The organism is Ereboglobus sp. PH5-10, from assembly GCF_029504735.1.
GTDB lineage: Bacteria > Verrucomicrobiota > Verrucomicrobiia > Opitutales > Opitutaceae > Ereboglobus.
The window spans coordinates 114251-171921 of sequence record NZ_JAQFIP010000002.1; the positions used below are offsets into that span (position 1 = coordinate 114251).

Genomic DNA, 57671 nt, shown 5'->3' on the forward strand with positions numbered 1-57671 from the left:
GCGAAGTCCTCATCCGCATGAAATGCTCCACCATTTGCGGCTCCGACATCCGCTGCATTTATCACGAGCACCTCGGCAAGGGCCCCGAAGGTTACCAGGACGGCATGGTCGCCGGGCACGAACCCTGCGGACAGATCGTCAAGGCCGGGCCCGGATGCCGTCGCTTCCGCGAGGGCGACCGCGTGATCGTCTATCACATTTCCGGCTGCGGCGTGTGCAACGACTGCCGGCGCGGTTACATGATCTCCTGCACCAGCGAGAAATTTCGCCGCGCCTATGGATGGCAGCGCGACGGCGGCATGGCCGACTACCTGCTCGCCGAGGAAAAGGACCTCGTCCATCTGCCCGACTCGCTTAGCTACGCTGACGGCGCGCAAGTCGCGTGCGGCTTCGGCACCGTTTACGAGGGGCTCGAAAAAATTGGCATTAGCGGAAACGACGCCGTGCTCATCACCGGCCTCGGCCCCGTGGGATTGGCCGCCGGCGCGCTTTGCCGCAAACTCGGCGCGCGCAAAATCATCGGCATCGACGTGATTGACGACCGCCTGAAAATCGCGCGCGACCTCGGCCTCTGCGACGAAGTGCTGCGCTCCGGCCCCGACAACGTCGACGAGGTGCGCGCGCTCACGGGCGGCCACGGTGTCGAGCGCGCGGTCGAGTGCTCTGCCAACGCAAGCGCGCGCAACACCGCGCTGCGCGCCACGCGCAAATGGGGCCGCATGGTCATGATAGGGGAGGGTGGCAGATTGGAAATGAATCCCTCGCCCGACATGATTCACGATCAGAAAACGCTTTACGGTTCCTGGGTCACCTCGATCTGGCGCATGGAGGAGCTTGTCGAGCGTCTCGTGCGCTGGAACCTGCATCCCGCCGAGTTGATCACACACCGTTTCCCGCTCGAAAAAGTCAACGACGCCTACGCGCTCATGGCCTCCGGCCGCTGCGGCAAGGTCGCCGTCTGTTTCGACGAGGAACTTGCCTGACATGAAGGCCTGTTGGCGGCTTGCCGGCTTCGTCGAGCCACTCCCGTTTCCCGCGTTTTATTTTGCATTTTTGTGTGGCAACGCGGACAGCGTTTCGTGATTGTGCGCGCCTCACCATGAATCCTGTTCTAAAACTGTTACTCGAAGGCGGCAGCCTCTCGACCGCGCAAATGGCGCAGGTCGCGGGCATTTCGCCCGCCGAAGTCGAACAGCACCTGGAACAGTTGAAGAAAGATAAAATCTTCCTCGGCTGGCGTCCGGTGCTCGATCTCTCGCGCGAGGCCGCCGCAGCCGCCGCGGTGCGCGCCGTAATCGAGGTCAAGGTCACGCCGGAGCGCGGCGGCGGGTTCAACCGCTTCGCCGAGCGCCTCGCAAAATTCGACGAGGTCGAGTCGTGCTACCTGATGTCGGGGCGTTATGACCTGCTGGTGTTCGTGCGCGGCGCGTCCCTGCAAAAGGTCGCGTCGTTCGTGTCGGAAAAATTGTCCACGGTCGAGGGCGTGCTCTCGACGGCCACGCATTTCATACTGCGTTGTTACAAGGAGCAGGGCTACCTGCTTGACAGCGACGAGGACAATTCATCCCGCCTCACCGTTTCGCCATAACCCCAAACCAGTGAGGAGCACTTGAATTAAAATGAGCACCGACCCAAACAAGTGGGTGGCGGGCCACGTGGCCACGCTGCCCAAAAGCGGCATCCGCGATTTTTTCGACCTGGTTGCCAAAATGAAGGGGCAGGACGTGATCTCGCTCGGCGTGGGCGAACCCGATTTCGTGACGCCGTGGCGCGTGCGCGAGGCGGCAATCTACGCGCTCGAGCACGGCAAAACCTACTACACGGCAAACCTCGGCCTGATCGAGTTGCGCCGCGCGATTTCGAAATACGTGGCCGAACACTTCGGCGTCGAATACAGTCCCGACAACCAGGTTCTCGTGACCGTCGGCGTGAGCGAGGCGGTCGACCTGGCGTTCCGCGCGTTCTGCAATCCGGGCGACAAGGTGATGTTTCACCAGCCTTGCTACGTGTCGTATCATCCGAGCGTGACGCTCGTTCACGGCACCGGCATCGCCGTGCCGACCTATGCGAAGGACAACTTTGCGCTGACTGCCGAGGCGCTTCGCGCCGCATGGCAGCCCGGCGCAAAAATCCTCATGCTCAACCTGCCGTGCAACCCGACCGGCGGCACGTGCACACGCGAGCAATTGGAAAAAATTGCCGAGTTCTGCCGCGAAAAAGACATGCTCGTGCTGAGCGACGAGATTTATTCCGAGCTTACCTTCGACGGCGTGCACACGAGCATCGCGAGCCTGCCGGGCATGGCGGAGCGCACGGTTTTCCTGCACGGATTTTCGAAGGCATTTGCGATGACCGGCTGGCGCATCGGCTACGCGTGCGGCCCCGCCGTGCTCGTGGACGCGATGATGAAAGTGCACCAATACTCGATGATGTGCGCGTCGATCATCTCGCAGGAGGCCGCAATCGAGGCGCTCACCCACGGATGGGACGACGTGTGCCGGATGCGCGAGCAATACCATCGCCGCCGCGATTTGGTCGTGCGCCGCTTCAACGAGATCGGCCTGAAATGCCACTCGCCGCGCGGCTCGTTCTACGCATTCCCAAATGTCACCGCGACCGGCCTCGACGAAAAGCAATTCGCCGTGCAGTTGCTCGAAAGGGAAAAAGTCGCCGTGGTGCCAGGGCAGGCTTTCGGCGAAAACGGCGCGGGTCATGTGCGCGCCTGTTTTGCAACCAGCTACGAGCAGCTCATCGATGCGTGTGATCGCATGGAGCGGTTTGTGGGCGCCAAACGATGAGCTTCCGAGCGTCTTGATTGAATTGCGTGGCGCGAACAATCCACTCTCGCCGCGCAATTCGCCAATCCGTTGCTTTCGGGATTTCAGGGTTTGGGGATTAAACAATCAGCAAGATTGTCATTCCGCATTCGACGCTCCACATTTCGCATTCCCATGACACGCACCGATCGTCTTCTTGCCACGCTCGCCGCCCGCCCGCTCCAATGCGACGGCGCCACGGGCACGCAACTCCAGCAACTCGGCCTGCAACCCGGCGAGTCTTGCGAACGCTGGGTGCTCGAGCATCCCGGGCGCGTCCAGCTCGTCCACCAACGCTACCGCGAGGCCGGCGCCGATCTGCTCACCACAAACACCTTTGGCGGCAGCACGCTTTCGCTTGCCGCGCACGGCCTCGATTCGCGCGCCGCCGACATCAACCGCAACGCGGCGCGTCTCGCCCGCGAGGTCGCCGGCGACCATGCGTGGGTGCTTGGCGACATGGGGCCTTTTGGCGGCATCCTCGAGCCCTACGGCGAGACCGAGCCCGGCGCCGCGCGCGATGCTTTTCTCGCGCAGGCCGCCGCGCTTGTCGAGGGGGGCGCGGACGCGATCCTTGTCGAAACAATGTCCGATCCCGCCGAGGCGGCGCTGGCCGTTGAAGCCGCGCGCGAAGCCGGCGCGCAATTTGTCATTTCCACCTTTGCATTTCAGCACACGCCCGCCGGTTTTCGCACCATGATGGGCGCCTCGCCCGCGGTTGCGGTTCAGGCCGCGCTTGACGCCGGGGCAAGCGTCGTTGGTGCGAATTGCGGCACGCAACTTTCGCTAGAGGATTACGCGAACCTGGCCGCCGAACTCGTCGCGGCCGCGCACGGCATTCCTGTGATCGCGCAACCCAACGCCGGTTCACCCGTGCATGATCCCGCCACCGGACAAATCACCTACGCAACCACGCCCGCCGCCTTTGCGGAAGCGGCCGCGCGATACATCACGCTCGGCGCGCGCATCGTCGGCGGCTGCTGCGGCACCACACCGGCGCACATTTCAGCATCCGCCGCGCATAACAAAAAAGCAAAGGCGTGATTGTCGCGAGGCGAGGGTGGGGAGGTGATTGCCTCACGCGGCTTTTTTGCGGAAGAGCACGGCGGCGCTGGTGAGTGTGATCGCACAGATGACGAGCAGCGGCCAGGCGAGTTGCGCGGCATGGGCGACCGTGGCGTCTTTCAGGTAAACCGCCTTCACCACTTCCATGAAATGGCGGATCGGGTTTATCCAGGTTATATGTTGCAGCCACACGGGCATGTTTTCAATCGGGGCGGCGAAACCGGAGAGCATCATCGCGGGCATCATGAACGCGAACATGCCGAGAAAGGCCTGCTGCTGCGTCGCGCAGAGCGACGAGACGAAGAGGCCGACTCCGGCGAGCGCGAGCGCGTAGAGGATGGTGCCGAGGCAGAGGATGACGAGGCTGCCTTGAAACGGAACGTGGTAAATGAAAACGGCGGCGAGCAGGATGAGCGCGGCTTGGAATGACGCGATGAGGATCGCCGGCACGATTTTGCCGGCCATGATCATCTCCGGCGTGTAGGGGGAAACGAGGAGCTGGTCGAAGGTGCCTTGCTCGCGTTCGCGCGCGACGGAGAGCGTCGTGACGATGAGCACGCCCAGCGTCGTGATGAGCGCGATGAGGCTGGGCATGATGAAGTTGATGTAGTCGAGATTCGGATTGAACCAGTTTCGCACGACGAGCTCGGAGGGCGCGGTCGCGGTGTTGCGCGCGGAGGCGAGGTCACGCTGGTAGTCTTGCACGATTTGCTGGATGTAGCCGGCGGCGATTTGCCCGGCGTTGGTGCGGCGTCCGTCGAGCAGGATCTGGAGTTGCGGGGCGCCGTTTGCGCGCGCGATTTGCGCGGAAAAATCGGACGGTATGCGGACAACGGCAAGCGCGCGCTGATGCTCGATGGTGTCGTTGAGTTGTCGCGGGTTGTCGATGTCGATGAACTCGGTGAAGGTGACGGCTTGCGCGCGGAGGCGTTGCGTGAGCTCGATGGCGGCGGGTCCCCGGTCCTGGTCGTAGATGGCGAGCGCCGCGTTTTTGATTTCGAGCGTGGCGGCGAGCGGGAAGATCGCGACTTGCAGGATCACAGGCATGATAAGAAGCATCCGGCTTTGTTTGTCGCCGAGGACGATTTGAAGCTCCTTGCGGATGAGTGTGATGAGGCGGCGGAACATGGTTAAATGCGGAATGTGTATTTCGGAATGCGGAGTGGGTTTGAGGTGAGATATGAGTTTGGGAATGCGGTGATTTTCATTCCACATTCCGCAATCCGAATTCCGCATTCATTCGAGGCGTTTGCGGGTGAGTTTGGCGGTGAGGCCGAGGAAGAGCGCGGCGGTGCCGGTTAGGAAAAGCAGCGGGTAAAGCAGGGTGCGCCAGGAGTCGCCGACTTGGAAAAGCGTCTGGATTGAGGTCACAAAATAACGCGCGGGTATGACGCTGGTCACGGCGCGGATGGGCGCGGGCATTGAACTGATTTCAAAGAGAAAACCCGAGAGCATCATCGCGGGGAGGAATGCCGCGATGAGGGCGATTTGGGCGGCGTTGAACTGGTTGCGCGTGGCCGTTGAAAACAGCAGCCCCATGCCGAGCACGCTGAGCAGAAACAGCGAGCCGCAGGCGAGAAGGGGCGGCAGCGAGCCGCGGAATTGCACGCCCATGACAAAATGCGCCACGGCGATGCAGAGCAGGAGCACGATTATGCCGAGCAGGTAGTAGGGGATTATTTTGCTGAGCAGGATTTCGAGGCGCGAGACGGGCGACGAGAGAAGCGATTCCATCGTGCCGCGCTCCCATTCGCGCGCGACGACGAGCGCGGTGAGCAGCGCGCCGATCACGGTCATGATGAGGGTGATCGAGCCGGGGATGAGATAGTTGCGGCTCTCGGCGCTCGGGTTATACCAAAATGTGCTTTCGATGGAGATCGCGGGCGGCATGGGTTGGCCGCGGGCGGCGGCGCGCTGCGCGAACCAGTTTTGCCATGCGCCGCGCGCGTAGGCCTGGACGAAGTTTGCGGTGTTGGGTTCGGTGCCGTCGGTGATAACCAAAAGCGGCGCGGGCTCGGGCGGCTCGCCAGCGGTGAGCGCGGATTCGGCGCGGCGTATTTTTGCGGAAAAATCGGACGGAATCACAACGAAGCCGCGAATGCGCGAGCGCGTCAGCGCCTCGCCGGCGAGGGCGGGCGAGGCGTAATCGGTGACATCAAGATAAGGCGAGCCGGTGAGGCTGGCGGCGAACTGGCGCGCATCAGCCGAAGTGTCCTCGCAGATGAGCCCGATGCGCGTGACGCCGGTGTCGAGATTGATGCCGTAGCCGAAGATGAACAACATGACGACGGGCAAAATAAACGCGATGAGAATGCTCGTCGGATCGCGAACAATCTGAAGCGTTTCCTTGCGGCAAAGCGCGCGCAGGCGGCGGAGGGAAAATGACGAACAAATGTTCATGGCGAGTGAGGTGCCTTTTTTTGGAGTGCGGTGGCAAAGCGAAGCGGCGACACCGCTTTGCTGTGCGTGCGCAAACCAATAATCGGGAAATGCTCAAAGCGGCGTCGCCGGCCTGCGGCCTCTGCCGCCGCACTCCAAAGAGGGAAATCAGCGTATCGGCTCATATTCATCGGGAACGTTTACTTTGTCGGTTTTGAAACTGTAGATGGTTTTAATTTGCGAGGCACTTGCTGTGGTTTCGAACCATCCGGCGGAACACCAAGGATACTGGCTGGCAACCGGAACCAAACCGTGTTTCACGGGATTTTGATGTGTGTAATTGAGGCGCGCGTGATACGACTTTTCGTAAGATAAGCGCGTCTCCCAATAATTGTGCCAGACTTTGCGCGCCGGCATGTCGTCCAGTTTGTTTATCCACTTTGCTGTTTTCTCGTGCAGCAGGGAGATCATCGCGCGAAGGCTGTTCGCGTCCTCGGATTTCTCCGGCGCATGGGCGACAAAGTGATAGTGGTTTGAAAATATCGCCCACGCCTCAAGTGTCCAGGCATGCTCGGCGGAAACTTGAAGAAGTCCGCGTTGCAACACGTCGAGGCGTTGTGGTTCTTGAAAGTAGTGTTGTTTGTTATAGGTGCCGGCAGTGACAAAATACGTGCCTGCCTCGCGCAGTCTGTGCTCCGGGGCATGCGGCCATGAGATGGCGTGAATGTGACGTGTTGTTTGCATTGGGGTGAGGACGTTGGTGATTAATCATTCGGAATGCGATGACGGAGGGAACGCAAGCGGGCGACGATACCGCTTTGTTATGGGTGAATGGGAAAGCTGGCGTAAGTTGCTCAAAGCGGTGTCGCCGCTTCGCTCTGCCACCGCACTCCGAAGTTTCATGAGCCGCTCCTTTCCACGAGCGCGATAAACGCATCCTCCATCGTCGGGGTTGGGTTTTCGGCGCTGGCGGCCTGGCGTTTGAGGTCCTCGGGCGTTCCGGTGGCGATGAGCTTGGAGCGGTAAACCAGGCCGATGCGGTCGCAGTATTCGGCTTCGTCCATGAAGTGCGTCGTGACCATCACCGTGACGCCGCGCTGAACCGCCGCGTAGATGTGCATCCAAAATTCGCGACGCGTGACGGGATCGACGCCGGAGGTGGGTTCGTCGAGGAAAAGTATGTCGGGGCCGTGCATCACCGCGCAGGCGAGCGCGAGACGTTGCTTGTAACCGAGCGAAAGGATGTCTGCTTTTGTGTTGTGATAGGGCGCGAGATGAAAGCAGTCCGTGACGGCGGTGATGGCGTCGCGTTGCGCGGCGCCGTGGAGTCCGTAGGCGCCGGAGAAAAACGAGAGGTTTTGCGCGACGGTGAGGTTTCCGTAGAGCGAGAATTTTTGCGCCATGTAACCGATGCGCTGACGGGCGCGCGCGGGACTGTGCGCAAGGTCGATGCCCGCGGCGCTGGCTTCCCCGCCAGTCGGCTTGAGGAGTCCGCAGAGCATTCGGAATGTCGTGGATTTGCCCGCGCCGTTGGGGCCGAGGAGTCCGTAGATTTCGCCGCGCTTGATGTTGAGGTTGATGTGGTCGGCGGCGGTGAAGCTGCCGAACTTGCGCGTGAGGTCGCGGGTCTCGATCACGGTTTTTCCGTCGCGGGGAATGTCGCGAAGGATGCGCGTGAGCGATGAATTGCCGGATTGCGCGCCTCCGAGAATGTCCATGAACGCGTCCTCGAAACGCGGGGCGGCGGCGGAGGCGGCGGCGATTTCGCCGCCTAATGAAGAATGAATAATGGATAATGAAAAATGGGGCGCTGCCGCGCCGGTGGTGGAGTCTTGCGGGCTGTTGGCTTGGGCATTTTCCATTCCACATTTTTCATTCTTCATTAGCGCGGCATCACCGCGCGTAACGATTCTGATGTTTTGCGCCTGGATGGTGGCGTCGAGGATTTGCGGGTTCGCGGCGAGTTCGGCGAGTTTTTCGCGGCGGGTTTCGGCGGGGGCGGCGATTGTGAAACAGCGGCCCTCCATGCGGCGGGTGAGGTCGCGGGGCGGGCCGGCGTAGAGCGGTTTGCCTTCGTTGAGCAGGAGGACGTCGTCGCAGCGTTCGGCTTCGTCGAGATAGGCGGTGCTCCAAATGATCGCGATGCCGTCGGTGGCGAGTTCGCCGACCATGCGCCAGAGTTCGCGGCGCGAGATGGGATCGACGCCGACGCCGGGCTCGTCGAGGAGGAGCAGGCGCGGCGTGCCGAGGAGCGCGCAGGCGAGGCCGAGCTTTTGTTTCATGCCTCCGGAAAGTTTTCCGGCGAGGCGGTCGGTGAAGCGCGCGAGGTCGGTGAACTTGAGGAGACGCGCGAAGGTTTCGTCGCGTTCGGCGCCGACGACATTTCGCAGGTCGGCGTGGAAGGTGAGATTTTCGATGACGCTGAGGTCTTCATAGAGGCCGAACTTTTGCGGCATGTAACCGATGATGCCGCGCAGTTCGGCGGCATCGCGAAGCGGGTCGCGCTCGAACACGCGAATCGCGCCGGAGTCGGGCGCGAGGAGTCCGGCGATGAGGCGCATGAGCGTGGTTTTGCCCGCGCCGTCGGGGCCGACCAGGCCGGTGATGCGGCCCGTGTGGATGGCCGCATTGACGCGATCAAGCGCGGGCGCGGACATGCCGGCGAAGCGTCGCGTGAGATCGGTGATGTGGACGGCGGGGGACATGGGGAAAGGTAAAGTGTGAAAGGTGAAAACCGGCGGGCTGAATTGCCTGTGTGTTTTTTTCACCTTTCACCTTTCTAATTTCTCATTTCCAGCGGGCGCAACGCGCACGCTGACGGGCATTCCTTGCCGGAGCATGTTGTCGGGGTTTGTGACGGTGATGCGGAGGCGATAGACGAGCGTGGTGCGCAGGCTTTCGGTCTGGACGGTTTTGGGCGTGAACTCGGCGCGCGGCGAGATGTGGCCGATTTTGCCCTCGTAGGGTTTTCCGGGACGCGAGTCGGTGAAAACATCCACGGTCATGCCGGGCGCGATTTTGCCGAGGTCGGGTTCGTTGATGTAGGCGCGCAGCCAGACGGGGTTGTCGAGCGAAAGCGTGAAGACGGTTGCCCCCGCCTGCGCGATGGCGCCGGGTTCGAGCGCGCGCGTGGAAACGGTGCCGGCGGAGGGGGCGGCGAGTGTTGTATCCGACAATCGGATACGCGCGGTTTCGAGCGCGGCGCGGTTTTGCGCGACTTGGGCGCGGGCTTTTTCGATGTCCTCGGCGCGATACCCGGCGAGCATCAGGTCGAGGGCGGCCCTGGCGGACTGGAGTCGCTTTTCGGCGGTGAGGACGGCGGTGGCCGCATTGTCGTGGTCTTGCTGGGTGGCGGCGTTTTGCCTGAGAAGCTCGGCGATGCGCTTTGCGTTGACCTGATTGTTTGCGAGCGTGGCTTCGAGTTCGTTGACGGTGGCCCGGGCCTGCGCGATTTCCTCGACGCGGTAGCCCGCGGTGAGGCGCGCGAGCTCGGCCTCGGCGGCGGCGAGCGCGGCACCGGCTTGCGCGACTTCCTGCTCGTAGGGCGCGGCGTCAATGCGGGCAATTGTCTCGCCGGGCGCGACGGGGTCGCCCTCGTCCTTGAGGATTTCGGTGACGCGGCCGGAAACGCGAAAGCCGAGATTCACTTCGCGGATATCGACATTGCCGTGGAGCGTGAGGTGCGTGGCGTCCTGTTTTTCGAGGGACGAGTGCCAGAACCACGCGCCCAAGCCGGCGGCGGCGGCGAGAAAAAGAATGAGGGGGATTTTGCGTTTCATGTGCGTGCGGGTTTGGCGAGTTTGTCGATGTTTTCGCTTAAAATGGCGGAGATCGTAGCGCGGGTTTGTCGGTCCAGCGTGTTCTTTCCGAGCCGGCGGCAGATCGCGGCGTTGGCGAACACGAATGAGAGGATTTGCCCGAAAAGCATGTGCGCGCGGATAATGCACTCCTGCGTTTCGGGGTTTCGTCCCGTTGCGATGCCAAAAAGCCGGGTGACCGTTTTGTGCAATGTCTCCATGCCGCTGCCAAACACGATGTCGAAACCGGCGGTGGGTTGCGTTTGCTCCCGGACAATCAACCTGGCGGCCAGCAGTATTTCACCCGAACTCAATGCGTTGTTTGCAAAGCCGCCCAGCAGCGTCTTGAGCATGTCGCGGGCGTCCGCGCGCGACGGATTCTGGATGCGCTCGTCCCCGTATGCGGCGGTGAACCTGTCCAGGGCGGCCTGCACGCGGTTCACCACGATGGAGCGAAGGAGCTCCTTGTAGAGCCGCTCCTTGCCGCCGAAATGATAGGAGACAAGGGCGACATTGGTGTTTGCGTCGCGGGCGATGTCGCGGATGGAGGCGCCGTCGTAGCCGCATTCGCCGAATATCCGGAGCGCCGAGGCGAGAAGTTTTTCGCGCGCGGTCTCTGGGGCGGCCGACGGAGCCGGTTTTGCGGAGGATGTCCGGGTCATGGCCGAATGGATTTAAACGATTGTTTAAATCAGTCAATCATTTGTTTAATGCCGGTGATTTAGCGCACACATGGATGGGTGTGGAGCCTCATCCGGGGGCGAAACAAAAAATGAAATAAAATTTTAATAAAACGCCGGCTGGCGCGTTGTCATGGTGAACGCAGAGACCAACCAACAACCACTCCAGGAACGAAAGGCATAACATCATGATCACCCGATTCATCATACCGGCCACAATCACCGGAACCGCATGCGCGGCCTTGTTCTTCGTAAATCCCGCCGAGCAGCAGCAGCCGCCCAAGAAGAAAGCCGAACCCATTCTTATCACCTTTCCCCCGCTGCCGCCAGTGCCTCCCCCCAAGACCCAGGAGGACGATGCAAAACCAACAATCGACGTCAGGGATATCAAACCGACGCCGATGCTCTCGCCCGTGATTTCCACGAATATCGACCCCGCTTTTGTCACGCCGTTCAACCCGATCATTCCCACTCCGGACTTCACGGGCGGCATCACCATGACGCCGCCGACTGGCAATTACGAAGATGCCGCAAATGCCGGACGGAAACTGGCCGACACATTCCGGCTGGTGGATCTCGACAACAGGCCGCAGACACTATTCCAAGCCTCGCCGGAGTATCCCTACACGCAAAAGAACACGGGCAATCCGGGCGAGGTGATCGTGAACTTCACCGTAGATGAGCGCGGTCATGTGCAGGATGTGCTGGTTGTGAAATCTTCGCATCCGGACTTTGACGCGCCGACGGTGCGCGCGGTCAGCAAGTGGCGTTTCGAGCCGGGCCGCAAAAATGGCAAGCGCGTCAAGTTCCGCATGAGCGTGCCGATCGCATTCAACCTTAACGACGTTTGAGCAAGCACGGTTTTGGTTCCGTGATGGAGTGAGACAAAGGGGACGGAACAAAGGCGCGGGTGTCGCAATGATGCCCGCGCCTCTTGCGTATTTGGTTTTTGAATACCAGGCGGCCTTGCCGGAATCCGGGCTGAAAACTTACCGGGGGGCTTGAGAGGCGGCGGGCAATAATTCGGGACGCGCCTCGTCGCCGGACATTTTGTAGGGGAGTCGCCAGGTTTTTGTGCCGTCGGAATTGGTGAAATACAGGCGGGACTCGCTGAGGCGCGAGGGATCCCCGTCGGCCCAGAATGCGTAAAATGGATCGGCGGCAAGCTCGGGGCGGCGGACATAGCTGTGGTTGAACTCGCTGGAGTTGGTGACCTTGCGCTCGCGTTTCCACGAGGCTCCGCTGTCATTGCTTGTCCATACGGCGACCTCGCCGCCGGTGCCGTGGCGCTGCGGGCCGGGTTCCGTGGGGGCGATGATTTTCCATGTGTTGCCATCCACGTAGACGCTGCCCATGTCGTAGTTGTGGCCGGAGGTGGTGACGATGCGGGTTTCCCATTTGCCGTTTGTCCAGTGCATCAGAAACCATTCGCGCGGGTCGCCCCTCGGGCCGGGTTCGCCGGCGCGGCTGACGATGCAGAGCAGGATGGGGTTTCCCGACGCGTCGAAATTGAGGTCGCAGGTATACATGAATTTTCCCTGCGATTTCAGGTCGGCGAGCAGCGCGGGGTTGGCGGGATCGGTCAGTGGAAGTTCGAGGGGCTGGCCGCTTGCGGTTGTCCATGTTTTTCCGGCGTCGGTGGTCTGCGCGTAATAGATGTTGGTGCGGCGATCCACATGGCTTTCGGGGTGGTAGTTGAAAAATGTCGCGTATTTTGTGACGCGTTTTCCGTCGGCGTCGACGCCCGTCCATCGTCCGCTGGTTTGATAGTGTCCGCCAAAGGCCGCGAGCGGTTGATCCTCGCTCCAGGTGCGTCCGTCGGGGCTTGTTTTCCAGAAGAGGTTTCGTGCGGGGCCGTTTTTGGTGGCGCGAAAATATTTTGAGAACAGGAGGAAGAAACCGCGGCCTTCATCCGGGCCGTGCCAGACTTGCGGATAAGTGAAACTCTGCCGCTCCACGCATTCAAACTCGCCGATGTCGTAGGGGCGCGTGCTTCGGAAAACGATGCCTGGGCGTCGTCGTCCGCGTCCGCTTTTGAATACCCATATGTGTCCGTCGGAATCGATCTGGATGGAGGCGTTGTCGTGCGGATCCTTGACGGACGGGTCGGCGTAAAGCGCGACGGGGCGCGGAACAGTTTTCCTTTGGTGGTCGTAGTAGGAAACCATGATGACGAGGTTGCGCTGGTCGCGCGCGGTCGTGGCGCCCCAGGTGAAAAATGTCTTGTCCACCGCCGGCGCGTAAACGGCCAGGGGCTGGTGATTGGCGGTGTAGGTGCCGAGGCCGCCGGAATACTTGTCACCGTATTCAAACTTGAATCCGAGCGTGAACCAGATGCCGCGATAACCGTCGGCCCTTATGGATTTGCGGATGGTTCCCGCGGGAATCGCGGGCGAGGTTTTTTTCTTGGAATCGTAAACAAACGTGGCGCGGTTCGCAGTGTCGGTTTGCGCGTCAGGCGTTTTTTCAGCGGGAGCGGCGTCCGTCGCACGGACACCGGGCAATGCGAACGCGAGGAACGCGAGCGCGAGCGCATTGATATGAGAGCGGGGCATGTTTTTTTGTGGGTTGTCGCGGAGTTTTCCGGCGGCCCTCACACGATTTCAATCACGCGGAACGAGCGGCCGGGGAGGTGGATGACGTCGTCGATATATTTGCCGAGCAGTTCGCTGCCGAGCGGGGACTGGGGGGTGACGATCATGATGGTTTCCCCCTGGAAGGCGAACTCCACACCGCCGTTGCGGGGGCCGAGAAAATATTTCGAGGGCTTGCCGCGAAGCTCGAGCGTGATCACCGCGCCGACGGCCACGGGCTGGCCGATTTCAAATGCGGGGAGGTCCAGGGTTTTGTAGAACTCGATGTTGTCGCGTATTTCGCCGGCGAGGTTGGCCTGGCTTTCGGCGAGATAGGCGGCTTCCTGGCCGTGTGTTTCGTATTTTGTGGTGGCCTTGCTTTCCTCGTGGGTGGCTTCTTCGCGCGCCATGAGGGCGGCGCGTGAAAGCATGTCGAGGTCGGCTTGCAGTTTTTCGAGGAGAGCCTGTCGGAGAATGTTTTTGTCCATTGGTTTTTTTAGATAAAAATTTCGGGTTCGCGACGAGTCATAAAAAGTGTTTCGAGCCGGTTGACCGTTGCAAGAATTCGCGGGTCTTCCATGTGGCGCGCGTCGTTGGGGCAGACTTTTACGCAGTAGCAGCAACTGATGCATTTATCCTTGTCGGTCAGGCGCGGATTCTGGCGGTCAATCGCCTCCGTCGGGCATCCTTCGACGCACGTGTGGCAATCAATGCAGTTGTCGTTTGCGACGGGGGTGATCCCGGAATTAACAACGGGTTTTTCGTAGGGAAAATGTCCGGGCACGTCGACTAGGCCGCTCGCGTCCATCGTTGCGGATGCGTGGGCTTGCGCCTTTTGCAGGAAGCGGGCGCCGAAGCTGTTTCCGGCGGTGGCATCGTCAGCGTCGGGACGGTTGGCGGCGACCTTGCCTGTGTAGGAATGCTCGCCGAGAAACGCGCCCGCGGCGATGGGCATGAAGCCGGCGGCGATCGCACAGTTTTTCAATTCGATGAGCGCGTCGTCGTAGTGGCGATTGCCATACACGGCCACGATGGCCGCGGGGGTTTTGTCCGCGGTGATGCCGGCGAAAAACTCATTTGAGATGCCGGGCAGCCGTCCGCCGTAGACCGGAAGCGCGATGACAACGAGGTCTTTGCTGGAGAAGTGGTGCGGCTGCTTGCGGCTGGAAACCGCGGTGCGGTCGATTTCCTGAAGGGGCAGGGCGATGCCCGCCGCGATGTTTTGGACTGTGCGCCGCGTGGTGCCGGTGGGACTGAAATAGACGAGGCTGAGTTTTTCGAAGCTCATTGTGTGTTGTCAGATTGAGTGCTTTTTGGCGCGGGGCGAGGGATTTTTATCTGGTGCGCGCGTTTGTGTTCGCGCACGAAAAATCGAATTGGCGAAACCGTGTTCCGGCGGTTTTATGCAAAACATGCCTTCCCAGCCTTCCTCCGGTTTCAAACTTGATTTGCCTGCGCGTCCGCGCCGGCTGCGCCGCAACGCGAGTGTGCGCGCGCTTGTGGAGGAGACCGTGCTGCGTCCGGCGGATTTTATCGCGCCGCTGTTTGTGATCGACGGGAAGGGCGCGCCGGAGCCAATCGCCTCGATGCCGGGCGTGGCGCGTTTTAACGTCGCGGATTTGGTGCGGGAGTGCCGCGCGCTTTGGAAACTCGGCGTGCCGGCGGTCGCGTTGTTTCCCAAAATCGACGCCAGGCTCAAGGATCCCTCGGGCTCGATTGCGCTTGATGAGGACGCCTTGGTTTTGCGCGCCGTGCGCGCCGTGAAAAAAGCGCTGCCCGGGCTGGTCGTGATGACGGACATAGCGCTCGATCCTTACACGAGTCACGGGCACGACGGTTTGCTTTCTGACGATGGACGCGAGGTTCTGAACGACGCCACCGTGGAGGTGCTCGCAAAAATGGCCGTGCTGCATGCGCGCGCGGGCGTGGATTTTGTCGCGCCGTCCGACATGATGGACGGGCGCATCGCGGCGATTCGCAAGGCGCTCGACGCGGAGGGATTTGATCAGACCGCGATCATGGCGTATTCGTCGAAATTCGCGTCGGCATATTACGGACCGTTTCGCGACGCGGTCGGCAGCGCCAAGGCCGCGGGCACGAGCTTGCTCGACAAGCGCACCTATCAGCTCAATCCCGCCAACCGCCGCGAGGCGATTGCCGAGGCGATCATCGACGAGGGCGAGGGCGCGGACATCCTGATGGTGAAACCCGCCGGCCCTTATCTGGACATCATCCGCGACGTGCGCGAGGTCACTCGCAAGCCGCTCGCCGCGTATCAGGTTTCGGGTGAATACGCTCAGCTGCATGCCGCCGCGAAACTCGGCTGGCTCGATCTTGAGCGCACGAGCATGGAGTCGGTGCTCGCAATCAAGCGCGCCGGCGCGGACATGATTCTGACGTATTTTGCCAAAACTCTGGCAGTGCGCTTGAAAGCGTGATCGCCACCAACAGCCGCGCAGTTTTCCCGAGTGATTCGCGTGGATGCCAAACGCGCGAAGCGCGAAAAAAATAAAAAAAAGCTGTTACCTTGTCCGGCAGGCGCGGTTTATAGGGGACAACAAATAGTCCCGCATTAATGCTTTCCATACGATCCATCACCAAACGCTTCGGCGGGTTCACCGCGCTGGACGAGGTTTCCCTCGAAATATCCCCGGGCGAATGTTTCGGCCTGCTCGGGCCAAACGGCGCCGGCAAGACGACGCTCATGTCGCTCATCGCCGGGCTTCGCAAACCGGACGGCGGCATGATTTCGCCCGGCAAATCCGGCGCGCGCGCCTCGCTTGGCTTGGTGCCGCAAAACGTCGCGCTCTACACCGACCTGACCGCCGGGCAGAACTTGGAAATCTTTGGCAAGCTGCAGGGATTGCGCGGCGCGACATTGCGCGAGCGGGTGGGGGAGGCGCTTGAGGCCGTGCAGCTTTCGGAACGCCGCAAGGATGTCGTGAAAACATTTTCGGGCGGCATGCAGCGCCGCCTTAATCTTGCCGCGGCGCTCCTGCACCGACCGGGGTTGCTGCTTTGCGACGAGCCGACCGTCGGCGTCGATCCCCAGTCGCGCAACGCCATCTTCGACTACCTCGGGCAACTCAATCGCGACGGGCTCACGATCATTTATTCCACGCATTACATGGAGGAGGCGGCGCGCCTCTGCTCGCGCATCGGCATCATTGACCACGGGAAAATCCTCGCGCTCGGCACGCTCGACGAGCTGCTTGCGCTGCTGCCGTTCGAGGACGAGATCATTTTTCCAAACACATCCGAAACGAAACTTTTCGCAGAGCGCATGGCGCCGCATGGAAAACTTGTTTCGGAAAATGGCGCGCAATATCGATTCTTTCCGCAGCTTAAACTCTCGGAGTTTTACCGGCGCGCGGAGGAACTCAACCTGCCCGCGCGACTTTTCGCGCAGCAACGTCCCACGCTCGAGGCGGTGTTCTTGCACCTGACCGGGCGCACCTTGCGCGACACGAAATAAACCGGCGCGAACCACTCACCCCTGATTTTTTGAAGCATGTCCATCATCCTCACTTTGCTCCGCAAGGAATATCTGATTTTCAAGTGCGATCGCGCCGCGTTCGCGCTCACTTTTCTCGTTCCGGCGCTGATGATTTATATATTCGGCATGGTCTTTGGCATTAATCGAGCCGACACCGGCCCGAGGGGAATTCCCCTGGCTGTCGTCAACGAGTGCGACAATCCGGCCGCGCGGCACCTGGTCGATGTGCTGCGCGCCGAAAAGGGTTTCAGGATAATCACCACGACAACGCCGGACGGCGGCGCGGAGCGCGAGCTTGAGGCGGGCGACTTGAAACCGCTCATGCGCGACAATGTGTTTCGTTTTGCAATCGTGATTCCCTCAAACCTGATTGAAACCAGCTCGCCCGGCGTGAACCTGAAACTGCTTTCCAACCCGCGCAACGAGATCGAAACACAAACAGTCAATGGCCTGCTGCAAAAATGTATTTTTTCAAACGTCCCCCAACTGCTCGGCCAGTCGATGCAAGCCAGCATGAAATCGATGCTCGGCGGCGCGGGGAAGGACAAGTTCAACCGCAACATCGCGGGCGCCATTTCAGAATCGTTTGGCGTCAATGAATCCGAGGTGCTCAGGGAGCTTGAGGCGGGCAACTTCGGATTCGACCGGATGACCTCCCGCGACGGGGACGCCGCCGATGGCGGAAAAACAAAGAAAGGCAATCCGCTCGGCGAACTAATAAAAATCGAAAACGAGCAGGTGGTCGGCAAGGATGTGAAAAGTCCCGCGGCGGCGCGCAATGTGGGCGCGTGGGCGGTCATGTTTCTCCTGTTTTCGGTCTCCCATCTGGCGATCACGCTTTTTGAGGAGAAACGCGCCGGTTTGCTTCAACGGTTGATGTCCTCCTCGGTGCGGCCCTCGCATGTGCTGTGGAGCAAATTTTTGTTCGGTGTGCTTCTCGGACTTGTGCAATTGATGGCGCTTTTCTGCGCGGGCCGCTTGCTATACGGGCTGGATATCGTCTCGCACTTTGGTCAGCTCCTGCTGATGAGCGCGGCTGCCGCGGGGGCATGCGCGGGCTTCGGAATGTTGATTGCGTCAATCGCCCGCACCTCCGCCGCTGCGGGGTTCCTGACAACACTTTTGGTGATGCTGATGAGCTGCCTCGGCGGCGCATGGGTGCCGGTTTCGTTCATGCCGGAAGTCGTCCAAAAAATCAGCGTGTTCACGATTCCTTACTGGGTCATCGAGGGATTCATGCAAGTATTCTGGGAGGGCGGTTCGCTCGCGCGACTCGCGCCGACAGTCGGCGTGCTGTGCGGCATCACACTCGCCGCGATGAGCGTGGCCTGGTGGCGGTTCAAACGCGGGACGATTTTTGAGCCCTGAGCGGCGCGGCCGACGGGACTTGAAACATGGCGTGGCGGGCGAGCTTGGCTTGCGCGACCCGGAAGGTCATTGGCCGGTGCAATATGCACCGCGGCGTTGCGTTGGAATCATTCGGCATAATTTGCAACATCCCGTCGCTTTTGTTTTCATACTGTTACTGCCCATGATGAAACCGCGCATTTTTTATAATTTTCCGGAAGGTGTTTTTTTAACGCTGGTTTTATTGTGCGGCGTGTGCGTTTCCGGCACCGCGCAGACATTTCGCTCGTCCGACAAGTCCCCGCCGCCGAGGGCCTCGACAACAACCCCGTCGGGAGCGCCGCGCGATTTTTCGAATCTCGCCTATGGGGACTCGCTTTCCAACAGCGGCGCGGCGGGTGACGGCGCGTATGCGGTTACGATTCCGCTCACCACCGGGGCGATGACGCAGCTCGCGCAACAATCCGCCGTCGTAGTTGCCAGTCCGGGCGCGGACACCAATCCCGCCGGCGAGGTCATTTCCGCCACGCGCTCCAGCCTTACCATGAACGCCAATCCATGGACGCCGGTCATGGGCGAGTTTCATTATTCGCGTTATCCGGCGGCGGAATGGCGCGACGAAATCCTCAAGATGAAATCGGGCGGCATCGACATCGTGGCGACGTATGTTTTCTGGATACACCACGAGGAAATAGAAGGGCGCTTCGATTGGAGTGGAGATCGCGACTTGCGGCGCTTCGTGCAAACATGCGGCGAGCTGGGCATGCGCGTGATGGTGCGGCTCGGCCCGTGGTGCCACGGCGAGGTGCGCCACGGCGGGCTGCCCGACTGGCTCGTGGCGAGCGGTTGCCGGCTTCGTTCCGACGACCCGCGCTACATGGACAAGGCTCGCATTCTCTACAGCGAAATCGCCGCGCAAATCGACGGCCTGCTTTGGAAAGACGGCGGGCCGGTGATCGGCGTGCAGCTTGAGAACGAATACCGCGGCCCCGCCGAGCACCTGCTCGCGCTCAAGAAAATGGCAATCGACGCGGGCATGGTCGTGCCGCTCTACACGCGCACCGGCTGGCCCGCGCTAACGACGCCGATGCCGCCGGGCGAAATCGTGCCGCTCCACGGTGTTTACGCGGAGGGATTTTGGGATCGTGAAATCACGCCGATGCCGGGCAACTACTGGACGGGGTTCCGTTTCACGACGCTGCGCGTTGACAGCAACATCGCGAACGAGGCGCTCGGGCGCGACAACGTCGCCGACGATCCCGATGTCGCGTCGTATCCCTACATGACTTGCGAGATAGGCGGCGGCATGATGAGCTCGTATCATCGGCGCATTCTTATAGACCCGCGCGACATTGAATCGACCACGCTCGTCAAGCTCGGCTCCGGCAGCGTGCAACCCGGCTACTACATGTATCACGGCGGTGTGAATCCCGAGAGCGCGACCGGCGTCACGCTTCAGGAAAACCAATCCACTCGCTTCACAAACTGGAACGACCTTCCTGAAAAAAACTACGATTTCCAAGCCCCCCTCGGGCTCGGCGGCCAGGTGCGCCCGCACTACCACCTGCTGCGCCGCCAGCATTTGTTCATGCACGATTTTGGCTATCTGCTTTCGGGGATGCCCACCGTGCTGCCCGCCAACCGCCCCGTCGGCAAGGACGACAAACGCACGCTTCGCTGGGCGATGCGCTCGAATGGCCGCTCCGGTTTCATCTTCGTCAACAACTACCAGCGCCAACAATCCATGCCGATCCATCGCGGCGTGCAATTCGCGCTCAACCTGCCCCCGCTCGAATCCGTCTCGCCGCTCCCGGGCAGCGCGGACGCCACGCGCGCCGCGGGACTGTCCGGCACCACGCCCGACGCCGCGCGCCGCGCCGCCGTCGCGCAAGCCGTGAGCAAGCGCATGGTGCCGGTCGCGCCGGTGGACATTCCCGCGGACATATCGTTTTTCTGGCCCTTCAACTTCGACCTCGGCAACGGCGCCATCCTCGCCTACGCGACCGCGCAGCCACTCTGCTTTGCCGACACACCCGACGAAAAAGAGCGCGTCTATTTCTTCTCGGAAATCCCCGGCATTCCGCCCGAGCTTGCGTTCAACGACCTCACCGTGCGCGACGTTAGCAACGCCTCCGGGCGCCAGCGAAAAGGCGACGGCCTCGTGCGCATCACCAGCCCGAAAAGCGGCCACTCGCCCGCGATCACGCTGCGCTCTTACGACGGCAGGGCGATCAGCATCGTGATTCTTTCCTATGCCGATTCGCTCAACCTCTACAAACTCACCTGGGGCGACGAGGACCGCGTTTTCCTCTCAAAACATCCCGTCACAATAGACACCGACGAAACGCTCCGCGTGCACACGCCCTCGCCCGATTCGGTGGACGTGCTCGTGTATCCGCGCCCCGACCCCAACGCGCCCGGCGCGAAAAATGGGACAAAGTTCGCGCGATGGCTGCTCACATTCCTGACCGGCATTCAGGCCGGCGAGGGCGTGTTCGCAAAAATCACCGTGCCCGGCGCCGCAAACCCCGCGCTCGCAAAAGTCGCCGCGCCCCGTGCCGGGAAAATACGCGACGCCGGCCCGCCTCGCGAAATCCCTCTCGGCAAATCGCCCCGACCCGTCCCCGCCGCGCCCGCGGCCGCGGATTTCGCCGCCGCGGCCGCATGGAAAATCACACTTCCCTCCGGAGTCTGGAACAATCCGACCGAGCCAATCCTGCGCATTCACTACACCGGCGACATCGCCCGCGTGTTGCTTGACGGAAACCCAATCCTTGACGATTTCTACAACGGCCACCCGCTCGACCTGCCGCTCGCGCGCCTCGCCGGAAAACTCGACACCGGCGCGCAACTCACCCTGGAGATATTACCGCTGCGCAAAGACGCGCCGATACTGCTCCCGAACAGCGCGTTCCCGCGCTTTGGCCCGCGCGCGTCGGTAGCCGAACTCGGCAAACTGGAAATCCTGCAAACCTTCACGCACACCCTTGTGCCATCGATCAACGACGGCACGAGCGGGAGCGAGGAGAAGGACGAGCCGTGAAAATGAAGTGAGGCGGCAACGCGCGTATTGGAGCGGCGATCTCCATGCCGCCGATTGCCGCGCCTGGATCGAAAATAATCTGCATTTTCTCCGAGGGCGGGCTTGCAGGGTATTCTAGAAAACAGCCAGTGTATCGTAATACTGCAATTTTATGACTGATGCGCAAACATCCCGGGCTTACTGGCTGCGGGCGATCTCGGGAGTGAGACGCCGCGTAAATGCCGTTGCGTGGATGGAATGGTTTGCGCCGGGCGTGTTCGCATGCGGAACACTGGCGGGGCTTTTGTTTTACGCCATGCGCCGGGTGCGAGTGGACGCGACCGGCTGGATATGGCTTGCGCTGGCGTTTGCGTTTGCGATTGCCGCGGTCATGGCGTGGCGCATTGCGCGCGGAGCTTTTTTCTCCCGTGACGACGCGCGCGCGTTTCTGGAATACCAGTTGCGCATCAACTCGGGTCTCAGCGCGGCGGAGGCGGGAATGGCAAAGTGGCCGCGGACGTCCGTGTTTTCCTCGCGGGTTTTGCGCTGGAAGCCGCAGGTTGTCCTGGGCTGGCTCGTCGCCGCGGTGGTGATGTTTGCCGCGGGTTTTTGGCTGCCGGTGCCCGCTCAAAATATGCGCGTGGTTCCCGTGGAAAAACCGCCCGCGCTCGCGCAAACCGAGGAATGGCTGAAGGACCTCGCGCAGGTCAACGCCGTCGATCCTCAATCGATTGAAAACCTGGAGTCACGGGCGCGCGAACTCGCCTCGAAACCGGCGGAGACGCAGTATTCGCACTCGTCACTTGAGGCGGCGGACGCGCTGCGCGAGCAGGCGGCGCAGGCCATGCAATCGCTTTCGCGCGAATTCGAATCCGCGGAATCGACACTTTCATCGCTGGCATCCGCCCGGAATTCACTTTCCGAAACCAATGAGTCGCTCTCCGGGGAACAACTGAAACATGCCGCCGGGCAGCTCGACAAAGCGTTGCACGGTTTGAGCGAGGGCAATCTCACCGCGAGCCAGGAATTGCGCGAGGCGCTGCAAAAACTCGACGCGTCGGCATTGCGCGAACTCACCGCGGAGGAGGCCGCCAGGCTCGCGCAACAACTGGGCGAGGCCGGGCGCGCCGTCCGCCTCGTCATGGGCAACGAAAACAACGGGGACTCGGAGAGCATGGCCGTGTTGCTCGCCGCGCTCGACGGCGCCGGAGGCACCCCGATGCGCATGCGCGGCACCGGCGATGTTTTACGCGGTCGCGGCGACGCGCCGCTGGAGTTTGACCGGCGCGAAAGCGACGCGGGCGGCGGCAATCTGCAAACAGTGCGCAACGACGACTATTCGCGCGCCGCTCTTGGCGACAAACTCGGCGTGCAAGTCGGCGAGCACACCGTCGATCCCAACGCGGCCCAAGGCCCCGTCAGCGCGGGCGCGATGGCGGGCGCGGCGCGGGGCGGCGAGGCCGTTTGGGTCAACAAGCTCACGCCCGCCGAGCGCGAGGCGCTCAAGGAATTCTACAAATGACACCCTCAACACCCACACTTCCAAACGATGCCGAGCTCGCCTCGGCCTCGGCGTCGATCAACCGCCTGGTCATCGCGCTCGACGGCGTGCTTTACGGCCAGCACGAGCTGATCGAGCTCGTTGTCGCGGGCGTGCTCGCGCGCGGGCACATTCTGCTTGAGGGCCTGCCGGGCCTTGGCAAGACGGAGCTCGTCAAGGGGCTTGCGCGCACGCTCGGCCTCGACGCGCGCCGCGTGCAATTCACGCCCGACTTGCTGCCGGGCGACATCACGGGAAACCCGATTTTGCAGGAGGTGGACGGCAGGCGCGCGTTTGTTTTCCAGCGCGGTCCGATCTTTGCGAACATCCTGCTCGCCGACGAAATCAACCGCGCGTCACCCAAAACGCAGTCGGCGCTCCTTGAGGCGATGCAGGAGCGGCGCGTGAGCGCGGGCGGCGAAACGCACACGCTGCCCGATCCGTTTTTCGTGCTGGCAACGCAAAACCCGATCGAGCTCGAGGGCACCTACCCGCTGCCGGAGGCGCAGCTCGACCGTTTCCTTTTCAAGATCGAGGTGCGGCGCAACTCCGCCGAGGTGCTGCAGCGCATCGTGCTCAATCGCGAGATCGGCGTGGAGCCGCGCGTGGAGCCGGTGCTGGCGCGCGAGGAGTTCACCGCGCTGCTCGGCATGGCGCGGCGTATCCACATGCCGGATACAGTCGCGAATTACATCGCGCGGATGGTGACGGCCACGCATCCGGGCGAGTCGGCGGCGTCGGCGGGCGTGCGCTATGGCGCGAGCCCGCGCGCGGCGCTCGCCCTGGCGTCGGCGGCCAAGGCGCGCGGTTTGCGGCACGGGCGGGGGCATGCGAGTTTCGAGGACGTGCAGGCGGTGGCGCGCCCCGTGCTCGCGCACCGCGTCCTGCTGGAGCACTCGGCGCGGCTCGACGGCGCGACGCCGGCGGGCGTGGTCGAAAAACTGCTCGCGGAAATACCCGCGCAGGCAAAACCGCTTCCCACTTCACTCGCCGCGGCAAAGATCAAATGAGGGCCGAACGCAATTTCAGTTTCCGCCTCGGAAAGGCCGCGCTCGCCTGTCTTTTCCTCGTTGCGCTGTTTGCGGCGGCCTTGCGCGCCGACTCCGTCACGGAGCAGGTGCCGCTTGACCCGTCGCGGAAGGCGGCGTTGAGCGTTTTGTTTCCGGTCGATGAATGGGACGGCTTTGGCTTTTTGCCGGTCATGGTGCACGCCGAGAACAAGTCGGATTCGGACTACACGTGGCGGTTTGGGTTCACCCATGGGCTATCGCGCGGGCGGGATCGCGCGCTTTCGTTTCAGTCGGAATTCACTGTGACGGCACCGGCGCACACCTCGCGCTCGACGGTGCTTTGGGTGCCGGGAGGCCGCGCCGCGGCGGACGAGGTTTGCGTTTCGCTTTCCCTCACGGTTCAGGGGGCGGGGGTTCAGGGGCTTCGCTGGAACTCGTCGATCATGAGCGGCTGGCGCGGAAAGGGCGTGTGTTTCGCGGTCTCGCCGCAACTGGAGCGCAATTATCGCGTGAAGCACGACGAGATAAAAAACACCAACAAGAGCGCGCCCTGCACAACCACGATGCGCGCGTCGGATTGGCCGGCGGACTGGCGCGTGTGGTCGCCGTTCACGGTCGTGGTGATGGCCGAGGACGAGTTCACCGCGCTCGACATGGCGAGGCAGGCGGCATTGCGCGAGTGGGTTTCGCTTGGCGGGCATTTGTTTTTGAAACCGCAGGGAAGCGTGCCGGCGCGGTGGAGTTCGACCGCGAAAAAAATCCGCCATGGTCTGGGCGCCATCACAATGTCCGAGTTGCCGGCGGGCATGTATGTTATGGAGGACAGCCAGCGCCCCCTTTGGCGCGGGCAGCGCGTGCAGCCGTGGAAGTCGCTCATAAAGTTGCTTGATCTGGAGGACGCTGAGTTGATGCGGTTTTCCTCGGTCGTGTGGTGGTTAATGATCTTTTTGCTGCTTTTCGGCGTGACGATAGGCCCGGTGAATTTGTTTTTGCTGGCGCCCGAGGGAAAACGGCACCGTTTGTTTTTCACGGTGCCGGCGATTTCGATCGGCGCGTCGCTGCTGTTGATGGCGGTGATTGTGTTTAGCGACGGCTTCGGAGGGCAGGGCGTGCGGCGTTCACTGGTCGTGTTGATGCCCGGTGAAAACAAGGCCGTGGTCGCGCAACAGCAGGTGACGCGCACGGGCGTGTTGATCGGGAAGAAATTTTCGCTGGCGGACGACACGGTGATGGGAAAGGTCGGGATTGATTCCGACGGCGACATTCCGGGGAAAAGCGCGGCGCGCGGCAATGGCGCCGCATCGGGAGACTGGTTCACGAGCCGCGCGGTGGAGAGCCATGTGTTGATGCGCGTGACGCCGACGCGCGAGCGCGTGGAGCTCGTCGCCGGCGGCAAGCCGGGCGTGGCGCCCATCGTGCAATCGAGCATGTCGGGCGTGTTGCGGGACTTCCTTTACCTGGATGAATTCGGACGCATGTGGAGGGCGGACGAGGTATCCCCGGGGCGGCGCGTGGCGCTTTCGCCGCACGATAAAAACGCGAGCGTGTTCGAGGTGTTGCATTCGTTCGTGAAGAAGGACGGGCGCGGTTATTTCCATGCCACGATGACGGGCGGCGAGCTCGGATTGATTTCCTCACTCGACGCAATCAAGTGGACTGATGACCGGACGACCGTGATTGGTTTCGTGGAAGGAGGGGCTCGCAATGAGTGATCCGATTGTGAAAGTGCGCGGGCTTGAGCGGGCGTTCGGCAGGGTGCGCGCCGTGGACGGCATTTCGTTCGACCTGGCGCGCGGGCAGGTCGTGGGGCTGATCGGCGCGAATGGCGCGGGCAAGACGACGGCAATGCGCATCATGGCCACGCTCGACATGCCTGACTCGGGGGCGGTGACGATCGGCGGTGTTGACATCGTTGATTATCCGACGCGCGTGCGCCGACACATCGGCTGGATGCCCGACCACATCACGCCCTACTCGGACACGACGGTGGGCGACTATCTCGATTTCTTCGGACGCGCGCACGGCTTTGCCGGCGCGGAACTGGCGCGGCGTGTCGATGAGGTGCGCGATTTCACGGACCTTGTTTCGCTGAATGACAGGCCGACGACGGGGCTTTCAAAAGGGCAGTCGCAGCGTCTCTGCCTCGCGCGCACGCTGCTCAACAACCCGGAGTTTCTCATCCTCGACGAACCCGCCGCCGGACTCGACCCGAAGGCGCGCCTGGAGTTCAAGAACCTCGTGCGCGTGCTGCGCGAACGGGGCAAGACGCTGCTCATCAGTTCGCACATTTTGTCGGAGCTCGGCGAGATGTGCGATTCGCTCATCTTCATGGACGCGGGACGGCTCGTGCACCACGGCGACACGGACAGCCTGCAACGGCGCGACGCGCGCACGGGCATTGTGTTTGAGATTGAAACACTCGGGCCGGCGGCGGCGTTGCTAGACTGGCTCGCGGTGCGCCCGGGGTGGCGCGTGGTCGAGCAATTGCGCGACGGCGCGCGCGCCGAGTTCGCAAGCGGCGAGCCCGGCGCCGTCGCGGCGGAGTTGCGCCGGATGTCGGCGGATTTGCAGATCGTGGAATTTAGGAGGCAGGAGCGCAGGCTCGAGGAGGCGTTCGTGGAAATGTTGCGAGCCGGAAACGGAGCCCCGCCGCCGCTGCCCTTTGCGGGAAACGGAGGTGATGCGCAATGAGCGGGACCGCAAACCAGGCCGGACAGACGGCTGAAACAAAACCGAAATTCGACTTCCCGACATGGCTGCCGCCGATGCTCGTGAAGGAGCTTCGCCAGGGGCTGCGCACGCGCGCCTTCGTGCTCAGCCTGATCGGGCTGCACACGGCGCTGGTGCTCGCCTTCGGATGGGCGCTTGTCATGCAGATATTCGACAGGAGCGCGGGGCTGAACATGGCAAACAACTTTTTCTGGATGCTGACGTTTGTGATACTCGTGTTTGTGATGCCGCTGCGCGCGCTTGGCGGACTGCGCTCGGAAATCGACGCGCGCAACATCGACCTGCTCATGCTCACGCAGCTGACCTCGTGGCGCATCGTGTTCGGAAAATGGACATCGCTTGTCACGCAGACCGCGCTGCTGCTGGTCACGCTGCTGCCCTATGGCGTGATTCGCTACTTTTTCGGGAGCGTGGACTTGATCCAGGACATGGTCACGTTTGCGTGGCTGTTCGCCTTCAGCAGCATGGCGACGGCGCTGTTGCTGTGGGTGTCGGGGCTGCATCGATTTCTTCGGGTGCTGTTGGTCGTGGTCGTGCTGATAATTTTCAACGGCATGCTCGGATCGTCGTTTTTCGGAATGTTGCGCTACGGCTTTGGCGGCAGCAGGGGTATGTTTTCGGGGCTCCACGCGGGTCCCGTTGCCATCCAGTTGTGCCTGCTTTTCGACATGGCGATATTTCTCGTGTTTTGCCTCGTGCAGGCGGTGCGGCGAATCGCGCCGCCCTCGGAAAACCACTCGATGGCCACGCGCCTGATTTCGCTGGCGCCGCTTTTGCCGCTGCCGCTGCTCATGCTCATGCGCCATGCGAGCCGCGGCGTGCGCGACGCGATGGAGATGCAGTCGGTGCTGGCGCTGGTTGTGTTCATGCTGGTGTGCGTGCTGGAACTGGCATCGATGGAGCTGCCGATGGCCGTCCAGGTGAGGCAACTTTACGGCAAGGGCGGTGCGGTGCGCCGGTTCCTCGCCAGGATATTCCTGCCGGGCTGGTCGAGCGCGGCGCAATTCACGTTTGCCGGATTGTGCCTGTTTGGCGCGCTGGTGCTCGCAAGCGCGTTTCCCGACGAGTTTCGACAGGCGCGGTTTTTGCGCGTGCTCGCGCTTGTGTGGGTGGCGGTGGTGACCCCCGCGGCGCTGCTCTCGCTATTCCTGCGCCGCGTGAGAATTTTTCCGCTGATCATCTACGGGCTGATCCAAAGCGGAATCGGGCTTCTGTGCATTTTCGCCGCGTTCGTCATTCACGAGACACAGGCGTCGGGAAACATAAGCCGCACGATTGACAACCTGTTTCGCGTGATGCCGGTGACCGGTTTTTGGTTCGAGCTCGGCTACATGACGCGACGCCATGGCGACTGGAGCACGATGGTCACGGGACTGCAGTTTCTCGTTTTTGTGGCGGCGGCATGTTTTGCGTGGTGGTGCAGCAGGCCGTTTTTCCAGGCGCTGAAATCGGGCGTGCAAAGCATCAAGCCGGAACCCGAAAAGGACGATGACAAATGAGCAACGCGCCCGCAGCCAACCCGATTGCGCAAACGACCTCCTCGCCGCATCGCGAGGGGATCGAGGCGGCGCGGCGCTACCGGTTGCCGTTCGGGCGGCAAAGCTGGCGCGGTTACCAGGGCGCGTGGCAGGGCGCGGGCACGGGAAGCTCGATTGATTTTCAGGATCATCGCGCGTATGCGCCGGGCGACGATCCGCGCTACATCCACTGGGCGGCGTATGCGCGCACGGGGCAGTTGACGATGAAACTTTATCGCGCGGAGGTGTCGCCGATGGTGGATGTCGTCGTGGATGTGTCGGAGTCGATGACGTTTGACGCGGCGAAGGCGGCGCGCACGGAGGCGCTGGTGGCGTTTGCGGTGGCGAGCGCCGACGCGGCGGGCGCGCCGGTGCGCGTGTTTGCCGCGCGCGGACGCGAAACACGCCCCGTGCCCGTGGAAAGCGCGCGCGCGGGCGACTGGCGCGGGCGACTCGCGCTCGGCGGGCGGGCCCTGCCTTCTGCGCCGTCGCATTTGCCTTGGCGCGCGGGCGCGCTGAAGGTGCTGGTGTGCGACTTGCTTTTTCCGGGAGATCCGTCGCTGTTGTTGTCCGCGATGTCGGCGGGCGGCGGTTCGGCGGTTGTGTTTGCGCCGGCGCTCGCGACGGAGGCGGAGCCGCCGCTGCGCGGCAATGTGGAGCTGGTCGATTGCGAGAGCGGGGAAAAGCGCCACCAGCGCATCGACGACGATCTGGCGGCGCGTTATGGCGCGGCCTATGAGCGGCATTTTGAATTGTGGGACGAGTCGGCGCGGCGTTGCGGCGCGACGCTCGTGCGCGTGCCTTGCGAGGACGCGCTCGTGAATGTGCTTGGCGGCGAGGCGCTCGACCGGGGCGCGGTGGAGGTGACAAGATGAAAAATTCCAAATTTCAAAATCCCAAATTCCAAAGGGGGGCGGGGGGGATATTTCAAAGTTTTGGCCGAAATACGCGTGCGACAAGGAGCGGCTGCGCCCCGCTGCCGGACGAGGCGAAAGCCTCGCCCGCTTGCCGATTCGCCTCCCGTTTTGTATTCAAAAAACAAATACGCAAAGGGCGCTCGCATTGCTCGCGTCCGGCGGCGGGACGCGCGCCGCTCCTTGCGCACGCGTCCCTTCGCGCATCACAAAATTTTAAGGTGCCTCCGCGTGGCGAATGCTTGTTTTGGAATTTGGATATTGGATATTGGAATTTGGAGCCGGAGGCGACCCCATGATTCCGACCCTTTCCAACCTTGCCGGACTTTGGGCGCTGCTGGGAATTCCGGTGGTGGTGGCGATTCATTTTTTGCAACAGCGCTCGCGCACGGTTCGCACCAGCACGCTGTTTTTGATGGAGGCGCTCGCTCCCGAAAGCCGCGAGGGCCGGCAGTGGGAGCGGTTGCGTTTCTCACGGGCGTTTTGGCTGCAAATCGCTGCGGTGATGCTCGCGACGTGGGTGCTCGCGCAGCCGCGATGGACGCGCAACGAGTCGGCGCAAGTAGTCGTGGCCGTGCTCGACGATTCGGTGTCGATGCGCGTGTTTCGCGACGGGACGGCGCGCGCCGTCGAGAAGGCGTTTTCGCAAAACGAGGGGCGCGCGGCGCACACCGAGTGGGTCGTGATGACGAGCAATCCCCGGCAGCCGGCGCTCTATCGAGGGACGGACAAGCGCGCGGCGCTGGCCGCGGTGTCGGAATGGACTCCGTCGAGCGGGACGCACGAGGCGGAAAGCGCGCTGCGGCTTGGTCGCGCGCTGGCGGGCGCCTCGGGCGCGACATGGTTTTTCACGGACAGGCGCGGGCGCGCCCCGGCGGACCAGCCGACGGCGGGCGCGGGGCGGCGGATAAACAACGCGGGATTTGCGGGGGCGCGTGTCGGACGAGACGAATGGCGCGCGCTGGTGCGGAATTATTCAAGCGAGCCGTTGAGCCGAGAATGGTGGCTTGAGAGCGGCGGGCAAAAAAGCGCGCCTCGGCGAATCGATATTGAGCCCGGTGGATTGGTCGAGTTGTCGGCAAAGTTTCCCGAAGGCGCGGAATCGTGCGAACTCGTGCTGGCGGGCGACGAGTTCACCCTGGACGACCGGTTGCCCATGGTTCGGCCCGTTCCGAAACGGCTTTCGGCAAGCATGGAAATGAACGGCGAAGGCGCGCGCGTATTTTTCCGAAAGCTTGCGGAGAGCGTGGAGGGTGTGGAGTTCGTGCCGCGCGACTCGGGCGCGCTGAGACTGGCGGATTTGCAGGACGGGAGCGTGCCGCCGAAGGGCGCGGCGATTTTTGTGGCGCGCGCGCCGACGGGCGCTGACGCGCGGCGCGCGGTGCAAACCGCGCCCGCGGTGGCGGAGCGCCACGCGCTGACTGCGGGGCTGAACTGGCAGGGCCTGGTGGGAACGGGCGCGGCGGGATTGCGGCGCGCGGAGGGCGCGGAGGTGCTATTGTGGCAGGGCGGCGAGGCGCTGGCATGGGTGGCGGACAGGCAGTTGTTTTTGAATTTCGACTGGGAAACAAGCAACGCGTCGCGTCTGCCGTCGATGGTGCTGCTCGCGCGGCGTTTCATCGGGGAGACGCAGGCGTATCAAGATGTTGGATACACGGCGAACTTTGACTCGGGCGCGCGAATCCGCGCCGGCGGAGGCCTCGATGGCGCGCTGATACTGGAGACGCGCAAGGGCGCGCGCGAGCTGACGATGGCCGAGGCGGGCGTGTTACGCGCGCCGGAGGAACCGGGATTTTTCACGATCAAGCGCGGCGACAAAATTCTGGTGCGCGGCGCGTCGCAGTTTGCCGACGCGCGCCAGGGGGATTTTCGCGAGTGCGAAAGTTTTGTGTCGGGCGCGCCCGATGCGAGGGCGGAGCGCGAGGTGTGGATGCTCAATTCGCGCGGCGATCCGCTGGCGAACGCGTGGCTGCTGCTCATGGGCGCACTGCTGATGTGGAGCTGGTGGCCGCGCGCGGGCGCGCTTCGCGAAACACGCGTCAATGGAGGGCGGGTCGCATGAGTTTCGCCGCGCCGGAGTGGTTTTTTCTAGTGCCGCCGCTGATTGTGATCGGCTGGCGGTTTCGCGCGTTGCGACTGTTTGAGCCGGCGAGGGCGGCGGCGTTGCTGGCGTGCGTGCTGGCACTGGCAAATCCGCAGGCGCGCATGAGCGATAGCGGGCTGGATTTGTGGGTGCTGGCGGACAGGTCGGACTCATCGGCGGCGGTGACGGCGGCGCATGCGCCGGAGGTGGAGTCAATTTTGAGGAGATCAAAGCGCGCCGCCGACCGGGTGTTTTTTGTGGATTACGCCGTCGATGCGGTGAGGCGCGACCAAGGCGACCCGGTGTTTCGCGGGGGCACGCATTTGACGCGCACGGGCGCGGCGCTGGATTTTGCCCTGGCGCAAATCGAGACGGCGGGGCAACGCCGCGCGTCGAGGCTGCTGCTTCTGGGCGACGGGTTTTCGACCGAGCCTCTTGGCGACGCGGCAGAGCGTGTGTTGCGCAGCGGCGTGCCTCTTGATTACCGGTTAACTGGCGCGGGAATGGAGCGGGATTTCCGCGTGGAGCGCGTGGCGGTTCCGAACCGGGTGCTTCCGGGCGAGGCGTTTTTGGTGGAGTTTTTTGTTGTCGGCTCGGGGGCGGGCGCGGATGGCGCGGCGCGCGTGCCTTGGGAGGTTTTGCGGGGCGGCCGCGTGGCGGCGAGCGGCGAGGCGGTGTTGCGCAACGGCGCGGCGCATGTGCAGTTGAGCGACCGGCTCGCGGCAGGGGGGGCGGGGCACTACGAGGTGCGGATTCGTCCGTCGGAGGATGCGCATCCCGAGAACAATTCGGGCGAGGCGTGGGTGGAGGTCACGGGCGGGCCGCGGGCGCTGCTCGTTTCGAATTATCCGGACGACCCGCTGGCGGATTTGCTGGCGGCGATGGGGTTCGAGGTGGAGCACGCGGGTGATCCGGCGGCGCTCACGGAGACGGCGTTCGCGGGGGCGCGGCTTGTGGTGCTCAACAACGTGCCCGCGCACAGGGTTGGCGCGCGTTTTTTGCGTGGACTGGACTTTTTTGTGAGGGAGCAGGGCGGCGGATTGTTGATGGCGGGCGGTGAAAACAGTTTCGGCGCGGGCGGCTATTTTGCGTCGCCCGTGGACGCGCTGCTGCCGGTGTCGATGGAGTTGCGCAAGGAGCAGCGGCGGCTCGCGACGGCGATGGCGATTGTGATGGACCGCTCGGGGAGCATGGCCGCGAGCGCGGGCGGCGGACAGACGAAGATGGACCTGGCGAACACGGGCGCGGCGCGCGCGATCGAGCTTTTGGGCGACCATGACGCGGTGTCGGTGCACGCGGTGGATTCGACGGCGCACGAGGTCGTGCCGTTGATGCAGGTGGGGGCGAACCGGGACAAACTGGTCAGCGCGGTGCGGCGGGTGGCGAGCGAAGGCGGGGGGATTTTTGTGGGCGAGGGGTTGCGCGCGGGCTGGGCGGAGCTGCAGAAGGCGCAGACGGGGCAGCGGCACTTGATTTTGTTTGCCGACGCCGCGGACGCGGAGCAGCCGGATGATTACAAGGAGACGCTGGCGGCGATGCGCGCGGAGGGCGCGACGGTGAGCGTGATCGGCATGGGAACGCGCGCGGACAGCGACGCGGCGCTGCTGGAGGAAATCGCGGCGCTGGGCGGCGGACGGTGTTTCTTCGGCGAGACGGCGGCGGAGCTGCCCGCTATTTTTGCGCAGGAAACGGTGTCGGTCGCGCGCTCGGCGTTTGTGAAGGAGCGAACCGACGCGGCGGGCACGGCGGGGTGGGGCGAGATCGCGGCGAAGACCCCGGAGTGGCCGCCGGCGGTGGACGGCTATAATTTGAGTTATTTGCGCGAGGGCGCGACGGCGTCGTTTGTGACGACGGACGAGTATCAGGCGCCGCTTGTCGCGGCGTGGTCGCGGGGCGCGGGACGCGTGGGTGCGATCTCGTTTGCGCTCGGAGGAAACTATTCCGGGGCGGCGCGCGCGTGGAGCGGGCTGGGGGACTTTGAGCAGACGTTGTGCCGCTGGCTGGCGGGAGAGGATGTGCCGCAGGGGTTGGGTTTGCGCACGGAGACGAGCGGCGGACGGCTTGCGGTGGATTTGTTTTACGACGAGTCGTGGGCGTCGCGGATCGCGCGCTCGGGGCCGGTGGCTATGCTGGCCGAAAGCGGCGCGGGGCTTGGAAGCGAGAATGTGCGCGCGCTTGTGTGGGAAAAAATCGAGCCGGGGCATTTTCGGGCGACGACGGAGCTGACGCCGGGGCGCCTGGCGCGCGGCGTGGTGCGCGTGGGCGGGAGCGAGCGAGGCGGGCGCAGCGCGACGCTGGTGTTCGGCCCGGCATCGGTGAGCGGGTCGCTCGAGTGGAATTTCGACCGCGCGCGCGCGCGGGAATTGCGGCAGTTGTCCGTGCGCAGCGGCGGCGTAGAGCGGCTGGACCTTGCAAGCGTTTGGGACGCGCCAAGGCCCGCGACGGTGCGCAGCGTGCGCGGTTGGGTGATCGCGATGTTTATCGCGCTGGCGCTGCTTGACGCGTTGCTGACGCGAATCGGAGTGCGGTTGGCGCGTCGGCGCGTGTAGTCGCCCGGGCTTTTGCGGCGGGCTTAACGGAACCGCAGGCGCAGGAGGTCGCGATACATTTGGAGGCCGTGGCGAAAGGCGCGCACGGTTGAATGAGGGGAATCGGTCCAGTGGACGGGGATCGTGCGAACCTCATGGCCGAGGCGGTGCGCGAGCAGGAAAATTTCGATGTCGAAGGCAAAGCCGTCGATGCGGGCGCGGTTGAATATTTCGCGCGCGGCGTCGGCGCGAAACATTTTGAAACCGCATTGGGTGTCGCGGACTTTTATGCCTCCGGGGAAGAGCATGCGCGCGGTGAGGTTAAAAACCTTGCTGAGCAGGGGGCGCGATTTGCCCTGGTTGTGGGTGACCACGCTTTCGGGATGCCTGCGGTTGCCGGCAACAACGGCCGCGGACGTGGTTTCGAGGACTTTGAGCGCGTCGTTTATGGCGGCGGGATCGCTGCTTAGATCGGCGTCCATGAAACAGATGAAATCCCCGGTTGCGCGCAACATGCCGGAACGCACCGCGTAGCCTTTGCCGCGGTGAACGTGGTTGTCGATTGCCTTCCAGTTGGGATGCCCGGCGGCGATTTTTCGGGCAAGCGCGAGGGAATCGTCCCTTGATTTTTCAACGACCAGGAGGACTTCATGCGAAAAGGGAAGCGTGCCAAGCATTGCCGCCAGGTTTTGCATCGCGGAGGCCAGCCGGCGCGTTTCGTTGTAAGCGGGGATGACTATTGAGAGGTGCACGCCGCGCGTTGGTTTTTTTGGCTTAGGGTTTGGGATTGCGGCGGGAAGGGGCGGGGGACTCATCGTGCGACATTTTCCCGGCCTTGAAATAAACAAGGGGCTTGGACAGCTTCACGCATCCAAGCCCCAAATGTTAAACTGAAAACAATGATTCCGGGGGGACCATTATTTTCCCCAGACTTCCACTTCGATGTAGTGGTTGGCGGAGTTGGCGGTGTTGCCCTTGCTGTAGAGGCGCACGTAGCGGCCGCTCACGCCGTCAACGGGGAGCACGCGGCCCCGGCTGGTGTCGGTGTAGGCCTTGTCCGCGCCCTTGCCGAGTCCGCTGGAGTTGTCGTGGTCGTTGTTGAAGACGGTCGACACTCCGGTGAGGAAGTCGGCGTCGTTGGAGATTTGCACGATGACGTCGTGGTAGGCGCGTTCCTGCGAATGGAAGTGCCAGAGCGCGATGGCGTAGATTTTGTGCGCTTTTTCGAGGTCGATCTGCACCCATTGCTTGCCGTCGCCGAGCTCGACGAAGCAGCCCTCGTCGGAGTCCTTGTCGCCGTCGGTGATTTGCTCGAGCATTCCGATGATGGGCATCGAGTCGCTGGAGGTGACGGGTTTTTCGGCCGCGAGGTTCTTGGAACCCTCGGGCACCCGCACCGGTTTGCGCGCGTCGATGTCGGCGGCGGTTTCGAGATGGGGCACGCGGATGGCCACGGGAGTGCCGGCGAGCTTGGGCTTGGGCAGCGTGGTTTTGAACGGCACCATTTTGTCCTGGGCGCCGAGCGTGACGCAGGCGGCGAGGGCGAGTGTGGAAAGGAGGATGTTTTTAATTTTCATGGCGATAATCAGGCGATGTAATCTTCTGGTTTGAACTGGATGACTTTTTTGGCGGCGACCGAGTCGTTGACGCGGTAGATGGGCACTTCGCTTTCGAAGGCGTGGCGTCCATCGCAGGTGAGCTTGCCCTTGCCTTGGACGGCGGCAAAGAAGTTTTCGAGGTGCGGCTGGTGAATCGGCTTGTTCAGCACAACGGGAATCTCGTAGGCGGCGAGGGCCTTTGTTTCGCGCACGTCGATGACGGATTTCGTCTCGGGTTCGGGCGGGGCCGCGGTTTTGCGAAGGTAGTTTTTCTTCACCCATTGATCCCATTCGGGGGCGCGATCCTCGCGGTAGGCCGCGGTGAGCTTCGGATTTTCCGAGATGCAGATGCTGCCCTCGTCGCCCATGAAGTTTTCGAAATAACCGCCGCCGGAGCTGGTGGCCGTCTGCACTTGGTAGAAGGCGCGGACGGTGCCGTGCGCGAGCGGGTATTCGTAAACGACCATGACGTTGTCGGACCACTCGTGGTTCTTGTAGTAGTCGATGCCGCCGGAGGCGAAGACGGTGGAGGGATTCGCGCCGAGGAACCAGGCGAAGATGTCGATCTGGTGCGAGCCGAGGTCGGAGATGGGGCCGCCGGAGAGGTCGCGGAACCAGCGCCAGTTGCGGAACTGGTGCATGTCGCGATAGCCGTATTTTTTAAGCGTGGCGGCGTCGATGGTGTAGGCTTTCGGGAAGCCGAGGTCGTCGGTGACGGCGCGGTTCCACTGGCCGTTGGCGGCGACAAACTTGCCCTGGAGTTTCGCGCTTTTGATGAGGTTGTTGTAAACGTGGAGGTAGCGCGGGTTGCTGCGGCGCTGGTGGCCGATTTGGAGGAGCTTGCCGGCGGCCTCGGAGGCTTTCACCATGCTGCGCGCGCCCTCGATGGTGTTGGACATCATCTTTTCGCAATACACGTGGAGGCCGGCCTTGTGGCAGGCGACGGTGTGCGGTGCGTGCCAGAAATCGGGCGTGGCGATGATGGCGACGTCGAGATCCTTTTCCTTGGCGAGCATGTCCTCGATGTCGGTGTAAACATTAACGTCGTGCCCGGCTTTCTTGAGTTTGTTGCGTCCGTATTGGAGGGCGTATTTCCAGATGTCGCACACCGCGCGAAACTTGAGGCCGGGGATGTTGAGCATCGACTCCAGAAGGATGCGTCCTTGCGAACCGAGGCCGACGAGGGCGACGTTGATCTGGGAGTTGGGCGACTGGCCGGGCTGCGCGATGGCGAAGGGGGCCGTGCGCGAGAGCACGAGGCCCGCGGTCGCGAGCGAGCTGGCGGCGAGGAATTTGCGGCGGGTGAAAATGGGAGTGTTGCTTGTGTTGCTCATGTCTATTTGGAAAACAAAAAACGGAATCGGTTCAAATTAGTATTTTGCGCAGCAGCCGCAGACCGACCAGCGGTTGTGGTCAACCCACTTGAGCGCGAGCGCGATCATGATGACATGCACACCAAGCATGGCGGAGCCGAGAATTTCGTTTTGGCCGCCAAGCATGATCATGCCGACGGTGAGCGACATATAGATGAGGCCCTGGACGAAAAGAGTGATGCGGGGGGCGATGCCGAGAAAGAGCGCGATGCCGGTGATGAGGAGAAGCGGTCCGAGCGCGTAGCCGTAGGCGGTGAGCATCCAGCCGGGCATGAGTGGCTCGGCGCGGAATGACTCTTCCATTCCGGGAGCCATGCCGTGGTAATACTCAAGCCCGTAAACCTTGGTTTTGACCTCGACCATCGCGCCGTTGATGTCGGGCTCTCCGAATTCATCGAGCAAGGGTTTTTGCAGCATTTTGGTGCCGGTGAATTTCTCGACGGCCGTGACGATGGCACGGATGGCGATCCAGAGGCGCAGGACGATGAAGCCGAGCGAGGCGCCGGAGGGCAGCCAGGCCGGGCAGGCACAGGCACGCGCAGTTTTGGTTGAACCGGAGGCGGAGTCAGATTGTTGAGTCATGGGTTTGCTTGAAACTAAAAGGGTAAGTTGAAATAAAAGGAAATAATTATAAAAGCCCAAAAATGCGGAATAATTATGCGACGCCTGCCATTCCTAAATTTTAGGGGAAGTTTTGGTTGAAGTTGCGGCCACCGGCATATCTTTTTGCACATTGCACAAACAGGCATGGGCACGCACGCATTCAATCATGAGGCAATGAACACGTTGTTCGACTTCCGCATACGTCATGCGGACGCGGACTACGCGCGCCAGGCCGCGCAGGCCGCCTTTGCCGAGGTTGACCGGCTTGAAAAACTCCTGAGCCGCTTCGAGGAGGGCAGCGATGTGTGGCGGATCAATCACGCCGAGGACGGCGAGACGATCATGATCAGCGAGGAGTGCCACGCGTGCCTGCAACAAGCGGTGCAGATATCGCTGGCGACGGAGGGCGCGTTCAACGTGTCCGTCGGCGACGCGGCGGACATCGCGAAACAGCACAAATCGAAAAAGGCGCCCATGGCGCAACTGCGCGCCGCGCTCAAGCGGAGCGCGAACGCGCTTGTTTCAATGGCCGAGGATTCGCTGGCGCTGCGCGTGGAGCACAAGGGAATTTCAATCGACCTCGGCGCCATCGGGAAGGGCTTTGCGGTCGACCGCGCGCGGGACTTGTTGCGCGAGTGGGGAATCAAGCACGCGCTGCTGAGCGCGGGCAACAGCTCCGTGCTTGCGACGGGCACCTGCTCGTCCAGAAAACACGCGGTCACCGCGGGCGCGAAGCACGCGTCCCCCTACGAAAACATCATCACGGCCAAGCCGAAACCCGGCGGCTGGGTGGTCAACATCGCGGGCGACAAACAATCGACCCCCGTGACGCTGCACGAATGCTCGCTGAGCAGCTCGGGCACGTCGGAGCTGGGGCGCCACATCATTGATCCGCGGCGGGGCGGGCAAAGCTACACACATTTGCGCACGTGGGTGCTCGCGCCGAACGCCGCGGCCGCGGACGCCCTCTCGACGGCGTGCATGACGATGATGCCGGAGGAAATCGCGCGCGCGCTGCGCGAGCTCGGCAAGGGCCACGCCGCGATCACCGAGGACACAAACGGACGGCTCCACATCTGCCGCCGCTCGGGTGTGTGGACGCAAATCAAACGAACCCACGCGCTCAGCTGGCCCGCATGAAAAACAACCCGCGCGCTTGGCTTGTTGTGCTGCCGCCGGTGCTGTTGCTGGCGCTCGCGGCGGTGTTGCGTTTCGCGGACCTGGGCTCGCGGCCGATGCACGCGGACGAGGCGGTGCAGGCGTATATTTTCGCCGATTTGCTTGAGGAGGGAAAATACCGCTACGACCCGTCGCACTACCACGGGCCGCTGCCGCACTTTATAAACCTGCCGCTGATGCGCGCGCTTGGTATCCGTAAATTGGATACACTTCAGGCGTGGCAGTTTCGCCTGCAGCCCGCGCTCGCGGGGCTGTTGCTCGCGGCGCTTGCGGGCGCGTGCGCCGGCGGGGATTCGCGCGCTCGCTGGCGGGCGATGCTGCTCGCGGGCATCGCGCCGATGCTGTTGTATTTCAGCCGCATGGCGATTCACGAGACGCTGCTGGCCCTGTGCGCTCTTGCAGTGCCGTTTGCCGTGGCGCGCTGGCTGGAGACGCGGCGCGCGCGCTGGCTGGTTGCGACCGCGCTGGCGTTCGGCTGCATGCACGCGACGAAGGAAACCTGGTGCATTATCGCGTTCAGCTGGGCGGCGGCCGCCTTTGCGTTGTGGCCGAAAAAAACATGGCATGCCGTGCGGGGCGCGGGGGCGGCCAGGATTGCCCTGGTCGCGGCGGCGGCGATGGGGATTTCGTTTTTGTTGTATTCCAACTTCGGAAAACATCCCGGCGGGTTTGCCGACGCGTGGCGCACGCTGTTTTCCTATCGCACGGGCGGCGGGCATGAAAAGGGCTGGTGGTATTACGCGGTGGAATGCCTCGGGTTTTACCGGCCCGGAGGCTGGCCGGTCGGGGAGGGCGTTGTCGGCCTGTTCGCGATCGCCGGCGGCGTCATGGCGTGGCGGCGGAGGAAAAACCGCTATGTGGGGCACCATGTGCCGGCGCTGCCGCTGTTCCTGGCGGTGTCGGGCGCGGCGCAGGTTTTTGTGTATTCAATAATCAAATACAAGACGCCGTGGCTCATGCTGGCGCCGCTGGCGTCGTTTGTGCCGCTGGCTGCGCACGGCTGGATTTGGGCGCTGGGGCGGCGCCCGCGCTGGTGGCGCGCCGCGGCGTGCGCGCTTGTCGTGGCCGCGGGGCTGCTGGCGCCCGCGCTTGTGTCGAGTTTCAAGGCGCCGACGAGCGCGGCGTTCCCTTTCGTTTACGTGCCCACGCTGCCGGATGCGGACGCTGAGCTCGACCGCGTCGCAAGGGCGCTGCCCGCGGATGCGATGACTGCGGTGATTGGCAACGACTACTGGCCGCTGCCCTGGTATTTTCGCGCGGCCCGGGAGCGGACGGGGTTTTTCTCGGAGGCCGGCGCGCCATCGTCGGAGGAGTTGAAGGAATTCGCACTGGTGGTTCACACGGGCTACCAGCTCGATCCCTCCGCCACGGGCGCGGGCTGGCGCGTGTTTGAACTGCGCCCCGGATATTTTGTGAGCATTTCGCGTTGATGTCCGGACGTCCCCGCGGTTGAGAAAAAAGATTGTTGCCCGGGGGACTTTCGCCTCAGTCTTTCCGTTTTTACTTATGGAACAGATCAACATCGGCATGATTGGCGGCGGCACTGTGGGGAGCGGAGTTTTCCGCGCCCTTGAAAAAAACAGCGCCCTCATGACGGCGCGCCTCGGCGTCAAACTCAAGGTCGCGAAAGTCGCGGTCAGGGCGTTCGACGAACCGCGCCCGTATAAAATTCCCGTCGCAACCATGACGACCGATTGGACGACTGTCGTGAACGACCCCAAGATTCAGGTGGTCATCGAGCTGATGGGCGGCACCGGCCTGGCAAAAACCGTCGTGCTCGCCGCGCTCAAGCTCGGCAAGCCGGTCATCACCGCCAACAAGGCGCTCATTTCCAAGTGCGGCCCGGAGCTCTTCGCCGCCGCCGCCAAAAACAACACCAACCTTTATTACGAGGCCAGCGTCGCGGGCGGCATTCCGATCATCAAGACGATCCGCGAGGCGCTCGTCGGGAACCGGTTCACGCAGATCTACGGCATCGTGAACGGCACCTGCAACTACATCCTCACGCGCATGAAAAACGAGCGCGCCGAGTTTGCCGAAATCCTCGGCGACGCGCAAAAACTCGGTTATGCCGAGGCCGAGCCCTCGCTCGATGTTGACGGTTACGACGCGATGCACAAGACGCACATCCTAGCCTCGCTCGCGCACGGGTTTTGGGTTGATGAGAAAAAGATTCTCGTCGAGGGCATCCGCTCGATCTCGCAGACCGACATCCAGTTTGCCGAAAAACTCGGCTACACGATCAAGCAGCTCGGCATCGTGAAGGCGGCCGGCGCCGGCAAGTCTGAGAAGGTGCAAATCTCGGTTTATCCCGCGCTCATTCCCCAGCAGCACGTGCTCGCCAATGTGAACGACGTGTTCAACGCCGTGTTTGTGCGCGGCGACATCGTGGGCGACACGCTTTATTACGGACGCGGCGCGGGCAAGGACGCCACGGCCAGCGCCGTGCTCGGCGACATCGCCGACGCCGCCACGGACCTCGTCAACGGGACGCCGCGCCGCGTGCCCGCGTTTGTCGATTACGGCAGGCGCGCCAGCGTGATGCCGGCGAGCGAAAGCGTTTCGCAATTCTACATCCGCCTCGGCGTGCAGGACAAACCCGGCGTGCTTGCGCGCGTGGCCGCGATTTTCCGCGACAACAAGATCAGCATCGCGTCGGTCGTGCAGCCCGAGAGCGCGGTCGCGCGGCCAAGCGTGCCGCTCATCATCATGACGCACGCTTGCAAGGAGGCCTCGCTGCAAAAGGCGCTCAAGCAGATCGCGCGCCTTTCGGATGTGAAGGCGAAGCCCGTGTTGTTGCGCGTGGAGCATTTCGAATAAGAAACGCACCCGCCCCAGTTGTGAAAAATGGCTCAGCCGGGATTGGCGCCCCGCTTTTTTGCGAGGCGCTCCTTTACGATGGCGATGTTTTCCCGGAGGTCTTTGCCGCCGGTGATCTCGGTGTAGATTTTGTAGATGGCGCCCATGTTGAACGCGGGGCTGTTTTGCGCGCGCATGCGCTCAAACAGCGGGGGAATCCAGTCCTCCCCGTTTTCCTCGATCGCGTCGAGGATGACGAGCATCGCCAGGTAGGAGTAGGAGTCGGCCACGGCTTTTGGCGTCGCCGCGGTGCGCGTGCCGATCCATGTGTCGAGGTTGATGCCCGCGGCGTGGGTTTCGAAATCGGACGGTCGCGCGGTGTGCGCCTGGAGAAGCTGCTCGTAACTGAGATTGGGATTGTGCGAGCGCAGGACCGAGATCGGGATGATGTTGACCATGCCATCGACGATCCAGAGCGGGAAGCTGGCCTTGTCGATGGTGGCGATGATTGAAGGGCGCGCGATTTCGTAGAGTTTGCCGCAATAGGCGTTGTAGACGGCCTCGTCGAGACGCCAGCGCATGTCGCGAATGGTGGCGTTGAAGAGGCGCATTTTTTCATCGGTCATGCCGGGGGCCTTTTTCATGAGGACGATGGGAACGACGCGCGCGCGGGCGCGTCCGGCGCGCGGCGCTGTGATGTGGTTGGCGATGCTGAGCGCCTCGTTTTCCGGATTGTAGCCGAGGCCGTCGGGCAGGGAGCCGGATGCCTGCGCGGCCTTGATGTCGGAAAAATGGTAGATGCGAACCACGCCGATTTCCTCGACAACGGCGGGGCGGCAGATGTCGCGGAATTGGTCGAATGAGGCGCTCATGGCCTCGGTGGGTTTTTCGAGCGCGAGTTTTTTTGCGATCAGCGCGAGGTCGTTCTTTTTCCACCGGGCGAGCTGGGCCTCGAAACTGGCGTCGTCAAGAATGCGCAGGGGAAATTGGTAGCTCAGCAGGATTTCGTCCGCGAAGGCTTGTTCGTCGGCGGGGTAGGTGATGGTGGCGTCGTTGGTGATTTTTGTTTTGTAGGCTTCGAGCGGGTTTGTCGGCGGGGCGGGTTCGCCGGCGCATCTCACATCGGGCGGCATCAATGCCAGCAGGAGCGGTAGAAGTAGAAGAGGGCGTTTGAACATGGTCATGCGATGATGTGCGCGAAAAGGATGCAATCAAACGGATGTGGCGGATGTGTGCAAGCGGGCAGGGCGGGTTTTTACGGCGGGGATCGTCCGCGCGGTCAGAGGCCCGTTCACATGCGCGTTTTTTGTCCGCCCGGTTTGTTTTTCTGGCGTCACTTTGAATTGCGCATCCGCTTGATTCGCGTTTCTCATTTTCGGTCGTGCCTCTTCGCGCCATGGTCGTTGATTTTAATTCCTTCTTCGCTTCCGTCGAACAACAGGAGCGGCCGGAGTTGCGCGGGCGGCCTGTGGGGATCGTGCCGGTGATGGCCGAGACGACCGGGTGCATCGCCGTGAGCATCGAGGCGAAACAAGCGGGACTGAAGCGCAACACGCGCGTGGCCGAGGCGCGGCGCATGTGCCCGGGGCTTCGCATCGTCGAGTCGCGACCGGAGGTGTATATCGATTATCACCGGAGGCTCGTGGACATTATCGAATCGTGCATCCACGTGGGCAAGGTGCAGTCGATCGACGAGGTGACGTGCGAACTGCGCGGCACGTGGTCGGAGCCGGCGAAGGCGGTTGCGGTGGCGAAAAAAATAAAGGCGGAGATTGCGAGAAGGGCGGGGGAGTGCCTTCGCAGCAGCATCGGTGTCGCGCCAAACTGGCTGCTGGCAAAGGTGGCGTCGGACATGCAAAAGCCGGACGGCCTCGTGGTGCTGAACGACGACGAAGGCGACATCCCTGCAAAATTGCTGCACCTGCGACCTTCGGATATTTCGGGGATCGGTCGCGGCATGGACGAGCGGTTGCGCATCCGTGGCGTGGATACAATGGAAAAGCTTTACGCGCTGTCGCGCGACGAGATGCGCGCGATCTGGCGCGGCGTTGTCGGCGACCGGTTGTGGCGGCTGCTGCATTGCGAGGACCTGCCGTTTTTCGAGCAGGAGGGCGACAAGTCGGTCGGGCACGGGCATGTGCTGCCGCCGGAGTTGCGCAACAACACCGCGGCGCTCGCCGTGCTGCACCGCCTGCTGCAAAAGGCGGCGATGCGGCTGCGCGACTCGGGTTTGTTCGCGGGCGGCCTGCAGGTTTACGCGGCGCACGGCGACGACACGACATGGAGCGACGCGCTGCACTTCAACGAGACGCAGGACACGATCGCGCTGACGCGCGCGCTTTCGCAATTGTGGGCGCGCCGCATGGCGAAGCCGGGTGTCGCGAAAAAAGCGCCGGTGCGCATCGGCGTGATGCTGTTTCGGTTGTTGAAGGCGGAGGCGCACACGCCCGATTTGTTTGAGGCGGCGAACGAGCGGGCGCGCGGGCGTTTGCTCGGCGCGATGGACGAGATCAATCGCGTGCTCGGCAAGAACACGGTTTATTTCGGAGGCGCGCACGGCGCGACTGCCGACGCGCCGATGCGGATTGCCTTCACGCGAATCCCGAAGCCCGAGCTGGAGGAGATCGACAAGTCGCTGAAAGGGCGCTTTCGGAGGGGGAAACGGTGATGGTTTTGGGACAGGATTAACGGGGTTGGCAGGATGATGAGTGCGGCGCTTAAGTTTGACGTTTTCGAAAAGACGCAAAAAAGCCGCGATGTTTCCATCGCGGCTTTTTGTTGATCGTATGGCGTTAACCCTGGCGTTGTTTTTTGCTCCGCTGGTAGCGGCGCGAAATTATTTGGCTGAACCTTTCGTGTAGCGTTCCTCGGCGAAGGTCCAGTTGACGAAGTTCCAGAACGCGGCGATGTAGTCCGGACGGCGGTTCTGGTAGTTGAGATAGTAGGCGTGCTCCCACACATCGAGGCCGATGACGGGATAACCTTCGATGCCGGCGACGGCTTTGCCCATGCGGGGGCTGTCCTGGTTGGCGGTGGAGCCGATGGCGAGTTTGCCCTCGGGCGTGACAAGGAGCCATGCCCAGCCGGAACCGAAGCGGCCCGCGGCGGCCTTGGCGAATTCCTCCTTGAACTTGTCGAAGCCGCCGAAAGTGGAGTTGATGGCGTCGGCGAGTTTGCCGACCGGCGCGCCGGTTTGACCGCCGGGAGCGATCACTTTCCAGAAGAGGCTGTGGTTGGCGTGGCCTCCGCCGTTGTTGCGCACCGCGGCGCGGATCGACTCGGGAAGTTTGTTGAGATCAGAGATGAGTTCGTTGACGCATTCGGGGCCGGTGATGTTTGCGCCGGCGAGTGCGTTGTTAAGGTTGGTCACGTAGGCTTGGTGGTGCTTGCTGTGGTGAATTTCCATGGTGCGCGCGTCGATGTGCGGCGCGAGGACGTCGTATGTGTAACCGAGTTCTGGTAATTCGTATGCCATGTGATTGTCCTTAGTTTGATTTTAGCAGGGTGGAGCAATCAATAGTTTTATCGGAGCGATGCAATGAAATGCGTGAGGTATTAGGATAAATGATTGTGAAATGCTTGCGAAAAAGAGGCTGTTTACAGGCATTTGCGTTTGCGCGCTTAGGGGTTGCCTTGGGCGGATTTTTCCACGAGCCTCTGGTCGTGATTGCCTCAGTTACCATTCGCAATTTCAGGGCGCTCAAACACGCGGAGCTTTCGCTGATGCCGTTTAATCTGCTGATCGGCCCGAACGGGTCGGGAAAAACGAGCCTTATCGATGCTGTGCAACGATTAAGCTCACTCGCCAAACTGCCGCTTTGCGGCGTGAAATCGGAGGAGGCGCGCGAGGGCATCGCGGACGGGCCGGAGCTTTATTGGTATTTCACGCCGCCGTTTGACGGGCTGGAGGCGGTGATGAAATGCACCTCGGAGACGGAATGTGATTTTCTGGACGTGGTGTCGCTGCCGTCCGGTTCGGGGCAGAACGATTGGCCCAAGTTGAGGTCGGAGTTGATGCGAGTCCGCTGTTATGTGCTTGATCATCGGGCATTAGCGGAGAAAAGCATGTCGCGCGAAGGCGCGGATTTGAAGAGCGACGGGGAGAACCTGGCGACGGTGCTCGCTTCACTGCAAATGCGTGAGCCAAAGGCATTTGAGGAAATGCGCGCGGAACTATGCCGAATTTTGCCCGAGTATGATGATCTGCAGTGGACGTTTACCAAGGATGGCGGCACGGAGCTGTTGTTGCGCCTGACGGGAACCGGCGAACTGATCGGCGCGGGACATCTTTCCCAAGGCACTTTATATTTGCTGGCGTTTTTGGCGCTGGCGTATGACCCGAATCCGCCGTCGATCGTGTGCATCGAGGAAATTGACCGAGGGTTTCATCCGCGATTGTTGCGCGAGGTGCGCGATGTTTTGTATCGGCTGTCCTATCCGGAGGCGTATGGGCTGGATCGCCCGCCGGTGCAGGTGATTGCCACGACACATTCGCCGTATTTGCTGGATTTGTTTGGCGAGCATCCCGAGGAGGTGGTGCTGACTGAGAAACGCGGACTGACGGCGCGGTTCATGCGTTTGTCGGATCGCAAGGATTTGCGGGATTTGATGGCCGAGGGGGGACTTGGTGACATGTGGTTTTCGGGAATCCTCGGCGGTGTGCCGCAGGAGGGGATGCCTTCCGAAGACGTCAACGAGAGCAACCCTGACGACACCCGCGGATGAAGCTTGGAATCATTAGTGAGTCACCCGCTGACGAAATGGTCATACGCGTGCTGGTCGAGTCGGTGCTCGGCGAGAACGTAAAGCTGGTCTCGCCCTCGTTGCGCGCGCGCGGCTGGCCGTCGGTTGCGCAAGTGCTGCCGGCGGTGATCAGGCATTTGCATTTCAACACGGACGCGACGGGCCTCGTCGTGGTCGTGGACGCGGACGACTCGGTGGTGCACACGGCGGAGCACGACCGCGAGGGTTATTATCATCCGCGTTGCCGGATGTGCCAGTTGCGCGGAGTGTTCAGGCAGACGACAAAAAAACTGCCGCCCGCGCGCGGTCGCAAGCACCTGCTGCGTTGCGTGGGCGTGGCGGTGCCGGCGGTGGAGGGTTGGTATTTGTGCGGACGCGACGAGACCGTGTCGGAACGCGCATGGACCGACGGGCAGGCCTCGGGCTCGATGCCTTACACGCGCAAGGAATTGAAATGGCGCGTGTATGGCACGGATCGTCCGAGCCTGGCGCACGAGATTGATTGCGCGATGAGGGAAGTGCAGCGCCACCGGCGCGACACGCGGCGCTTGGAGCACGATTTCCCCGGCTTTGAATCGTTGGCGAAAGACTTGCGCAGTTGGAAAAGTCAGTTAGCAACAACGGCTTCCCAATAAACCGTTCCGCGCCCGGCGCCCTCACTTTCGACTCCTGTATTCTTACTTCCGACACCTTTTTTCATGGCAACCAAACTTTTTCGAAAACGTTCGTATCTGCCTTTGCCGCTCGAATGGCTGCTGCTTCCGATTGTGCGGCTCATGTATCGCGTGAAGACGAGGCGCCCAGAAAACGTGCCCGAGCGCGGCGGGGTGATCTTGATTGCGAACCATCTTTCATTTGTGGACGCGGTCGTGCTGCAACTGGCGTGCCCGAGGCCGCTGCGGTTTCTCGGCTACGAGGGGCTGAAGGCGAATGTGTTTTTCGAAAAACTTTTCCGCTGGTCGGGCATGATCGGGTTTTCGCCGCGCGACCCGGTGGGCAGCACGAGGCGCGTCTTGCGTTCGTTGCAGGACGGCGAGGTGCTGTGCATTTTCGGCGAGGGGCACATCTCGCGCATCGGCGAGTTGATGCGCATCAAAAACGGGTTCGAGGCGATTGCGAAACGCGCGGGCGTGCCGGTCGTGCCCGTGGCGCACGACGGCTTGTGGGGCTCGGTCTTTTCGTTTTCGGGTGACCGCTGGATTTTCAAGTCGCCGCGCATCATGCCCACGCATGTGTGCGTGTGCTTCGGGCGCCCGATGCTTCCGAGCGAGGCGACGGCGGAGAAGATGCGCCGCGAGCTGCTCGACTTGGGGGCGGAGGCGTTTTCGGCGCGGCCCGTGCTGCGCAGGCATCTCGGCGCGGAGGCGGCGCGCGCGCTTGTGAAGCATCCGAGTTTTATCCAAGTGATCGACCGCACCGGCGAACGCGCCGAACTGTCGGCGGCGAAACTTTTTGCCGTGTCCGCCGCGCTTTCGCGCCGTCTCAAAAAAACAGTTCCCGAAAAGCGCGTGGGCATTGTGCTGCCACCGGGCGCGGGTGCGTATATCGCGAATCTCGCCGTGAGCTTTGCCAACAAGATTCCCGTGAACCTGAACTTCACCGCGGGCAAGACAACCTCGGAGGCCTGCATGAAACTCGGCGAAATATCGACGGTCATCTCGGCGCCGGCCATGCAGGAGCGGGTGCCGAATTTTCCCTGGCCCGCGGGCACGAAGGACCTGAAGGCCGAGATCATGGCCATCAGCAAAGTGCGCATCCTGTTCTGGATCGTCGTCGCCTACATCGTGCCCAACCAGCTCGTGCCGCGCCTGCTCGGCCTGCCGCGCCGCGGCGACAACGACGAGTGCTCGTTGCTCTTCACCAGCGGCACCTCGGGCGAGCCCAAGGGGGTCGTTTACACGCATCGCAACATTCTCGCGCAGTGCTGGCAGATTTCGTCCATCGCGGTGCTGCCCGCCAGCGCGCGCATGCTCGCGTGCCTGCCGTTGTTTCACAGCTTCGGTTATTCGATCACGGTCTGGTATATGATCCTGCGCGGCTGCACCACGATCACGGTGCCGAGTCCGCTCGACACGCGCCGCGTGGTGGACTCGATTCGCGATGAAAAAGCCACGGTGATCATCGGCGTGCCCTCGTTCCTGCGGCCCATCCTGAAACGCGCCACGCACGGCGAACTCAAGTCGCTCGAGCTCGTCGTCTCGGGCGCGGAAAAAATGCCGATGGATCTCTACGACTCGTTCATGAACCAGTTCCACATCGACATCATGGAGGGCTTCGGCCTGACAGAAACGAGCCCCGTGACCAATGTGAACCAGCAGCACCCGCCGTCGATTTCGCGTTTTTCCGTGCCGCAATACGGCAAGCGGCTCGGCTCGGTCGGTCGCCTCCTGCCGGGCATGAGCGCGCGCATCCTCGACCCGGACACGCACGAGGACCTGCCGCTCACATCAACAGGCCTGCTCCTGTTCAAGGGCGACAATGTTTTCACCGGCTACTTGAAGGACGCCGCCAAGACGTCCGAGGCGCTTCGCGACGGCTGGTTCTTCACGGGCGATCTCGCTCGCTTCGACGAGGACGGGTTTCTCTTTATCGAGGGCCGCCTTTCGCGCTTCTCAAAACTCGCCGGCGAGATGGTGCCGCACGGCACGATCGAGGAGACGATCGTCAAGGCATTTGGCTTTGGCGAGGAGGAGGGTTACGTCGTCGCCGTCACCGGCGTGCCCGACGAGGCGAAGGGCGAGATTCTCGTGCTGCTCACCACGCGCGACATCGAGCTCGCCGACCTGCGCCAAAAACTCACCGACGCCGGACTTCCCAACCTCTGGGTGCCGCGCATCATCCTCAAGACGGACCACATCCCCGTGCTCGGCTCCGGCAAGCTGGACCTCAAGGCGCTCAAGGAAGCCGCGACCAACGGCATCCACCGCCACGGACACGGCGCGCTGTGATCGACGCGCCCTCGCATTTTAAAACCTCAATCCAATGAAAATCCGCCTCCGCACCCTCGCAGCCCTCCTTCTCCCGATTACTCTCGCCGCCGCCGAGCCGGCGATTATTCCGCTCTGGCCCGAGGGTGTTCCCGGACTTCGCGCCGACGCCGCGCCCGACAAGGACACGCCGACAAGCTCCAGCGCCATCCACACGCCGACGATGCTGTTTTATCCCGCGCCGAAAAACAACGCCACCGGCACCGCCATTGTCGTGTGTCCCGGCGGCGGCTACTCGCGCCTCTCGATGGAAAACGAGGGCCGCAATGTCGCGCAATGGCTCAACTCCATCGGCGTCTCCGCCTTCGTTCTCAAATACCGGCTCAAGGAATACGGGCAACCCGCCCCGCTCCGCGACGTGCTCCGCGCATTGCGCACCGTGCGCTCAAAAGCGGCCGAGTTTGGCGTGACCCCGGACCGCGTCGGCGTGCTCGGTTTTTCCGCCGGCGGGCACCTCGCGTCAACCGCGACCACGCTCTACGCCCATCCCGACGGCAAGACCGGCGCGCCAATTGACGAAGTGAGCGCGCGCCCCGATTTTTCCGTGCTTGTTTATCCGGTGATCTCAATGCGCAGGATCGCGCACAAGGGCTCGCGCGAAAATCTCATCGGCAAAACCCCGTCGTCCAAACTGGTGGATTTGTATTCGACCGACGAACAAATCACGAAGGACACTCCTCCGGTGTTTCTCGTCAGCGGCACGGACGACAAAACCGTGCCCGTTGAAAACAGCGTGCGCTTTTACCTCGCGCTGCGCAAAGCCGGCGTGCCCGCCGAAATGCACCTTTATCAAAATGCCCGGCACGGTTTCGGAATGAAACCCGACATGGGCCCGCCCTCCGGCTGGCCCGTGCGTTGCGAGGAATGGATGCGACACAACGGCTGGCTGACGATTTCGAGAAGCCGATAAAACCGGCCGGCGGCGCGCTCAAGGTTGGGCTCCATACTCATCCAGCACGGCGGCGTCTTTTTCGGCGTTCCTGGCCTCGGCCAGCAGCCGCGTTGCCAGCTCCCTGTCCGCGATGCGCCGCACGGCCCAGACCGCGTGCGCGCGCACGAGCGGCGATTCGTGCGCGGCGAGGCGCGAAAGTTGCGGAAGATGCTCCGCGGCGCGCGCGCCGGTGTTGCCCGCGACGATGCACGCGTTGCGCAGCAGCCCGGCGAGCTTGATGCGTTTGATCGCGGTTTTGCGGAAATGCGCGGCAAAACTCTCCGGTGTCAGCGCGAGCAATTCGTTAAGGGAAAGTCGCGTAATCTCCGGGCGCGCCTCGAGGAGCAGCCCCCTGCTTGCTTGCGCGAAGCGATTCCACGGGCAGGTTTCCGCGCACGCGTCGCAGCCATAAATGCGCGCGCCGATTTTTGCGCGCAGCCCGCGCGGGATTGCGCCCTTGTTTTCAATGGTCTGGTAGGAAATGCACAGGCGGGAATCAAGCGTGCCGGGGCTCGCGATTGCGCCGGTCGGGCACGCGTCGATGCAGCGCGTGCATTTGCCGCAATGGGAGCGCGCGGGGAGAGGTTCATCCGCCTTAATTTTTGCGCGGACAAGAATCGCGGCAAGAAAGAGCCAGTTGCCAAAGTCGCGCGAAACAAGCATCGCGTTTTTGCCGATAAAACCCGCGCCCGCGCGTTCGGCCCAGGCGCGTTCCAGGACGGGGCCCGTGTCCGCGTAATAACGATAATCGGCGGATGTGAGCCCCAGTGTTTCCTCAATCACGCGGCCCGCTTTTTCCAGCGCCGGCTTGATCGTGTCGTGATAATCCGAATACAGCGCGTAACGCGCCCAGCGCGGGTGCCGCGAATCGGATGATGCACCGGCGGCGCCCTGAAAATAATTCACGCCGAGCATGATGACCGACCCGGCATCGGGAAGAACGAGGGTGGGGGAGGCGCGCTTGGCAAAACCGCGTTCGATCCAGTGCATGTCCGCCTGATATCCGGCGTCGAGCCACTTGCGAAGGGCGTTGACTTCGGGCAGTGCGCCGCCGTCGTCCCTCGCGGGGATGCTCGCGAAACGCGCCACGTCAAAGCCAAGGGCGAGCAGGCGCTTGCGCAGTTCAGCCGGCTCGATCATCGGGGGCGGCGGGATTTGTCGCGGGAGGTTCCGCGTGCCTGTGCGTGCGCAGAAAATCGGCCGCCTCGCGTTTGTAAACGCGCATGGCGTGCGCGATGACGTCGGGGAGCGAGCGGTTGTCCGTGAGCAGAAGCGTGCCCGCTTTTCGATAAATGGGTTCGCGCGCCGAGTAGATTTCGCGCATCCGGGCGAGGGGATCGTCCACGTTCAAAAGCGGGCGCGACTTGCTGTGGCGCGTGCGTTTGAGCACGGTTTCGAGCGAGGCGTGCAGGCAGATGACGACGCCGCGCGAATCGAGCAACTCAAGCATTCCCGGCTGCACGACCAGTCCGCCGCCGCACGCGACGATGCAGCCTCGCGCGGGATGCCCGCTCTCGATGAAGTCGCGCTCCAGCTTGCGGAAAACAGGCTCGCCGTCCTCCTCGAAAATTTTTGAGACGGGCTTGCCTTGCTCGCGTTCGATCGCCGCGTCGACATCGATCAGCTTGGCGCCGAGCCGGTATGCGATGGCGCGGCCGACGGTGGTTTTGCCCGTGCCCATGAAGCCGACCAGGTAAAGATTTACAACCGGTGTTGTCATTGTGCTGTCCGGCACCCTGCGGCAGCCGCCCGGGTTTTGCAAAACAAGAAATGCGCGACGGACGGCGACCCGGAGAACACCGTTCCGATGATTAAAAATTTTGCGCTTCTCGGCGGGCGGGGTTTTTGCGAATACTTCGGGTCGCATGTCTGACAATCCATCCACGCCAGTCCCAGCCTCCGAATCCGCGCAGGCGCCCGCGCTCAAACTCAAAATGAACGCCAGGGCGCGCGCCCTTAACGGCCACCCGTGGGTGTTTGCCAACGAAGTCGAGGCGTTGCTTCCCGCATCGTTCGACGGCGAGGTGGTCGAGTGCCGCGATCGCACGGGGCGCCGCATCGGCTCGGGCATCTACAACAGCCGTTCGCAAATCTGCTGGCGCAGGCTCGACCGCGGACGCGTGGCGCTCGACGAGGCCTATTTGCGCGGGGCACTCACGCGCGCGATCGGACGGCGCGAGTCCCCGGACTGCGACAAAAACGCAAGGCGCCTGATCTGGTCGGAGTCGGATGACTTGCCGGGCGTGGTGGTCGACCAGTTTGGCGACACGCTTGTGTTGCAAATCCAAACCCTCGCCATGGAAAAGCGGCGCGATGTGATCGCGCGTTTGCTGCTGGAGATTGTGAAACCCGCGCCGGTTGAAATCATATTTCGCAACGACGCGCCCATCCGGCGGCTGGAGGGGCTGGAGCAGACGACCGGCACGCTTTCGGGAAAAACCTGGGAGCCGCGCTGGCTGCGCATCGACGGATTTGATTACTGGCTCGATTTGCAGGGCGGGCAGAAAACGGGTTTTTACCTCGATCAACGCGCGCAGCACATGGCGGTGGCGCGCCACGCAAAAGGCCGCCGCGTGCTCGACGCGTTTTGCAACCAGGGGCCGTTCGCGCTGCATTGCGCGCGCGCCGGCGCGGCCAGCGTGCTCGGCATCGACAGCGCGGAGGACGCGATTGCGCAGGCCCGGAAAAACGCGGAGCGCAACAGCGTGGGCGCGGAGTTTTTGGCGGCCAATGTGTTCGATTTTTTCAACAGCCCGTCGCCGGAGCAGCGCGCGGAGACGTGGGACTTGATCATCCTCGATCCGCCGCCGTTTGCGAAGTCGAAGAGCGCGCTTGCGGGCGCGTTGCGCGGTTACAAGGAGATCAACCTGCGCGCGATGCAGCGGCTTTCCCCGGGCGGGATTCTGGCGACCTACACTTGCTCGCATCACATGCACGAGGCGGAGTTGCGGCAGGTCCTCGCCGAGGCGGCCTCGGACGCGCGTCGCCGCGTGAGCGTGCTGGAGTTTTGCCACCAACCGCCGGACCACCCCGTGCTCGTGACAATGCCCGAGAGCGAATACCTGCGCGGTTACATTCTGCGCGTTGAGTGAGTTGGGGCTGTTTCGGTTGGGTTTTTTCGAGGAAATGCCTCTGGGGTGGGCGAATCTCCGGTCGCGCCACGGCATTCCCGGCTCGCCGGAACGGTTCGCCTTGCCTCAAAATGTGACAAAATAAACCACAAGGCCCTAATTCAGTTGCGCAAAAAGCGGACGCCAAACAGCCGCGTTTTGATGCTTCGCGTCAGTCAAGCTCCGCCTTTTTAAGCACGAATTTTCCCGAGGAATTGAGTTCATAAATTTTATATGTCCCTTTATATTTCCAAGCGTGAGTTGAAGCGGAGCATTGTCAGTTGGCGGTATAAACACCCTTTCAAATATCCTCATAGGGTTAAGCCCGTCACTAATCAGCATTCCCTCCCCATCGCGAGCGAATGAACCATTTTCCTGTCTGACTGACACGCCAAGGTAAGTATTCGATCCGTGGGAGTAAATGTAATATACAGAGCCGCCCGATACAAAACAATCATAAAAAGCAAATCGTGGATATATTCCGTAGGAGCCGAACTCAGGCCCCAGTATGAATGTATCAATAATATATTCTTGATCTGATTCAACTATAATCAATCTGAATAATCCTGTGTCGTCATCGCGCACGACCATACCTGGTCTATTTTCAGCAAATTGCATTGGCATTCGTATAGCGTTTTTTCCCGGCCCTGTGACACTTTTGGGATCAAAATTTTTCATGCATTCCCATCGTTCCAGGATTTCTCCTGTCAAAGGCCGGCCCGGAAACGTGTCCAAATAAACCACATCCTTGTCAGTTGGTTTCGCGGAAGCGTTTTTCAGAGGAGGCGATTTCCCTGGAAACACCTTCTCGTGGAGCGCCTGTTTCTCCGGTTTATTCGACCAAACCGTGAAAACCGTAAGGATAATAATTAAAATACCCCCCCCAACCTATAATATAATAATTGCGTTTCATATTCCCATCTTATCAACCCAGCATAAACTGCTTGGGTGAAGGGGCAAGCCGAGACTTGCCATCATTTGCCCTTATTCCAGCCGTCGCGCTCCCTTAGCGAGGGAGCCAATAAAATGTCTCTGATGTTTTTTTGCTAATCGCGCCACCTTCATCCGCCTTGATTTCCCCCGTGTTTTTGTTCAACCAAAAAAAATAATAATAATCAGCATCTTCATAACCTAAACTAGGCAAATATTCCACAGCAAAAGCCCCCGTGCCCATATAACGATCGGTTGCCTGATCCCGATTGGTTATCCTCATCTTCTTGGGTGGTCCGTAAAGAAAATTCAGACTTTTCTTTATTTTCTCAAAATCAAGGGATTTGACTTCATCACTATTCAGCCAATGAATCTTGGTTATTGATGCCCCTTGCTCCCCTGGGTGTGGATTGACTGCACGTTGAGATGCGGCCTTTCGCCCTTCGCCTGAGTGCGCAGTAATAATACCATTAGTTGTCACACGTTTATAAGTGCTGGCCTCTTCCAATGAAAGTGCGGGGCGAGGCAATGCGAGGTTCGTTTCCCTGTTAAGCGTCCCCATCTCCGCAATCTTTGATTCTTGATCACGTGGAAAAGTGATACCTAAAAAGAAAATTGCAACACCTAGTAAAATACCCGCAGTCGTAAAAATTGATTTTTTATGTTTCATAACTGCGGTTGGTGGTGCGGTGATTCAGGAAGACCTAATGGTATTGCTCGAATTAATGAAATCGTCAATCATCAACAATCTCCACGCCGAGCCCCGGGATTATTCTCTTGTTTTTGGGCAAGTTGGTTTCGATTAGTTCAAACTTACCGGGTTCCTTTAATTCATAAATTCTATGATACCCGGCGCATTTAACCTGTGCGCGAAGCGGTGTTGATCCTGATGGCTCGATAAACATCATATCCCTCAAAAACTCCCAATACAGGCCTTCGCTAATGAGAAAATTATCACTTACAATTTTGTAGGAACCATCCTTATTTTTTATGGATACCCCTATATAGACCTCGTAGGGATTTCTATGCATGTAATAAACGTAATCGCCTTGAACATAATAATCACAAAACAAAAATGTCGGGCCGATACCACTAGCAGCACCACCTTTACTAAATTTGTATGAGGCTACAACATACTCCGTTCCTGACTCAGAAATAATCAGTCTATCTGTATTAGTTTTAGTCTCAGGATCCGATTCAAATTCCCTAAATCCGAGGGGATCACGTGTAAATTTCATTGGACGCCGCGAGACTCCTGACCAAGCAATATTGCCATTAATTTCGATTTTTTTATAAGTATTAGCCTCCTCCAATGAAATCGCGGGGCGTGGCAGCTCAGGATTTGAAAACTCGGTAGATGCCGTCTCCTTAACGCCATTCGACTTATGCTCATTTTGTGGAACAAAAATTAGAAAGAGAGCCAACGAAATAATCGCAATTGCTAGAATGATTTTAGTGTATTTCATTTCATTTATATGCCGTGTGCCACACCAAGCAACCAAAAATTTTGTCAGAAAATAAAACGCGGTGTAAGCGTCTAATTTATTTCACGTTCAAATTGTGTTATCCCGCAAGAAGTAGCGATTTCGCGGTAATTAAAAAAGAAAAAGCGCGCATATCTTTTTTGCAAAAAATAAGCGCAAACCGCCCCTGCCATACGAACAAATGGTCGGCTTGGCTTTCGGGTGCGTCGCAATCGACGCCCTTGTGGCGGTTATTTCTTTGGCTGGTTCTTTTTCTCGGATGGGTCGCGCACGAGATTGACGGGGGCGCCGTCCTCGGCGGGCAGCACCTTGAAGGGGAGGGCGGGAGCGAGCGAGGAGGTCTTTTGGCCGCGGAAGCGTTGCGTGGCCTCGATGATAAACACGCCTTCCTCGCCAACCATCTTTTCGTTCGTGCAGCGCACCTTGATCACGCCTTCCGTCGCGCCGGCTTCAATGACGGCGACCTCCACAATCATGCCCTTGCCCCCGCGCGAGGCCATCACGCGTATGGGAACCTTGGCGGCGGATTGCGGCTGCTGTTTTTTCGCGGATTTCTTCGCATTCTTTTTCCCGGCGTTTTTCCCGGCTGCGGCAGATTTGTTTTTCGGAGCCGCCTTCTTTTTTGCCGTTGCCTTGCCCTTTGTGCCGGCGCCGGATTTTGCCCTTGGCGGTGGCTTTGCGGTGACGGGGGGGCGGTAGTTCGGGTTGCGGATGATGCGCACGGGGATTTCGCATTCCTTGCCAAGCGTCAATTCGAGCGGGCCGGCGTCGGCGGGGCGCATGACTTCAACGCGAAAGGGCGAGGCGGGCGTGACCACGAGGTAGCCCTGCTCGACGGGCACGGTGTGGTAGTAGAAAAACGCCTGCATTAGCTCCTCGGCGACATTGGCCTTGTGCGTCACGGTCTTGCCGTCGATTTCCGCCTCGGCGCGGAAGAGCGGTTTGTAGACGCCCGGTTTCGCGTCGAGCGGCGCGGAGAGGGTGAGGATGGTTTGGTTTTTGCCGGCCTTCACCTCGGCGCCCGCAAGCTCGAAGCCGGGGGGCAGCCCTTCGGTGCGCAGGCGGATGGGGCCCTTGTAATCGTCGATGCGAATGGACTTGAGTTGCACAACAACATTTCCGCCCGCGGGCACGCTGAGGTTGTCGGGCGTGACGCGCAGTTCGAAGTCGGGCTGCTGCGGCGCGATGCTGAGGCGGTAGGCGTATTCGACACCGCCCTTGCCCTGGGTGTCGCTGAGGTGGACGAAGTAGTCGCCGTCCTGCGTGAATGTGTGCGCGAGGCGCGGGTCGGCATGGTGGGTGATGAGCCCGAAGCGCTCGTCCTTCACGTCGTCGGCCGTCAGGGTTTTGCCGAGCAGTTTTTGCGGACCAAGAACGATTCGCGCGTCGAGCGGCGAACCGAGGCGGCGCGCCATCACGTCGATGACGAGCTTGTCGCCGGTCTTGGCGGAAAAGGTGAACACGTCGATATCGCCGGGTTTGTCGATGCGTCCGTTGATGATGACGGGCGTGGTCACGCGCTGGGCCTGGCGCTGGGCGTTGTTCGGCTCGTATTCCGCGACCTCGGGCAGCTCGCTGATTTCGATCGGGCGCGCGTTGGTCTTTTCGCCGGTTTTTAGGGGGAAGCTGATCTCGGAAACCCCGGGCTGGCGGTCGCTCACATCGCATATCCAGTCTGCCGTTTCGCCGGGCAGGTTTATGCCGCGCGCGGTGAAGCGGTGGTGCTTGACCCCTTGCGGGGCGCCGAGGGGAAAGATGTCCGTCACGTAGGGCAGCTCGCCTATTTTCATGCGGTAAACAAGGTCGTCGCGTCCACGGGAAACGGCGTCCCATATCTCGACGATGTAGTCGCCGTCGGCGGGCGCCTTGAAGAACATGACCGGGTCGGGGTCGAAACGAAAATCATCCGCCTCGGCCAGCCGGTCGCCCTCGCTGTTGTAGAGCACGATGCGCGGTTGAAACCATCCGGGCACGGCATCGGCGAGATAGGACTTGATGGCGCGGGCCTTGACCTCGATGAGAATTTGCTGTCCGGCGCGCGCGCTGAAACGGAAAAAGTCGCGGTCGGCGTTTGTTATCTGGCCGTTGACGACGACGGGGAGCGCGGGCAGTTGCTGCGCGTCGGCCAGGTGGCCGTTCGGTTCCTTTTCGGAAACCTCGGGCAGCTTGCCGATTTCAAAACGAAAGCGGTTCGACAATCCCGCCGTTGCCATGACGCGCAAATCGCGAATGCCGGGCTCGGCGTCGGGCGAGATCGTGAGGCGCACGCGCGCGGTTTGCGCGGCAACCTCGTCGCGTTTTCGGGCCTCCCTGATTTGCGCCTCGGTGGGCATGTTGACTTCGAGCACCTTGCCGGTGACTCCGCTGCCGCTGACCCAAACCTCGCTCGCGCCCTCAAGCGATCTGCCGCCGAGCGTGATTTCCATCGTGCGGTTTT

The 57671-nt window shown here is 61.8% G+C and carries 47 protein-coding genes (2 of these 47 running past the window's edge); 26 read left to right on the top strand and 21 right to left on the bottom strand.

What is annotated here, in order from left to right:
* The 4 genes from M2447_RS02500 to M2447_RS02515 form a co-directional block, all read left to right on the top strand.
* Positions 1-983 carry the 3' portion of a zinc-binding dehydrogenase gene (locus M2447_RS02500; protein ID WP_277509332.1) on the top strand. The gene continues 100 nt to the left of window position 1, outside the view, so only the last 983 of its 1083 coding nucleotides appear in the window; its start codon lies off the left edge, out of view; the stop codon is at positions 981-983.
* Between the two features lie 116 nt (positions 984-1099).
* Positions 1100-1588, top strand: coding sequence for an Lrp/AsnC family transcriptional regulator (locus M2447_RS02505; RefSeq protein WP_277509331.1), 489 nt, complete (start codon positions 1100-1102; stop codon positions 1586-1588).
* Between the two features lie 31 nt (positions 1589-1619).
* Positions 1620-2798 carry an aminotransferase class I/II-fold pyridoxal phosphate-dependent enzyme gene (locus tag M2447_RS02510; RefSeq protein ID WP_277509329.1) on the top strand — a complete coding sequence of 393 codons (1179 nt, stop codon included), beginning with the start codon at positions 1620-1622 and terminating at the stop codon, positions 2796-2798.
* A gap of 153 nt (positions 2799-2951) precedes the next feature.
* Entirely contained in the window at positions 2952-3860 is a 909-nt protein-coding gene (locus M2447_RS02515) for a homocysteine S-methyltransferase family protein (RefSeq protein ID WP_277557264.1), read from the top strand.
* A 33-nt stretch (positions 3861-3893) separates the two neighbouring features.
* Here M2447_RS02515 and M2447_RS02520 read toward each other — a convergent pair whose 3' ends face one another.
* The 6 genes from M2447_RS02520 to M2447_RS02545 form a co-directional block, all read right to left on the bottom strand.
* The gene (locus M2447_RS02520) at positions 3894-5009 is read right to left on the bottom strand and encodes an ABC transporter permease (protein WP_277509324.1); all 1116 of its coding nucleotides are present in this window, start codon (positions 5007-5009) and stop codon (positions 3894-3896) included.
* A gap of 108 nt (positions 5010-5117) precedes the next feature.
* On the bottom strand, positions 5118-6281 hold the full coding sequence (locus tag M2447_RS02525; RefSeq protein ID WP_277557265.1) for an ABC transporter permease: 1164 nt from the start codon (positions 6279-6281) through the stop codon (positions 5118-5120).
* Positions 6282-6428: 147 nt separating this feature from the next.
* Complete coding sequence (locus M2447_RS02530) at positions 6429-7004, bottom strand: transposase (RefSeq protein WP_277557266.1); 576 nt, start codon at positions 7002-7004, stop codon at positions 6429-6431.
* A 155-nt stretch (positions 7005-7159) separates the two neighbouring features.
* Entirely contained in the window at positions 7160-8965 is a 1806-nt protein-coding gene (locus M2447_RS02535; RefSeq protein ID WP_277557267.1) for an ATP-binding cassette domain-containing protein, read from the bottom strand.
* Between the two features lie 66 nt (positions 8966-9031).
* Positions 9032-10039 (bottom strand): secretion protein HlyD, encoded by a 1008-nt coding sequence (gene hlyD / locus M2447_RS02540; protein ID WP_277557268.1) that lies wholly within the window; start codon positions 10037-10039, stop codon positions 9032-9034.
* Positions 10036-10719 carry a CerR family C-terminal domain-containing protein gene (locus M2447_RS02545; protein ID WP_277557269.1) on the bottom strand — a complete coding sequence of 228 codons (684 nt, stop codon included), beginning with the start codon at positions 10717-10719 and terminating at the stop codon, positions 10036-10038. Before M2447_RS02545 ends, hlyD begins: the two co-directional genes overlap by 4 nt.
* 206 nt (positions 10720-10925) lie before the next feature.
* On the opposite strand from M2447_RS02545, the gene M2447_RS02550 reads away from it, so the two are divergent.
* The gene (locus M2447_RS02550; protein ID WP_277557270.1) at positions 10926-11588 is read left to right on the top strand and encodes an energy transducer TonB; all 663 of its coding nucleotides are present in this window, start codon (positions 10926-10928) and stop codon (positions 11586-11588) included.
* Between the two features lie 138 nt (positions 11589-11726).
* Here M2447_RS02550 and M2447_RS02555 read toward each other — a convergent pair whose 3' ends face one another.
* From M2447_RS02555 to M2447_RS02565, 3 genes are read right to left on the bottom strand one after another with little or no spacing between them, the layout of a single operon-like run.
* Entirely contained in the window at positions 11727-13292 is a 1566-nt protein-coding gene (locus tag M2447_RS02555) for a BNR-4 repeat-containing protein (RefSeq protein WP_277557271.1), read from the bottom strand.
* 38 nt (positions 13293-13330) lie between these two features.
* Positions 13331-13798, bottom strand: a complete 468-nt coding sequence (locus tag M2447_RS02560) for a transcription elongation factor (RefSeq protein WP_277557272.1) — start codon at positions 13796-13798, stop codon at positions 13331-13333.
* Positions 13799-13806: 8 nt separating this feature from the next.
* A complete protein-coding gene (locus M2447_RS02565) occupies positions 13807-14598 on the bottom strand; it encodes a 4Fe-4S binding protein (RefSeq protein WP_277557273.1) in 792 nt (263 codons plus the stop codon).
* Positions 14599-14722: 124 nt separating this feature from the next.
* Between M2447_RS02565 and hemB the strand changes: the two genes are divergently transcribed.
* From hemB to M2447_RS02625, 12 genes are all read left to right on the top strand, one after another.
* A complete protein-coding gene (hemB, locus tag M2447_RS02570) occupies positions 14723-15748 on the top strand; it encodes a porphobilinogen synthase (protein ID WP_277557274.1) in 1026 nt (341 codons plus the stop codon).
* A gap of 137 nt (positions 15749-15885) precedes the next feature.
* On the top strand, positions 15886-16785 hold the full coding sequence (locus M2447_RS02575; RefSeq protein ID WP_277557275.1) for an ABC transporter ATP-binding protein: 900 nt from the start codon (positions 15886-15888) through the stop codon (positions 16783-16785).
* 36 nt (positions 16786-16821) lie between these two features.
* Positions 16822-18174, top strand: coding sequence for an ABC transporter permease (locus M2447_RS02580; RefSeq protein ID WP_277557276.1), 1353 nt, complete (start codon positions 16822-16824; stop codon positions 18172-18174).
* A 232-nt stretch (positions 18175-18406) separates the two neighbouring features.
* Positions 18407-21196, top strand: a complete 2790-nt coding sequence (locus tag M2447_RS02585; RefSeq protein ID WP_277557277.1) for a beta-galactosidase — start codon at positions 18407-18409, stop codon at positions 21194-21196.
* A 151-nt stretch (positions 21197-21347) separates the two neighbouring features.
* Entirely contained in the window at positions 21348-22697 is a 1350-nt protein-coding gene (locus M2447_RS02590; protein ID WP_277557278.1) for a hypothetical protein, read from the top strand.
* Positions 22694-23725 (top strand): AAA family ATPase, encoded by a 1032-nt coding sequence (locus M2447_RS02595; RefSeq protein ID WP_277557279.1) that lies wholly within the window; start codon positions 22694-22696, stop codon positions 23723-23725. Before M2447_RS02590 ends, M2447_RS02595 begins: the two co-directional genes overlap by 4 nt.
* Positions 23722-25437 carry a hypothetical protein gene (locus tag M2447_RS02600; RefSeq protein WP_277557280.1) on the top strand — a complete coding sequence of 572 codons (1716 nt, stop codon included), beginning with the start codon at positions 23722-23724 and terminating at the stop codon, positions 25435-25437. Before M2447_RS02595 ends, M2447_RS02600 begins: the two co-directional genes overlap by 4 nt.
* On the top strand, positions 25430-26416 hold the full coding sequence (locus tag M2447_RS02605; protein WP_277557281.1) for an ABC transporter ATP-binding protein: 987 nt from the start codon (positions 25430-25432) through the stop codon (positions 26414-26416). Before M2447_RS02600 ends, M2447_RS02605 begins: the two co-directional genes overlap by 8 nt.
* Complete coding sequence (locus M2447_RS02610; protein ID WP_277557282.1) at positions 26413-27954, top strand: hypothetical protein; 1542 nt, start codon at positions 26413-26415, stop codon at positions 27952-27954. Before M2447_RS02605 ends, M2447_RS02610 begins: the two co-directional genes overlap by 4 nt.
* Positions 27951-28847 carry a DUF58 domain-containing protein gene (locus tag M2447_RS02615; RefSeq protein ID WP_277557283.1) on the top strand — a complete coding sequence of 299 codons (897 nt, stop codon included), beginning with the start codon at positions 27951-27953 and terminating at the stop codon, positions 28845-28847. Before M2447_RS02610 ends, M2447_RS02615 begins: the two co-directional genes overlap by 4 nt.
* Before the next feature lie 334 nt (positions 28848-29181).
* Complete coding sequence (locus M2447_RS02620; protein WP_277557284.1) at positions 29182-30948, top strand: BatA domain-containing protein; 1767 nt, start codon at positions 29182-29184, stop codon at positions 30946-30948.
* Positions 30945-33518 (top strand): VWA domain-containing protein, encoded by a 2574-nt coding sequence (locus M2447_RS02625; RefSeq protein ID WP_277557285.1) that lies wholly within the window; start codon positions 30945-30947, stop codon positions 33516-33518. Before M2447_RS02620 ends, M2447_RS02625 begins: the two co-directional genes overlap by 4 nt.
* A gap of 23 nt (positions 33519-33541) precedes the next feature.
* On the opposite strand, the gene M2447_RS02630 is transcribed toward M2447_RS02625, so the two are convergent.
* From M2447_RS02630 to M2447_RS02645, 4 genes are all read right to left on the bottom strand, one after another.
* Positions 33542-34249 carry a dolichyl-phosphate beta-glucosyltransferase gene (locus M2447_RS02630; protein ID WP_277508939.1) on the bottom strand — a complete coding sequence of 236 codons (708 nt, stop codon included), beginning with the start codon at positions 34247-34249 and terminating at the stop codon, positions 33542-33544.
* Positions 34250-34414: 165 nt separating this feature from the next.
* Positions 34415-35074, bottom strand: coding sequence for a discoidin domain-containing protein (locus tag M2447_RS02635; RefSeq protein WP_277557286.1), 660 nt, complete (start codon positions 35072-35074; stop codon positions 34415-34417).
* A gap of 8 nt (positions 35075-35082) precedes the next feature.
* On the bottom strand, positions 35083-36429 hold the full coding sequence (locus M2447_RS02640; RefSeq protein ID WP_277557287.1) for a Gfo/Idh/MocA family oxidoreductase: 1347 nt from the start codon (positions 36427-36429) through the stop codon (positions 35083-35085).
* A gap of 36 nt (positions 36430-36465) precedes the next feature.
* Positions 36466-37050: a hypothetical protein gene (locus M2447_RS02645; RefSeq protein WP_277508943.1), complete on the bottom strand. Its 585-nt coding sequence runs from the start codon at positions 37048-37050 to the stop codon at positions 36466-36468.
* A gap of 195 nt (positions 37051-37245) precedes the next feature.
* Here M2447_RS02645 and M2447_RS02650 point away from each other — a divergent pair, with 195 nt between their 5' ends.
* From M2447_RS02650 to M2447_RS02660, 3 genes are all read left to right on the top strand, one after another.
* Positions 37246-38211: an FAD:protein FMN transferase gene (locus tag M2447_RS02650; protein ID WP_277557288.1), complete on the top strand. Its 966-nt coding sequence runs from the start codon at positions 37246-37248 to the stop codon at positions 38209-38211.
* The gene (locus tag M2447_RS02655; RefSeq protein WP_277557289.1) at positions 38208-39680 is read left to right on the top strand and encodes a flippase activity-associated protein Agl23; all 1473 of its coding nucleotides are present in this window, start codon (positions 38208-38210) and stop codon (positions 39678-39680) included. The genes M2447_RS02650 and M2447_RS02655 overlap by 4 nt, the downstream gene beginning before the upstream one ends.
* Positions 39681-39756: 76 nt before the next feature.
* On the top strand, positions 39757-41070 hold the full coding sequence (locus tag M2447_RS02660; protein ID WP_277557290.1) for a homoserine dehydrogenase: 1314 nt from the start codon (positions 39757-39759) through the stop codon (positions 41068-41070).
* Positions 41071-41102: 32 nt separating this feature from the next.
* On the opposite strand, the gene M2447_RS02665 is transcribed toward M2447_RS02660, so the two are convergent.
* Positions 41103-42233, bottom strand: coding sequence for a hypothetical protein (locus M2447_RS02665; protein WP_277557291.1), 1131 nt, complete (start codon positions 42231-42233; stop codon positions 41103-41105).
* Positions 42234-42430: 197 nt separating this feature from the next.
* On the opposite strand from M2447_RS02665, the gene M2447_RS02670 reads away from it, so the two are divergent.
* Positions 42431-43717: a hypothetical protein gene (locus M2447_RS02670; protein ID WP_277557292.1), complete on the top strand. Its 1287-nt coding sequence runs from the start codon at positions 42431-42433 to the stop codon at positions 43715-43717.
* Positions 43718-43885: 168 nt separating this feature from the next.
* Here the strand turns inward: M2447_RS02670 and M2447_RS02675 are convergent, their stop codons facing one another.
* Positions 43886-44524, bottom strand: coding sequence for a superoxide dismutase (locus tag M2447_RS02675; RefSeq protein ID WP_277557293.1), 639 nt, complete (start codon positions 44522-44524; stop codon positions 43886-43888).
* Positions 44525-44712: 188 nt separating this feature from the next.
* Here M2447_RS02675 and M2447_RS02680 point away from each other — a divergent pair, with 188 nt between their 5' ends.
* The 4 genes from M2447_RS02680 (at position 44713) to M2447_RS02695 (ending at position 49689) form a co-directional block, all read left to right on the top strand.
* Positions 44713-45774, top strand: coding sequence for an ATP-binding protein (locus M2447_RS02680; RefSeq protein ID WP_277508951.1), 1062 nt, complete (start codon positions 44713-44715; stop codon positions 45772-45774).
* Positions 45771-46427, top strand: a complete 657-nt coding sequence (locus M2447_RS02685; RefSeq protein WP_108825735.1) for a hypothetical protein — start codon at positions 45771-45773, stop codon at positions 46425-46427. Before M2447_RS02680 ends, M2447_RS02685 begins: the two co-directional genes overlap by 4 nt.
* Positions 46428-46490: 63 nt before the next feature.
* Positions 46491-48740 (top strand): AMP-binding protein, encoded by a 2250-nt coding sequence (locus M2447_RS02690; protein WP_277557294.1) that lies wholly within the window; start codon positions 46491-46493, stop codon positions 48738-48740.
* Between the two features lie 34 nt (positions 48741-48774).
* Positions 48775-49689, top strand: a complete 915-nt coding sequence (locus tag M2447_RS02695; RefSeq protein ID WP_277557295.1) for an alpha/beta hydrolase — start codon at positions 48775-48777, stop codon at positions 49687-49689.
* 18 nt (positions 49690-49707) lie between these two features.
* Here M2447_RS02695 and queG read toward each other — a convergent pair whose 3' ends face one another.
* Complete coding sequence (gene queG / locus M2447_RS02700; RefSeq protein ID WP_277557296.1) at positions 49708-50850, bottom strand: tRNA epoxyqueuosine(34) reductase QueG; 1143 nt, start codon at positions 50848-50850, stop codon at positions 49708-49710.
* Entirely contained in the window at positions 50834-51577 is a 744-nt protein-coding gene (locus M2447_RS02705) for a shikimate kinase (RefSeq protein ID WP_277557297.1), read from the bottom strand. The genes queG and M2447_RS02705 overlap by 17 nt, the downstream gene beginning before the upstream one ends.
* Between M2447_RS02705 and M2447_RS02710 the strand changes: the two genes are divergently transcribed.
* Positions 51576-52802, top strand: coding sequence for a class I SAM-dependent rRNA methyltransferase (locus M2447_RS02710; RefSeq protein ID WP_277557298.1), 1227 nt, complete (start codon positions 51576-51578; stop codon positions 52800-52802). The two genes, M2447_RS02705 and M2447_RS02710, sit on opposite strands and share 2 nt — an antisense overlap.
* Before the next feature lie 135 nt (positions 52803-52937).
* Here the strand turns inward: M2447_RS02710 and M2447_RS02715 are convergent, their stop codons facing one another.
* The 4 genes from M2447_RS02715 to M2447_RS02730 all read right to left on the bottom strand — a co-directional run.
* Positions 52938-53498, bottom strand: a complete 561-nt coding sequence (locus M2447_RS02715; protein WP_277557299.1) for a hypothetical protein — start codon at positions 53496-53498, stop codon at positions 52938-52940.
* Between the two features lie 328 nt (positions 53499-53826).
* Positions 53827-54420, bottom strand: a complete 594-nt coding sequence (locus tag M2447_RS02720; protein ID WP_277557300.1) for a hypothetical protein — start codon at positions 54418-54420, stop codon at positions 53827-53829.
* A 64-nt stretch (positions 54421-54484) separates the two neighbouring features.
* The gene (locus M2447_RS02725; RefSeq protein ID WP_277557301.1) at positions 54485-55216 is read right to left on the bottom strand and encodes a hypothetical protein; all 732 of its coding nucleotides are present in this window, start codon (positions 55214-55216) and stop codon (positions 54485-54487) included.
* Positions 55217-55464: 248 nt separating this feature from the next.
* Positions 55465-57671 carry the 3' portion of a peptidase gene (locus M2447_RS02730; RefSeq protein ID WP_277557302.1) on the bottom strand. 175 nt of this gene lie beyond the right edge of the window, so the window shows 2207 of its 2382 coding nt (coding positions 176-2382); the start codon falls outside the window, past its right edge — the gene reads right to left on this strand; its stop codon occupies positions 55465-55467.

Coding starts and splice junctions, on each gene's coding strand:
- M2447_RS02505 (WP_277509331.1), top strand. CDS start 1,100: ATGAATCCTGTTCTAAAACTGTTACTCGAAGGCGGCAGCCTCTCGACC.
- M2447_RS02510 (WP_277509329.1), top strand. CDS start 1,620: ATGAGCACCGACCCAAACAAGTGGGTGGCGGGCCACGTGGCCACGCTG.
- M2447_RS02515 (WP_277557264.1), top strand. CDS start 2,952: ATGACACGCACCGATCGTCTTCTTGCCACGCTCGCCGCCCGCCCGCTC.
- M2447_RS02520 (WP_277509324.1), bottom strand. CDS start 5,009: ATGTTCCGCCGCCTCATCACACTCATCCGCAAGGAGCTTCAAATCGTC.
- M2447_RS02525 (WP_277557265.1), bottom strand. CDS start 6,281: ATGAACATTTGTTCGTCATTTTCCCTCCGCCGCCTGCGCGCGCTTTGC.
- M2447_RS02530 (WP_277557266.1), bottom strand. CDS start 7,004: ATGCAAACAACACGTCACATTCACGCCATCTCATGGCCGCATGCCCCG.
- M2447_RS02535 (WP_277557267.1), bottom strand. CDS start 8,965: ATGTCCCCCGCCGTCCACATCACCGATCTCACGCGACGCTTCGCCGGC.
- hlyD (WP_277557268.1), bottom strand. CDS start 10,039: ATGAAACGCAAAATCCCCCTCATTCTTTTTCTCGCCGCCGCCGCCGGC.
- M2447_RS02545 (WP_277557269.1), bottom strand. CDS start 10,719: ATGACCCGGACATCCTCCGCAAAACCGGCTCCGTCGGCCGCCCCAGAG.
- M2447_RS02550 (WP_277557270.1), top strand. CDS start 10,926: ATGATCACCCGATTCATCATACCGGCCACAATCACCGGAACCGCATGC.
- M2447_RS02555 (WP_277557271.1), bottom strand. CDS start 13,292: ATGCCCCGCTCTCATATCAATGCGCTCGCGCTCGCGTTCCTCGCGTTC.
- M2447_RS02560 (WP_277557272.1), bottom strand. CDS start 13,798: ATGGACAAAAACATTCTCCGACAGGCTCTCCTCGAAAAACTGCAAGCC.
- M2447_RS02565 (WP_277557273.1), bottom strand. CDS start 14,598: ATGAGCTTCGAAAAACTCAGCCTCGTCTATTTCAGTCCCACCGGCACC.
- hemB (WP_277557274.1), top strand. CDS start 14,723: ATGCCTTCCCAGCCTTCCTCCGGTTTCAAACTTGATTTGCCTGCGCGT.
- M2447_RS02575 (WP_277557275.1), top strand. CDS start 15,886: ATGCTTTCCATACGATCCATCACCAAACGCTTCGGCGGGTTCACCGCG.
- M2447_RS02580 (WP_277557276.1), top strand. CDS start 16,822: ATGTCCATCATCCTCACTTTGCTCCGCAAGGAATATCTGATTTTCAAG.
- M2447_RS02590 (WP_277557278.1), top strand. CDS start 21,348: ATGACTGATGCGCAAACATCCCGGGCTTACTGGCTGCGGGCGATCTCG.
- M2447_RS02595 (WP_277557279.1), top strand. CDS start 22,694: ATGACACCCTCAACACCCACACTTCCAAACGATGCCGAGCTCGCCTCG.
- M2447_RS02600 (WP_277557280.1), top strand. CDS start 23,722: ATGAGGGCCGAACGCAATTTCAGTTTCCGCCTCGGAAAGGCCGCGCTC.
- M2447_RS02605 (WP_277557281.1), top strand. CDS start 25,430: ATGAGTGATCCGATTGTGAAAGTGCGCGGGCTTGAGCGGGCGTTCGGC.
- M2447_RS02610 (WP_277557282.1), top strand. CDS start 26,413: ATGAGCGGGACCGCAAACCAGGCCGGACAGACGGCTGAAACAAAACCG.
- M2447_RS02615 (WP_277557283.1), top strand. CDS start 27,951: ATGAGCAACGCGCCCGCAGCCAACCCGATTGCGCAAACGACCTCCTCG.
- M2447_RS02620 (WP_277557284.1), top strand. CDS start 29,182: ATGATTCCGACCCTTTCCAACCTTGCCGGACTTTGGGCGCTGCTGGGA.
- M2447_RS02625 (WP_277557285.1), top strand. CDS start 30,945: ATGAGTTTCGCCGCGCCGGAGTGGTTTTTTCTAGTGCCGCCGCTGATT.
- M2447_RS02635 (WP_277557286.1), bottom strand. CDS start 35,074: ATGAAAATTAAAAACATCCTCCTTTCCACACTCGCCCTCGCCGCCTGC.
- M2447_RS02640 (WP_277557287.1), bottom strand. CDS start 36,429: ATGAGCAACACAAGCAACACTCCCATTTTCACCCGCCGCAAATTCCTC.
- M2447_RS02645 (WP_277508943.1), bottom strand. CDS start 37,050: ATGACTCAACAATCTGACTCCGCCTCCGGTTCAACCAAAACTGCGCGT.
- M2447_RS02650 (WP_277557288.1), top strand. CDS start 37,246: ATGAACACGTTGTTCGACTTCCGCATACGTCATGCGGACGCGGACTAC.
- M2447_RS02655 (WP_277557289.1), top strand. CDS start 38,208: ATGAAAAACAACCCGCGCGCTTGGCTTGTTGTGCTGCCGCCGGTGCTG.
- M2447_RS02660 (WP_277557290.1), top strand. CDS start 39,757: ATGGAACAGATCAACATCGGCATGATTGGCGGCGGCACTGTGGGGAGC.
- M2447_RS02665 (WP_277557291.1), bottom strand. CDS start 42,233: ATGACCATGTTCAAACGCCCTCTTCTACTTCTACCGCTCCTGCTGGCA.
- M2447_RS02675 (WP_277557293.1), bottom strand. CDS start 44,524: ATGGCATACGAATTACCAGAACTCGGTTACACATACGACGTCCTCGCG.
- M2447_RS02685 (WP_108825735.1), top strand. CDS start 45,771: ATGAAGCTTGGAATCATTAGTGAGTCACCCGCTGACGAAATGGTCATA.
- M2447_RS02690 (WP_277557294.1), top strand. CDS start 46,491: ATGGCAACCAAACTTTTTCGAAAACGTTCGTATCTGCCTTTGCCGCTC.
- M2447_RS02695 (WP_277557295.1), top strand. CDS start 48,775: ATGAAAATCCGCCTCCGCACCCTCGCAGCCCTCCTTCTCCCGATTACT.
- queG (WP_277557296.1), bottom strand. CDS start 50,850: ATGATCGAGCCGGCTGAACTGCGCAAGCGCCTGCTCGCCCTTGGCTTT.
- M2447_RS02710 (WP_277557298.1), top strand. CDS start 51,576: ATGTCTGACAATCCATCCACGCCAGTCCCAGCCTCCGAATCCGCGCAG.
- M2447_RS02705 (WP_277557297.1), bottom strand. CDS start 51,577: ATGCGACCCGAAGTATTCGCAAAAACCCCGCCCGCCGAGAAGCGCAAA.
- M2447_RS02715 (WP_277557299.1), bottom strand. CDS start 53,498: ATGAAAAATTTTGATCCCAAAAGTGTCACAGGGCCGGGAAAAAACGCT.
- M2447_RS02720 (WP_277557300.1), bottom strand. CDS start 54,420: ATGAAACATAAAAAATCAATTTTTACGACTGCGGGTATTTTACTAGGT.
- M2447_RS02725 (WP_277557301.1), bottom strand. CDS start 55,216: ATGAAATACACTAAAATCATTCTAGCAATTGCGATTATTTCGTTGGCT.